Source organism: Arcobacter lacus (genome assembly GCF_003063295.1).
In the GTDB taxonomy this organism is placed as follows: Bacteria; Campylobacterota; Campylobacteria; order Campylobacterales; family Arcobacteraceae; genus Aliarcobacter; species Aliarcobacter lacus.
This window is the reverse complement of record NZ_MUXF01000010.1, coordinates 173,015-230,198: the sequence shown is the minus strand read 5'-3', so window position 1 is coordinate 230,198 and position 57,184 is coordinate 173,015. Positions and strand designations below refer to the sequence as shown.

Below are 57,184 nucleotides of genomic sequence, written 5' to 3'. Positions count from 1 at the left end.
TTTTGATTCATCTAAATTTGAACTTTTAAATAATCTGATTTTTTCTAAAATATTTTTTATATCTTTTGATTCAATTGGTTTTACTAAATAACCCATTCCTCCACTTTGGAAAGCCTTTAAAGCAAACTCCTCAAAAGCTGTTTGAAAAACTATAAATGTTTTTGGCTCAATATTTATAATCGAATCAGCAAGTTCAAAACCACTTATATTTGGCATAGAAATATCTAAAAATACAACATCAAATTTTGTTTTTGTTATCTCTTTTAAAGCATCTATTGGATTATTAAATTCTACAATATCATCAACATTGTTTTCATTTAAAAGCCTTTTTAGTCTACTAAGTGCTAGTTTTTCATCATCAACAATCATAACTTTCAAATTCAATCCTTTAATATAATTATAAATTTCATCATATTTTCTTCAATTTGAAATTTAAGTTTACCAATTTTTTGTAAAACTAATCTTCTTTCTAAATTTGACAATCCTGTTCCAAATTTTAAATTTTCAGTTAATTTACCATTGTTTAAAACAATAATATTATTATTTTCAAATTTTATATAAATTTCTAATTTTTTACCTAAAAATCCATGTTTAATAGCATTTTCAACTAAAAGTTGTACAGAAAACTTTGGAACTTTTATACTTTTTATTTTTTCAAAATCACTTATATATAAAACAATTTGTTCATCAAATCTTATATTTTCAATATTTACATAAGTTTTCACCATAGAAAGTTCTGTTTCTAGAGTTATTAAACTCTCTTTATTTATAGCATTTCTTAAAAATTTTGATATTTCAATAATAGCATTTTCTGCTTTTTGCTGATTTTGATAAATTAACTCTGAAACAGAATTTAAAGCATTAAATAAAAAATGAGGATTTAATTCATTTTCTAAGGCTCTAAGTTTTGTTTCTAAAATCTCTGTTTTTATCTCTTCATTTTTATATTTCATAGAAATAAACTGATGCAAAATCAATCCAACCAAAAAAGTCAAAAATCCAATAGTTATAGAAATATTTAACCAAAAAGAGGTTATTAATTCAATAATTTTATATTCACTATTAGAAAAAATAAAAAAACTAAAAGAAAAACCTAAAAACCCTGCCAAAAAAGAGAAAATAAAACTTATCAAATACCAAAACTTTTTATTCATTTTTGGAAGAATAAATTTATTAGAAATAGTAATTAAAAAAAATGCAAATAAAGAGATAAAAAAAGCACTAATTGTACTAAAAAAAATTGTATTCAAATTTTGTAAATCTTTATTTAAAAAATAAAAAAACAGTGATATAAAAAATCCAAAAAATGCTCCAATTATGATTATATAAAGCCAATCTTTTGGTGATATTTTTAATTCAACTATTTGCATTTAATTCCTTGTTTAAAACATTAACACCTATTGCTATTCCTGGCCAACCTTGTCCTGCAAAAACTGTATCTCCAATATTATATAAACCTTTAAAAGGAGTATTACAACTTGGAAGTTCAGTCAAATTCTTGATTGTAATTGCTTTTCCACCACAATTAAGTCTATTTATATATCTATTAAACGTTTTAGATGTTGCACAAAAAGAAATTTTTATATCTTCAAATTTTATATTTTCAAAATTATTTAGAAATTGATTTATAATATAATTTTTTGTAAATTCTTTTTTTTCTTCATATTCAATTTCTGAAAGATTTTGCCAAAATAAAGCTTTTATATGAGTTGAAATAGTTATAGAATAACCATCTTTTGAGAGTTTTTCATCATTTTTATGGGAAAATGAAACAAAAAAAGAGTTTGATATACAATTTGGAATATTCTCTTTTAAAATTATTTGATAGTGATGTAAAAAGTTCTCTTTTGAGTTTAGTTTTAAATAAACAACAAAAGCACTTTGGTCATTAAATGAAAACTTTTCATAATATCTTTTTATATCTTCATCTAAAAAAAGTTTTGAACTCTCAAATATTGTAGAATTTAATATAACTTTTGAAGCTAAATATTCATCTTTTGTTGAAATTATTTTATATTTATCTTCAAATCTTTCTATAGAAATTATCTCTTCTTTTTTTTGTACAGTTACCTCTTTTAATAAATCTTCAACTATTTTTCCCATTCCACCATTTGAGTAATAAACTTTGTGAAAAGGATAAGATAATCCTAAACTCAAAGCAAGAAGTGACAAATCTTTAGAAGTTGTTTGCAAAGTTATCAAAAGTTGTGAATCTATAAAAGCTTTATACTCTTTTGAAATATTTGGTAAAACTTCATTTATATATCCATTGGCAGTTTTGAACAATAAAAATCCGAACTCTTTGAAAAGTTCAACTATAAAAAGTGCTGTTTTAACGTATGCTTTAAAACTATATTTTGAATAATATATATTTTTTAATCTCCAAAATTTTTCATCTATCTCTTTTATAGTTTTCCAAAAAATTCTATTGTTTTCATGATAATAAACACTATTTAAATTTGATAAAAACTCTTCAAAATTTTCAACTCTATCAACTATTTTTTTATTTTGAATTGTTCTAATTGCCACGTTACTTTCAATTAAATCAGGTTTTAATCCAACTTCATCAAATATTTTTTTTATTACATGATTCTCTTCATATCCTACAAAAGTTGTTGCTCCTGTGTTAAAAAACTCTCCAAATCGTTTAAATGTAGAAGCACAACCACCTAAGTTTTTATCTTTTTCAAAAAGTATTAAATCTTTTTTTTGATTTAGTGAAGCAATCATTGCCCCACCAATTCCACTACCAATAACTGCAATTTCAACTTTTTTCATTGTTTGCTCTTTTAAACTCTTCAATTGCCCTATTTCTTGAAAATTCAATACTTACTATTTGAGCTGGATAATTTAAAAATAAATTTGATTGAACACCATTTTCAGTATGGATTAGTTTAGGATTTACCTCTTTTAGTTCTAAGATTACTGATTTTATAAAAATTGCATCTTTATCAAATTTTGCACTTTGTAAATATGGATTAAAAATCCTAAAATAAGGAACTGAATCAGCTCCAGTACTAGCTGCCCATTGCCAAGAACCGATATTTGAACTTGCTTCATAATCAAGTAGTTTTGAAGCAAAATATTCTTCACCTCTTTTCCAATCTATTAACAAATTTTTTGTTAGATATGAAGAAACAATCATTCTTAAACGATTGTGCATAGTATGAGATTGATTGAAATATCTCATGGCTGCATCAATTAGTGGAACACCTGTATTTCCCTCGCACCATTTTTGATAATTATCTTCATTTAAAGACCAATTTACTTTTATTTCATTTAGATTTTCAAACTCGCTTTTTGGAAAATGATACAAAATATAGTTATAAAACTCTCTCCAAAAAAGCTCTCGTATATAAAAATCTTTTTGACTTTGAATTGCTCTTACTTTTTTTATTTTATTAAAAAGTTCTCGAGGACTTATTAGTCCAAATCTTAAATGAACAGCTAAAGAAGAAGTTGCATTTTTATAAAAAAAATCTCTATCTTCTTGATAATTTGAAATTTTTAAAGAAAATTCATCTATAAGTTCATCTACACTTTTTTCTAAAAACTCTGGTAATTTCTGCTCAATAAAACCCAACTCTTTTAACGTTGGAACAAATTCATAATCAAACTCTAGTTTCTTTAGATTTTTATTTCTTTCAAATAAAACTAAACTCTCACTTTCCCAAATAAAACTAAGTGATTTATAAAAAGGAGTAAAAACTTTGTATGGAGTTTCATCTTTTTTTAAAACATCTTTTGGATGAATTATAAATGAATCTGTAAAAGTTTGTATTGGAATAATTTTAGATATCTCTTTATCTCTTTTTTTTGCATAATTATCAAAATCAACTGAACATAAAACAGAATCAAAGCCCTTGATTTTTAGATTTTCAAAAACTTCTTTGGGAATTCCATAAAATATTGCTAAATCAAGTCCAATACTTTTTAAATCTTCTTTTAATTTTAAAACGCTTTTATAAATAAATGTAACTCTTTTATCATCTTTAGAAAGTTTATCTAAGATATTTTTATCGAATATAAATATAGGCAACACTTCATCTTTAGCATTAGCTAATATTGCACTATCAGTTATTCTTAAATCTCTTCTAAACCATAAAATTTGTTTCATTATTTATAAGCCTTAATGTCACTTCGTAAAGCTAATTCACTTGGATATGGATTTAAAAATTTTTGAATTTTTAAGTACGCTACATCAAATCTTTTTACATACAAATTTATAAGTTTCATAACTGCAATCAAAGGAATAATCTTCTCTTTATACTCACTCAAAGCTTGTAAAATTTCTTCTTTTTCCTCTTTAGTAATAAGTTTTTTAAAATATCCAAAAATATGAAGAAGTACGTTGTAAGTTTTATTCAGACTTCCTTTTAAACTAATTGCTTTTAAAAACTCTTCTTTGTACTTTTCTAAAATCTCATTTAATTGTTTTTTATCTTTATTTGCAACAATTCTTCCTAAAGTTGTATATGCTTTTTGAGATTTTGAATAGATTAAATATTTATAAGAAGTGTGGAAAATCACTAAATCATTCAAAGTTGGTTTTGATTTTAAAAACTCAAATAGATGTTGATATGCAAAAATTTGCATCAAAAAATTTTCCCTAAGCCAAGGATCAATCAATCTTCCCTCTTCTTCAACTGGTAAATATGGATATTTTTCTTTTATTTTTTTTGCAAAAACTCCAACACCATTTTTCACGCTAGGAGCATTAAAAGGTTTATAAACTTTTACCCTCTCCATTCCACAAGTAGGAGACGCAGATTTTAAAATAAAACCACACAAATCATCATTTTCAATTATATTTACACATTCAGTTGAAATATTTTCAAGTTCAGTTGTCACATCTTTTGGATTTTTTGTTGAAGTTACAATTTTAAGTTGTCCATTTTCATCCAAAGTTTGTCTAATAGCCTCTCGAGGACTTCCCCAAATTATAGTTTCAGGACAATAAGATGACGTTTCAAAATATTTTTGCAAAACATCAACTATAAATTTATCAGTTGCTCCTACACCATCATATCGACATTTTGTTCCTAGTAAACATGCAGAAACTCCTAATTTCATAAGAAATCCTTTTTTATTTTATTTTATAACAAAAAAAGGTCTATTTGTAGGTAAATTTTTTCACTTTATAGATTTAAATTCATTCTTTTTAAAATTTCATAAGTCTTTGTTACATCATAAGTTGCACTATGATATTTTTCGCCATCAAATTCTATTCCATAATATAAACAAGTTTCATCAAGCTTTGGATTTTTTACTCTTCCATTTTTTCCAAAAACATTTACAATTTTTTTATTTTCATTCATTGTACAAATATGATTTTCAAATTTAACTCGATTGTTTATATGTCTTAATTCAAACTTTATATTATGAGCAACTAAAGTCTTACTTCCAAAACAAAACTCTTCAAAATCTTCATCTTCACTGAAATAAGAACTATAATTTTTATCTTTTCTATAATCAAGAATTAATTCAGGAGTTAATCTATGAACAGCATAAGAATAAAAATTTAGAGGAAACCTTGAAAGATAATATCTATGAAATTTATCTAAAATATTAAATTCTTTATCTATTTTAACAGCAGCAATTTCTATTACGTCACCAATATTTGAACTATTTGTTTCAAAATCTAAAATTATCATGATGATATTTTATAATATTTAAGCTAAAATGGATTAAATATATTGAAAAAGGAGTTTATTATGAAGGTAAATGATTCTCTCTCGTTAAATCAAGATTTATACATAAATGCTTCTCGTACTTTAGCAAATCCTTCTTCTTATGGAACACAAGAAGAAAATTCTGCTTATAGTATAAATGTAAATCCTCAATTATCTACTAGAGCTGTTAATACTTATGAAAATGAGATTAAAAACACGAATCAGGCAATGGCAGCAAATCAAACTGCAACAAATGCTATGGAAAAACAATCAGAACTTTTAGATAATATAAAAGATAAACTACAAAAAGCTAGTGAAACAACAAATGAAGAAGATAGACAAAATCTTTTAAAAGATATTCAAACAAAGTTAGAAGATTTAAATAATGTTGCAAAAAACACAACTTTTAACAATAGTAATTTACTTCAGAATAGTTCTACGGATAGTTCAGCATCAGTAGCAACTCAATATCAAGTTGGTTTAGGTAAAGGTCAAGTTGTAGAGATTCCATCTTTACAGTCAAATACGCAAGGATTAAATCTTACAACTTTAGTAAATCAAGACCCAACAAATTTTGGTGTTGAAGATGCTCAAAGTTTTTTAACAAATGTAAATGATGCTATTAAAAAAGTAGATGATAATATAACAGACTTTAAGAAAACTCAAGAAAAACTTGAAGATACAAGAAAAGATTTACTCTCAAAAAGAGAAACAACAATAAACACAACAAATCTTTTTGCTGATTATTCAAAAGATTCAACAAGTTTTTCTAAACAAAATATCTTTTCACTTGCAGGTTCAATAGGGCTATCTCAAGCAAATTTGAATCAAGATATGGTTTCAAAACTTCTTAAATAAAAAAAGGTTTGAGTTAAAACTCAAACCTATCTTCCATAATAAAATCCACCATGAACCCCTTTTTTTGGAGGAGGACCATATCTGTGAGGTGGATAATAAGGTCTATAATATCCTATAGGAACAACATATCTTGGAGGATATGGGTCATTATAAATAATCGTCACTTGAGAATTTGGTTGAGTATAATAAGGATCAGAATAATAGTTATTATTTACATAAGTTGTTCCTGTACTATATCCACTATTTGGGTAATTATTATTGTAATATGTTGTGGGAGCTGTATTTCTTGAATTATTTGCAATAACTGCACCTAACAATCCACCAGCTACTTTTGCAACATCTTTACCATTTCCACTTCCAATTTGATTTCCAATAGCAACACCAAGAGTTGCTCCAACAACAGTATCTAAACCAATAGAATTATTGTCTGCAAAAACCAAAGAACCAGAAACTAAAAACATTGCTAGAATCTTTTTCATTCTTATATCCTTTCTTTTATATTAAAACTTCAAAATAATAGATGCAAATTGTGTATTTATTGTGAAAATTATTTTAATTTTCCAGAGACTTTATACTCTTCCCAATAGCTATCCAAAGCCTTGTTTAAATCTTCATCAGAGAGTTTTGTTTTCTTTTTTACACCAAATCTTTTAATAAATGATTCTGGCATTATTGTAGTTTCAGCAGTTGGATTTTTCAAAAAATCAAACATTGCTTTTTTTACAGCTTTTTCACTACTATAATCTAATAAATACCTATAAAAGTATTTATCAATTGATACAGGCAATCTATTATGGCATTTCACACAATTTGTTTCATAAATATCTTTTTCATCCTTTGCAAATGAAAATATAATAAATAAACTAAAAATTAAAAGAACTCTTACCATCTTATTTTTACCTTTGTACCAACTCCTAACTGTGAAGTTACATCTATTTTAAAATCATACTCTTTTGCTATTAAAGATACAATATTTAAACCTATTCCAAAACCACCTACACTTTTATCAAATCTTTGATATCTATCAAAAAGGTTTTCAAGATTTTCACTACTCATTCCTTTTCCACTATCTTCAATTATCATACTATTTTTTGTAAGTATAACTTTAATAAATCCAGAATTTTTATTGTATTTAATCGCATTTGAAAGTAAATTATCTATTAATTTTGATATTTTTTTAACATCACAAAAAATAAATACATTATCTTTTATATTTGTTTCAAATCTAATCTTCTTCATATTTGCAATACTTAAGAAGAAATCAACTCTTTGTCTTACTATATTTGACAGATTTATATTTTCATTATTTGAGATTATCTGATTATTTAAAGTAACAAAAGTCAAATCTTCATATATATTTGAAATAGTTTTTGCTCCTATTTCTATTCTATTTATTTTTCGTAAAGTTTTATCATCTAACAAACTTTTATCTATTGTTTCTATATTTGTAATTATTGCAGTTACAGGAGTATTTAATTCATGAGTTGTATCTTTTATAAATCTATCAAGTAGATGTAAAGCATCACGCATTGGTTTTAAAAATAGTTTCGAAATAAAATATCCTACAAATATCATAAATAAAAATGCTAATAAAAAACCTACAATCATCTTATATTTAATATTTTCAAACCATATATGGTCATCAGGAATTTCAACAATAACATATTTTGAACCTAAATAGTAAGACTCAGGTTCTTTTATAAAATGGATTTTGTCATTTTTTAAATATATTACATCATCTAATTTAACTGTTTGTGATTGTAAAGTTGAAAAAATCTTTTTTTTATCACTATCATAAATAGCAGATTTGTATTTTTCATCTCTTGGATAAATATTGTCTTTATCAATATTTATGTGAAGTTCTTTTAAATTTGAAATTAAACTATTTGAATAAGTTTGTAAGATTTGTCTTTTTTCTTGTAACATTAAATCTTTTTGAAACTGATAATATAAAAAAAACATAACACAAAGAATAACAAGAACTAAAAAAGAGTATAAAAGACTAAATCCTAAAAGTGTTCTAGTTTCACTCTTGGTTAAATCTATATCCAAGTTTCTTAACGCTAACAATTTTTTCACTTCCTAATATTTTTCTAAGATTTTTAATATAAGTTCTTAAAGAGTTATCACTATACTCTTCGTCATATTCCCAAACATAACTATATATTTTATCATGTGGCAAAAGTTCATTTGGATGTTGTAAAAGTATCTTTAAAAGTTTTAACTCTTTTAAATTAAGTTTAATCTCTTCACCATCACACTTTAATTCATTTGAAATTACATTAAAACTTATATTTGGAGTAATAACTATTTCATCTTTTTTTACAAACTCTCTTTTTAGTAAAGTTTGAATACGAATTAAAAGCTCTTTTAAAGCAAAAGGTTTTCTAATATAATCGTCACAACCACTAGAAAATCCTTCTTCAAGTGAATCTACAGAGTTTAAAGATGTTATAAAAATAGCTGGAACTGTATCATTTTGAACTCTAACTTCTTTTAAAACATCAAAACCATTTTTATTTGGAACATTTACATCAAGTAGAAGTAAATCATAATTATGTTCATAAATTGATTCGATTGCTTCATCACCATCATAAACACAAGTTACATCAAAACCTTCATCTATTAAATATTCACTTACTGTTTCACTTAAGTTACAATCATCTTCCAGTAATAAAATTTTACTCTTCATCATCTACTTGCTTCTCTTGGGGGTTTTTGTCTTCATTTAATCTTTTTTCATATTGCGTTTTTTCATTTACAGTCATTTTAGGAATCCTAAAATCCAACTCTTTTTGAAAAGCACTTTTGTCTTTTTCATCTACAAAACCAATAATTTCTATTAACTCTTGCGTACTCATTTCTGAATAATTTTCTTTTGCAAAAGCAAAACCAGCAACCAATAACCCCACAAGAAAAATCTTTTTCATCAATTCAACTCTTTCCAACACTTTTTTTTGTTTGATTGTAGCATAACAAATGTATAATAATCGTAGAATAAATCAAAAAATAGGCTAAAAAAATTATGAATGAGAAAATATCTTTAAAATATATATTTAAACTTTTACTAAAAAATAAAAAATCACTTATATTTGGACAAATAATAACAATATTTGCTATTTTGATAAGTATTCCAATTCCCCTACTTTTACCTTTACTTGTAGATGAAGTTCTACTTGAAAAACCAGCTTTTATAGTAAATAATTTAAAAAATATAGGAATAGAATCTATATTATATTATATTGTAATCATAACTTTTATAGTTATATTTTTAAGATTTGCATATTTAATTTTAGGTGTAATTACAACAAAAATATTTACAAAAATTTCAAAATATGTAACTTTCAATATACGAAAAAAACTTTTAAATCATCTAAAAATAGTAAATATGAATGAATATGAAAGTTTAGGAAGTGGTAGTATTGCTGCAAATTTAATAACGGATGTTAATACTTTAGATAATTTTATAGTTTCAAGTTCAAGTAAACTTGTGGCTTCAACACTAACATTATTAGCTGTTGCTATTGTTGTTATAAAAATAGATTTGATTTTAGGATTAATGATTTTATTTATTCAACCAATTATTATGATTTTATCAAAAAAAATTGTAAATAAAACAGGAGAATTAAAAAAAGAAGAAAATAAAACAATAGAACTATTTCAAAATAATATAAATGAAACTTTGGATCTTTTTGGGCAAATAAAAGCAAGTAATAAAGAGAATTTCTTTTTTGAAAACTCTATAAAAAAAGCAAAAGATATTCAAATAGCTTCAAATGAGTTCAACTATAAAAGTGTAGCTTACGAAAGATTTTCTTTTACTATTTTTTTATTTGCTTTTGAAATATTTAGAGGGGTTGGTTTGATTATGGTTGCATACAGTGATTTATCAATTGGTTTAATGTTTGCAATGTTTGGATATATTTGGTTTATTATGACTCCAATTCAAGATATATTAACTATTCAATACTCACTTGCAAGTGCAAAAGCTGCTATAAATAGAATAAATAAGATTTTAGATTTAGAGTGTGAAAAAACTGGAAAAATATCGCTTGATAAAAATAGTAAAAAAGTAGATATTTCTATAAGAAACTTATCTTTTTCATATAAAAAAGATAAAGAAACTTTAAAAGATATCTCTTTTGATATAAAAAGTGGTGAAAAAATAGCAATAATTGGTTCAAGTGGGAGTGGAAAAACTACAATTTCACAAATAATTTCAGGATTTTATGCAAAAACAAGTGGAGATATTTTATATAACAATATAAGTGTTGATGAGATAGATAAACATAGTTTAAGAGATAATATTTTTTTAGTTTTACAAATGCCTATATTATTTAATAATACTTTACGATTTAATATCACTATGGGAGATGATAGTATAAGTGATGAAAAAATATATGAAGCTTTAAAAATAGCACAACTTTATGATACAGTTATTAATATGAGTGAAAAACTTGATACTATTGTTGGAAAATATGGAATTAGATTAAGTGGAGGTCAACGACAAAGATTATCTATTTCAAGAATGATAATAGCAAATCCAAATGTAATAATATTTGATGAATCAACTTCTGCACTTGATGTTCATACAGAAACAAAACTTTTTAGCGATTTAGAAAAGTTTTTAGAAGATAAAACTGTTATTACAATAGCTCATAGATTAAGTACAGTTAAAAATGCTTCTTATGTTTATGTACTTGAAGATGGAAAATTAGTTCAACAAGGAACTCATAAAGAGTTAGAACAAAAAGAAGGTCATTACTTAGAGTTTGTAAAACAACAATTAATTTAAAGAAAAGATAAAATGAAAAAATTAATTTTAATTAGACATGCAAAATCTGATTGGTCAAATCCACTTTTAGAAGATTTTTTAAGACCTTTAAATAAACGAGGAGAAAAAAATGCACCTTTTATGGCAAAAATTTTAGAAAAGAAAGATATAAAACCAGATTTAATAATATCGTCACCTTCAATCAGAACAAAACAAACTTTAGAATATTTTATAAAACAGTTAAACTATAAAGATGAGGTAAGATTTGAAGAATCTATTTATGAAGCACCTTTTGAAAATCTTTTAAAAGTTATAAAAAATATATCAAATAACTATAAAATAATATTTTTAATAGGACATAATCCTGGACTTTGTGATTTAGTAAACTTTTTATTAGATAAACATTTTGAAAACATTCCAACTTGTGGAATAGTTGAAATTGATTTTAATGCAAAAAGTTGGCAAGATATATCAAAAAAGAATTCTAATCTTGCCTCTTTCGAATATCCTAAAAAATATCAATAAATTTTTTTATCTCTTTTGATAAGCAAATATATAAAAAATGGTGCTCCAATAAAAGCTGTTACAACTCCAATAGGTAAAGTTGAATCTGTATTTAAATTTCTTGAAATTAAATCACTAAAAACTAAAAAAACTCCACCCAAAAAGAAAGTTGGGAAAAAAAGTTTTTCTGCACTTTTTTTATAAATTATTTTTACAATATGAGGAATCACAAGTCCTATAAAGCCAATAGGTCCAGTAAAACTAATAGTTATACCAACACATAAAGACACAATTATTAACAAAGTTAAATTTATTTTATCAACATTCAAGCCTTTTAAAAATGCTGTATCATTTGAAATAAGCAATAGTTTGATTTTATTTTTATATAAATAAATTATCAGATAAAAAACTATACTTACAAAAAAGATTATAAAGCTATTAGAAAAACCAACTACATCTAAACTTCCAAGAGTAAATCTAACTATTGAATAGTTTTCTTGTAAACTACTCATATAAAAAACTAACATCAAAGCAGAACCATAAAAATATGATAAAGCAATTCCAATAAGTAATATTGAGTTTGTAGAGCTTCCAATAGAAGTTTTATTTATAATTTTTGAAATAATATATAAAATCAAAATTGTAAAAATTGAGCCAAATATTGAAGGAATAAATAAATATATTGTTGGTAAAAATATTATACCAATTGCGGTAAAAAGCGTAGTTCCACTTGCAATTCCTAAAGTGTAAGGAGTTATTAATTCATTTTTAAAAATAATTTGAAAAACAAGTCCACTTAAAGCTAAAATTCCACCAACAAAAAAAGCTAAAATCACTCTTGAAACTCTTAAATCCCAAAATACAATATTTGAACTGTTTGAAAAATCAAATATATCCTTTATATTTATTTGAGTTTCACCTAAAAATGGCGATATAAAAATTATTATTAATCCTAGACTATATAAAAAAAATTTCATAAATCTACCACCAAATGATTTTGTATCTTTTTGATTGAATTATTATAAAATTTTAGTAAATTTTTATCTGTAAAGAATTCTTCACAACTACCTAAAAATTCTATTTTACCACTTTTTATAAATAAAACCTTGTATTTTAAAGCATAAGCTAAATCAAGATTATGAGTTATAATAATTTTTTGTTGTAAGGAATTTGAGTTAAAAATACCATATACTTCTTTTAATCTTTTTAAGTCTAGATTTGCAGTCAATTCATCAAAAATTGTTATCTTTGCATTATGCAAAATTGCACTAGCCATTAATAAAAGTTGCTTTTCACCTGAACTTAAAAGAGTACAATATCTATTTTCTAAATCTTTTAATTTTAATAGGTTTATAGTATTTTCAAGCTTATTAATATCCACACTTTTTATAAAAGAATTTTCTAAAAACTCTTTTACTGTCATATATTCATCAAAAATAAAAAGTTTTGGTGGAATATAATTTATATATTCTGCCCTTTTAAAACTACTTATTTTTGATAAATTTTTTCCAAATATTTTAACACTATTGTTTGAAATAAGATTTGATAAAACCTTTGCTAAAGTTGATTTTCCTGCTCCATTTTCACCTAAAATTAGCAAATTTTCATCACTATTTAAAAAAAATGATATATCTTTTAAAATTGAATTACTATAATTTTTTATCTCTAACATTTTCCAAAATCTTTTTAAAATCTTTTATAAACAGTGATACTCTATGGCTAGAAATTCCTGCATAAAGCTTATCAATTGTATAAATATTACTATTTTTACTTGCATTTATAGGTAAACTTTTCCACAAATTTATAATATTTTCTTGCTCATTTTTATTGTTTTCTAAAAATGGAGTTAATAAAACTATTATATCAGGATTTAGATTTATAATTTTTTCTGTATTTAAAACTGGTTGTGCTTTTGAGTTTGATTTATAGGCATTTTGATTTGAACTTGCATTTATGATATCTTCAAAATAAACATAATTTCCTGCAACATATATATCATTTGATAATGTTTTTTGAGGACTAAAAACTATTAGAATTTTTTGATTCGTTACTATATTTTCTAACTCTTTTAATGCATTATCTATGTCTTGATTTAATTTTTTTGCTTTTTCTATTTTATTAAAATACTCTCCTAAATCTTCTATAGAATATTTTATATCACTTAAACTTTGTGTTTTATAGATTTTAACTTTTATATTTAAAGCTTCTAAATTTGAATTTAACTTATCATCATAATTCTGAGTTATTACAACTGTTGGATTTAACTTTAATACTTTTTCCAAAGAGATGTTATTATAACTTCCAATTTTTGGAATAGATTTTGATTCCTCTGGAAAATCACAAAATTTTGTATTTGCAACTACATTTTTACCTTCATCTAAAGCAAATACTATCTCATTTATTGCTGGACTTAGAGTTATAACTCTAGTCTCAGCAAATAAATTTATAGAAAATAAAACTATAAAAAGAAGTTTTTTCATGTTAGAAAGTTGCCTTTAATCCTAAATATCCACTTCTTTCTTCTGTTGCATAACCATCAATTACTTGATATTCTTTATCAAATATATTATTAATTTTTATAAAGGCTGAAAAGTTTTTATTTATTTCATAATTGATAACAGTATTCCATAAAGTATAATTTCCAGTTTTAACATTTTCATTATAATCTACAAAACCAGGGCTTTTTCTACTTCCAACATACTCTCCATTTATATTAAAATGAAATTTTTCTATACCATAATAATCAGCACCAAATGTAAATTTATTTTTTGGTCTATTTAGTAATCTTTCATCATCAGCATCTTTTGCGCTTAAGTTTGTATATCCTAAGTTTAGAAAAATATCTTCTGTAATACCATTTTTATATGCAATTTCTGTACCTTTTAATTTGCTATCACCTTCAATATTTTCATATCCATTTCCCCAACCTATCATATTATTAACTTTTGTATGAAAATAAGTTATTGAAAAACCTTTATATTCAACTCCTATATCATACCCCTTTGTTTTTTCAGGTTGTAAATCAGCATTTCCAACAGGACTTGGTCCCCATCCCCAATCTTGTGCAGGCTCAAATAGTTGATATATTGTAGGTACATTATATCCTGTTCCATAATTTGAACTAATATTTAATTCATCAACAATATATTGTTTAATTCCAACTTTTCCAGTTGTTTTGTCATCAAATTTATCATAATCATCAAATCTCAACGACTGTGTAAAAATTGTATTATCATTAAAAAATTTATTATTATTTGTAAGATAAATAGCTTTACTATCATAAGTTTTTTTCAAATTATTTTCATGCTCATACTCTTTATAATCAGCACCAACTGTAACAAAAGAACTATTATCTAAATAAGGAATTGTTGTTTTTATACCATATTCATCAACACTACCATCGAAATCTGATATACTAGGATTGTCATCTCTTCTTTCAAAAGTTGATCTATTTGCATAAACATTTGTTGTGGCAAAACTATTTACATTTTCATAATTTATGTTGCTATAACTATTATTAGATTTTACTTTTGCTTTTGAATTTGCAGAAGCTATTGGATCGGTATTCCAACTAGCATCAGAAAGAATACTGTCATAATTTGTTTTACTTTTAATTATATTATGCCCTACACTCAATCTATTATTTTCATTGAAATTATATCCTGCTTTCAAATCTATTGATGTATTTTTATATTCATCATCTTCAAAGTCATCAATATCACTACCTTTTGGTGATATTGATGTAAAGCCATCTGTATCAACTCTCAAAACATTAAGTTTTACATCAAATTTTTTATTTTTATGAGAAACTCCAGCATTTACTTTTTTAAAATTATAACTTCCATATTCTGTTGAAATATTTGTAAAAGTACCTTCTTTTGATTTTTTTGTGATAATATTTATAACCCCAGCACTAGCATCTGCTCCCCAAATACTTGACTGTGCACCTTTTATAACTTCGATTCTTTCAATATCAGTTATCATTAAATGTGCAAAATTTGCTCCACTTAATCCTGTTGGATCGTTGTATCTTATACCATCGATTAAAACTAAAGTTTTATTAGAGTCCATACCTCTTAAATAAACAGATGTTGTTTGTCCTATACCACCATTACTTGTAAAACTTATTCCTGGAATTGTGTTTAACGCTTCAACTACTGTTGTATAATGTCTTTCTTCAATTTCTTCTGCTGTTATAACATCAATATTTGAAGTAACATCTTTGATTGATTGTTCTGTTTTTGTAGCACTTGTAACTGTAATAGTTTCCAAAGTATCAGTTGAGAAAAGATTTGTTGCTAAAAAAAAGCTTGCAACTAAGCTTGTAGATATTTTTTTCATTTTTTATTTTCCTAATTATTTATTTTATGTTGTTTGTTGAATATAGTTTGATTGGTTTTAATTGTTTTTCTAACAATTGTTTTATAATTTTTGGCATTTTTGACAAAACTGAGTTAATTTTACAGCCAATACTTAAAAGTTTTCTATTTGCTGTTGCACATAAAATTCCAAAAAAACTAAAATATTTTTTTGTTTTCATAATCATTTTCCTCCTTTATAAAATTTAATTATTTGATTAAATATGACAATTTAAAATTGTTTTTGTAGGATCAATAATATATTCATAACCTTTGTAAGCAATATATACTCCAAAAATTATTACTAAAATAGAAGCTATTTTGATAAATAAATCTCTTAAATTTGATTGTTTAAATAATCCTACAAAAAATCCAAGAGAAAAAAGTGCAGGAATAGTACTAAGTCCAAAAATAAACATTACAAAAGCACCCCAAAATGTACTTCCAGTACTAGCTGCTGTTATTGCAAAAACATACACAAAACCACAAGGAAGTAGTCCATTTAACATTCCTAAAAGATAAAAACTAAATAAAGAATCTGAAGCTAAAAGTGATTTAAAAGTTTTTTGATAAAGTGGTGATTTAGAACAGCTATGTTCTAAAATAGTTAAAAATTTGATTTTTCCAAGAAGTGAAAATCCAACTAAAACCATCAAAATACCTGTAATTAATAGTAAAATACCACTTGTTAAATTATCAAAACTTACAACTCCACCAACAAGACCAAATAAAGCTCCTAAAATCGTATAAGTTGTAATTCTTCCAAACGAGTATAATAAATGTGCAAAAGTTTGAGTTTTTTTTGAATATTCATTTTTTATTTTTGTACTTGAATAAGCTATTACTATTCCTCCACACATTCCAACACAGTGACCAAAAGATCCTAAAAAAGCAATACTTATGATAGTTATTATGCTAATTGTTTCCATTATTTTTTAATTAACTCTTTTCTATATGCTGGATTTGCCATAGTTTCATTTCTTAGAACTCTTAATTGTACTTCTTCAAAAGATATTAATCCATCTTTTAATTCTTCATAAGCACCAAATCCATATCGCATTGGAGTATCTTCATTTCTAGTATACCAAGCATTTCTACCATCTATATATCTTTTTGAATCTCTAGACATAACCCAAATTTTTGCTGTATCTTTAAATGGTTTATCTTTAAGCCAATTTACCATTCCACCATGATCATGAAAAAACCAAGTTTTTCCATCAGGAGCAATAACTTGAGACGCATAATTTAAACTATCTATTACCATTCCACAATCACTATCTTGATATTTTCCAAGTACTATTTCTAATGGATTTTGATCTATATTTCCTTCTTTAATAACAACCATTTGTTTACTACTAAACATTGATAAAAAGATTATTACTATTATTGCAATAACAATAACAACTGTAATTATAGGCATATATTTTTTCATAAGAACTCCTAAATAAAGTAATATTATATTGATTTGTATATAAATTTAAGATTATTCATGAGCAAAAAAAAAGGCTTTACAGAGGGAAAAACTGTAAAGCCCGTATTCAAATTATTTCACAAATATAGGATACTAAATTATTTATTTAGTAGAAGGAGGATTTAATATTTAATATAAATATCCTATGAATGTAATTATAATAGTAGAAAAATTAAAATAAGATAAATTCTATCCTATTTTAGAAAAATTTTTAATTTTTAACTTATATTTTTAATATTATAATGCCAACTCAATAATAATATAGGAAATATTTTAATGAAATTGATAATATTTGATATGGATGGAACTCTTATAAATAGTGGATTTGCTATTGCAAATACAATAAATTATGTAAGAGAAAATTTAGGATTTGAAAAATTAGAAAAAGATTATATTTTAGAAAATGTAAATGATCCAAAAATAAACTCTGCAGAATTTTTCTATGGAACAAAAGAGTTTACAGAACAACAAGCAAAACTTTTTGAAGAGTATTATAATAAACACTGTTTAACTGACTTAGTTATTTATGATGGTATATTAAAGCTACTTGATGATTTAAAAAGTGATTTTACTTTAGCAGTTGCAACAAATGCAAATTCAATTTATGCAAACAAAATGTTAACTCATCTTGAATTAAATCACTATTTTTCATCAATTTTAGGTTACAACGATGTAAAAAATCCAAAACCCCATCCTGAAATGGTAAATAAACTTTTAGATATTCATCAAATAAAAAAACAAAATGCACAACTTATTGGTGATTCTCACAAAGATATTATGGCAGCAACAAATGCTGGAGTTGATTCTGTATTGGTTAATTGGGGATTTTCAAATCATACAAAAGATGCTATTGAATCTGTAAGTGAACTTGAAAAAAGAATAAAATCTAAATTTTTTATTTAGATTTTATAATTTTAAATTCACCCTCTTTTAAGTCTTCAAGCTCAAAATCTGCAAATTTTGTTCTATGAAGTTTTATCACTTTATTAGAAACTGCTGCGAACATTCGTTTTACTTGATGATATTTTCCTTCAACAATTTCAATCTTTACAAAAGTAGGAGTAATAACTTCCAGCTTTGCAGGAAAAAGAGGTTTTTCTTCTCCATTTAACATCAAAGTTCCACTCGCAAAAATCTCTATTTCATCACCTTTTAATGGCTTTTCTAAAGTTGCTTCATAAATTTTTGAGATATCTTTTTTGGGACTTGTTAATTTGTGATTTAAAACTCCATCATCAGTTAAAAGAATAACTCCTGTTGTATCAATATCCAATCTTCCTATTGTTGAAATTTTTGGATTTCTTCTACTATATCTTTGAGGCAATAAAGAATAAATCAATTTTCCTGAATCATTATGAGAACAGATATAACCTTGTGGTTTATTTAATAGTATAAGTAAAGTTTCATCATCTAAAACTTCTCCATTTATTTTAATATCATCATGATAAGCTTTTAATGAAGTATTATAAACTCTATTATCATTTATACAAATTTCATTCATTCTTAAAAATTTTTTTGCTTCACTTCTTGTACAATATCCTAAACTAGATAGGTGTGCATCTACTCTTTTATAACTATTTGACATTATTTCTCTTTATTTAAAATAGTTTGGATATTAACATTTTTTTGAATAAAATACAAATATGAAATTAATTGATAAAAAACATAAAATTTATTTGCTAGATGAAGAGAAATTTGATTTTCCAACTTTAAATATGATGAATGATGATTTAGTTGCTATTGGTGGAGATTTTCATCCTCAAAGATTGTTAAATGCCTATGAAAATGGGATTTTTCCTTGGTTTATAGATGATTTAGGATATATTCATTGGTTTAGTCCACAAAAAAGAATGATTTTATACCCAGAAAATTTTAAAGTATCAAAAAGCCTTAGAAAATCAATAACAAACAAAGGATTTATCGTAAAATCAAATGAAAATTTTGAAGAAGTTATTAGATCTTGTGCCAAAATAAAAAGAAAACATGAAGATGGTACTTGGATAAGTGAAGAGTTTATTAAAGCATATACAAATCTACATAAACTTGATATCGCTTTTAGTATAGAGTGCTATTTAAAAGATGAGTTAGTTGGTGGGCTTTATGGAGTTTTAATCGGCGATATCTTTTGTGGAGAAAGTATGTTTTCTTTAGTTCCTGATGCTTCAAAGGTTGCATTTTATCATCTTTGTCAACAAGCCAAACAAAATGGAATAAAAATTATTGATTGTCAAGTTTATAATGACCATTTAGCAAGTTTAGGTGCTTTTGAAATAACTAGAAATGAATACTTTAATCTTTTAAAAGAAAGTTAAATTTTACTATCTTTTCTTAAAATATAAAGTACAATTTTTCTTGTAAAAAGTAATATATTATATAAAATTCTTGAAAATTTATTATCATATTTAAATAAAAAGTGCAATTTACCGAGAATTGTATTCTTTTTTACAGCACTATTTAAAAATTCTAAAGCTTTAGTGCCTTGATAATATGTATTTTTATGTAAAATGATAAATCCATTATTTATATTCAAATTTGTATTATCTTTTATAGTATTTATATTTATCCTAATATCTTTAATATCTAAATCAAAATTATCTTTTAATTTTAGATATTTTGCATAACTTTTGCAAAATGGGCACTCTTCATCATAAAAAAGAACTATCTTTTCTTTATTTTTCATTTTCATTTTTTATCCACAATTTATGATATAATTTTCTGTATTTTAAAATAAAAAAGGTAAAAAATGAAAAAACTACTGTTTACTATTTTATTCTTGAGTCTAAGTTTATTTGCTCACAATGATTTTGGTGATGAAGATTTTGAAAAAGCTCAGGAAGCTTATGATAGACAAGATTATACTACTGCTATAAAGTTTTATGAAAAAGCAGCAAATAAAAATAATGTTGATGCTATCTGGTCTTTAGGGTTTATTTACGACAATATCCAAGAACATAAAGGTATAAATGTAAATTTAGAAGAAGCTTTTAAATGGTATAAAAAATGTGCTGATTTAAATGATGAACAATGTTTATTTAACATTGGAAGTATGTATCATGAAGGACATGGTGTAAAACAAGATTATGTTGAAGCCATCAAATGGTATTTAAAATCAGCAGATAAAGGATATATTGATGCCTATTATAATTTAGGTTTATTATATGAAGAAGGACTTGGTGTAAGAAAAAATATTCCTGAAGCTATCAAATGGTATCAAAAAGCTGCTGATTTAGGAGATGAAGAATCACTTGCTGCAGTTAAAGAACTCACTCTAAAACTTCCAAAATAAAGTTTACTATTTATTATAAATATAATATTTTATAATATTATATTTATAAGTTTTTAATATAATTTTTTATAAGATACACAAAATTTTATAAAGGAATTATCATGCAATTAAGAGAAAAATTCTCTCCCACTTGTTTTTTAGCTGCTCTTGGAGCTGGAGGATTAAGTGTTTCATTTTTTATGTATTTAATGTTCTTAGTTCCACATCCAAATACACCAATGGCAACTTATGAGTATGTTATAGAAGCTTTACTTAAAGGTAATTGGTTATCTTTTATAGTGGCTTTTTCTTTAGTTTTTATTTTAGCTTTTGCTTTTTTACATTTTAAATTACTTATCTGGAATACAAAACAATATCTAATGTATAAAAAAACTAAAGCTTATGAAGATTTATTAAATTCTAATGCACAAATTTCGCTTATGACTTTACCTTTGACATATACAATGACAATTAATGTATCTTTTGTTTTAGGTGCTGTTTTTGTACCAAATTTATGGAGCATAGTTGAATATTTATTTCCATTTGCACTTTTAGGTTTTGCTATAAATGGTTATTATGCTTTGAAAATATTTTTTGATTATTTCTCAAGACTTATAATAAAAGGTGATTTTGATTTTACTAAAAACAATAATCTTACACAAATGATTTCGATTTTTGCATTATCAATGATTGCAGTTGGATTTGCTGCTCCTGGAGCTATGAGTCATAATATAGTAATAAATGCAATCGGTATTTTCTTTGCTATATTTTTCGCTTCAGTTTCAATACTTCTTATAGTACTAAAACTTATTTTAGGTTTTAAAAATATGTTTGAACAAGGTGTTGGACTTGAAACTGCACCATCAATGTGGATTATTATTCCAATATTAACTCTTCTTGGAATTACTTTTGTTAGAGTAATTTTTGGATTAGAACATAATTTCCATACTTTAACAAATAAATCGTCACTTTTTGTACTAACTTCTGTTATTTTGTCTTTACAAATAATATTTGGTGTTTTGGGATATTCAGTGATGAAAAAGATGGGATATTTTGAAAAGTTTATAGAATCAAATGAAAAATCAGCTATATCTTTTTCTTTAATTTGTCCTGGTGTTGCTTTTTTTGTTTTTGGAATGTTTTTTATAAACTTAGGGTTAACATACAATGGAATTCTTGAAAAATATTCATTTTCTTATTTTATTCTTATGATTCCATTTATCTACATTCAAATTAAAACCATCTTACTTTTTTTCAGACTTTACAAAAAATTTTCTTTTTAAAAGAAGGAGCTTTATAAGTTTCTTCTTTTCTCTTAATTTTATCAATTCATATTAGTATATTTTATATTAAATATAAAATAATTTCATATTTTATTGACTTTTGCTATTCAAAGTATTATAATTCAAAAAGATATTAATAAGAGGTACTTATATGAATATCATAAGAAATATTTATTATTTTTATATCAATGGTTTTAAAAACATGACTTTAGGTAAAACTTTATGGAAAATTATAATTATAAAACTTATTGTAATTCTTATTTTTCTTAAATTCTTTATTCATGATAAATCTTTTAAAACAGAATATAAAACTTACGAAGAAAAGGTAGATTTTGTTTATAAAAATCTAACAAGAGAAAATTAAATAGGAAATCAAAATGGAAGAACATTTAGTTGATTGGTCAAGAGCACAGTTTGCACTAACAGCAATGTATCATTGGATTTTTGTGCCTTTGACACTTGGACTTGGATTTATTGTTGCTATTATGGAAACAATATATGTAAAAACAAATGATGAATTTTGGAAAAAAACTACAAAATTTTGGATGGGTTTATTTGCAATAAATTTTGCAATTGGTGTTGCAACAGGAATAATAATGGAGTTTGAATTTGGTACAAACTGGGCAAATTATTCTTGGTTTGTAGGAGATATATTTGGAGCTCCACTTGCAGTTGAAGGTATTTTAGCATTTTTTATGGAAAGTACTTTTTTTGCAGTTATGTTTTTTGGTTGGAATAAAGTATTAAAAGGTTTTCACTTATTATCAACTTGGTTAGTTGCAATTGGTTCAAATCTATCTGCTTTATGGATTCTTGTTGCAAATGGTTGGATGCAATATCCAACAGGAATGACTTTTAATCCTGATAGTGTAAGAAATGAAATGAATAATTTTTGGGATGTATTACTTTCACCTGTTGCTGTTAGCAAATTTTTACATACTATTGGAAGTGGATATGTTTTATCTTCACTTTTTGTTATAGGAGTTAGTGCTTGGTTTTTACTTAAAAAAAGAGATATTTTGTTTGCAAAAAAATCTATGATTATTGGAGCAAGTTTTGGACTTATTACTTCACTATTTTTAGTTTTAAGTGGTGATGAATCAGCACATCAAGTAGCTCTTAAGCAACCAATGAAACTTGCAGCAATGGAAGGACTTTATGAAGGGAAAAAAAACGCTGGAATTGTTGCAGTTGGAATTTTAAATCCTAATAAAACTTTAGAAAATAACGAAGAACCATTTCTATTTGAGTTCACTCTTCCTTATGCTCTTTCACTTTTATCTTATCATGATAAAAATGCTTTTGTTCCAGGAATTAAAGATTTGGTTTATGGAAATGAAGAACAAGGAATAATTAGCACTCAAGAAAAAATAAATAGGGGTAAAATAGCAATAAAAGCATTAGAAGAGTATAAAGAAGCTAAAAAAATTAATAACTCTATTAAAATGCAAGAAGCAGAAACAATTTTAAGAGAAAATATAAAATATTTTGGATACGGACATATTAAAAATGTAGAAGATGTAATCCCACCTATCACACTTAATTTTTACTCATTTCATATAATGGTAGGACTTGGTATTTGGTTTATTTTACTTTTTATCGTAGTTTTATTTTTACTTTTAAAAAAAGATATTATGAATTATCCTTTAGTTTTAAAATCAGCACTTTTTAGTATTCCTTTAGGATATGTAGCAAGTGAAGCAGGATGGATTGTTACTGAAGTTGGAAGACAACCTTGGGCTATTCAAGATTTGATGCCTGTTGGAGTTGCTGCAACAAAAATAGCCTCAACAAACGTAATCATCAGCTTTTTCATATTTGCTATTTTATTTACTGTGTTACTTATTGCAGAAATCAAAATTATGACCAAACAAATACAAATTGGTCCAAATAAGGAGCATTAAAATGGGATTTGGTAATTTAGAACTTATAACACTTCAACAATATTGGTGGATAATAATATCTTTATTAGGTGGTCTTTTTGTATTTATTATGTTTGTTCAAGGAGGACAAACTTTAATAGACAAATTAAGTGAAAATGAAACTGAAAAAACTATGTTAATAAATAGTATAGGAAGAAAATGGGAACTTGGTTTTACAACTTTAGTTCTTTTTGGTGGAGCACTATTTGCTGCTTTTCCACTTTTTTATTCTACAAGTTTTGGAGGAGCTTATTGGGTTTGGTTAGCAATTTTATTTTGTTTTATTATTCAAGCAGTTAGTTATGAATATAGAACAAAACCAAATAACTTTTTAGGTCAAAAAACATATGAAATGTTTTTAAAAATTAATGGAAATATTGGAACATTTTTACTTGGAGTTGCTATTAGTACTTTTTTTAGTGGAAGTGAATTTATAATTGATAGTAATAACTTTGTAGGTTGGCAAAATCCTTTAAGAGGTTTAGAAGCACTTTTAAATCCATACAATTATTTACTTGGATTTTCACTTGTTTTTTTAGCAAAAATAAGTGGAGCTTTATATTTTATAAATAACATAGATTATGAAAAGATTAGAGAAAAAGCTGTTAATTCTATAAAAATAAATATGCTTTTATTTCTTTTTTTCTTTTTAGGATTTATGTTTTGGATTCTTACAAAAGATGGATTTGCACTAAAAAATGGCATTGTTTTTATAGAAAAATATAAATATTTATTTAATTTTATTGAAATGCCAATCATTTTAGGTATGTTTTTGATTGGTGTAATTATGGTAATTGTTGCAGTATTTATGACAATTATATTCAAAAAAACTTGTTGTATAAAAACAGGTGGAGGTGGAATTGTTTTAACTGTTATGTCACTTTTATTAAATGTTGGATTTAACAATACTTCGTATTATCCATCAACAAGTGACCTACAAAGCAGTTTAACTATTATGAATAGTTCTGGAAGTCATTATACACTTATGACTATGAGTTATGTTTCTTTAATGGTACCCTTTGTACTAGCTTATATAGCTTTTGCTTGGTATAGTATGGATAGAGTAAAAATAACAAAAGATGAAATTGAATCAAAAGATTCTCATAATTATTAAAAGGAGTTTTTATGGAATATATTAGTGAATTAATTTGGTTAAGTCTTTGGCCAATTGTTATATATTTGGCATATAAAATCTCGATAAAAAATGCAACTAAAGATATAAAATAATTTTTAAGGAAATGATAAATGAGAATTAAATTATATTTACTCTTTATAATTGCTTTTATTTCATTTTTAGTATATGGAATTATAAATCAAAAAAATTATGACACTAAAGCAAAAAGATTGGCTTGCCAAAATAGTACTACAACTTTTGAAAAAAATTATACTAAAGATTTAGATTTTGCAAAAAAACTTCTTGTAAGTTCAAACTATGAAATAAAATCAGATATTAAATATTCGAATAATATGCAAAGCAATCTTTTGGGCAATTTTTCGACTAAAGAGAGTGACAAAATTTTGTACGAAATTTTAAATAGTTTTAAATCTTTAGATAAAAACTATAATGAAAAATTGACAATTTCATATTATATTTATGAAAATGATAAAAAGGATGAAGGTAAAAAAAATAAAGAAGCTTTTTCATATGCTGGTTATTTAGTTTTTGAATTTAAACTTAGAAATGAACTATTATATAAAATACAACTTGACTATCTAAACATAGATACAAGTGATATAAAATCTAGAATAAAATGTGTAATCGAATCATTTTTAACTATTTAAAATAAAAGGCAAGAAAATTTTCTTACCTTTTTTGAATAGTTGCCATATTATTTGAAGTTTTCAAAACTTCTACTTTTTCACCTTCTACAAACTCTTTTGCATCAAGGATTGAATCAATCTCCCAATAAGTTCCTTTATAAAAAACTTTAGAGTTTTTAATTTCCCCTATTCCTTTTTCATCAAAAAAATTATCTGAAACTTCAGTTTGAGATTTGAAAAATTTATCCAAAGATTTTCTTCTAAATAAAAAAAGAAAAATTAAAGAGAGTAAAGATATAACTGCAAGTTGCCAAATAGCTCCTGAAAAAATAAAGAAAAAGCTAATGATGGCAACAACTAAAAATCCAACTCCAAACCAAATAATTATAAAAGAGGCAATAAAAGCCTCAAGAGCAACTAAAGTCACTCCAATAGCCAATAAAGTATATGGATCAATTACACTAAGCATTGTTAGAGTTTCCATTACTTACCCCTTTAAAAAATGCGTCTCCCAAAACAGAAGTTGAACCTATCATAGAAGTTACATCATAAGGTAAAATCATTTTATCAGTTGAACTACTTTCTGCAAGTGCTTTAAATGCAACTATCCTATCTTTTGCAAGTAAAAACTCTGCTGCTTTTTCATTTTCCATCATAGAGATATTTATAAGTCTCATAGCTTCTTGTTGACCAGCTGCTAATTGTTCTTGCTCATATCTTTTTGCATTTGCCATTCTTTCAATTGCTTCTGCTTTTAAAATCTCACTTTGTTTAAAAGCTTCTGCTTCTCTGATTTGTGCCTCTTTTTGAGCTTCTGCTCTTGTTTGAATAGCTCTTTTTTCTCTTTCAGCTTCCATTTGCATATTCATAGCTTTTTCTATTGAAGGAGGAACAGAAATATCAGCTATTTCAACTCTTGTTACTTTTATTCCCCAGTTTGTTGCTGCACTTCCAAGTTCACTTTGAAGTTTTGCATTTAGAGTTTCTCTATTTGATAAAGTATCATCTAAATCCATTCCTCCAATTTCAGCTCTTAAAGTTGTCATTGCTAAATTTGCTATTGCATCTTTAAAATTCATTACATTATAAGTTGCTTGAACTGCATCATCAACTTTACAAAAAACTATTCCATCAATTGAAATATTTACATTATCTTTTGTGATTACTGATTGTTTTTCAATATCAACTAATTGTTCTCTTGAAGTAAGAATTGCTCTTACTCTATCAACAACTGGAATAATTATATGAAAACCTCCATGTAAAACTTTATTAAATTTTCCAAGTCTTTCAACTACATATAAATCAGATTGAGAAACTATTTTAACACCTTTTGAAATAATAATAATTGCAAAAAATATTATTGCAACTGCAAATGCAATACTTCCTTCCATAAAAATCCTTTATTTTGATATAAATTACTATTATTATACTGTAATTTATTTTTTTATTATGTTTTTTAAATTTAAATTGAATCTATTTCCCATTTCTAATGGTTCGATAGTAATAAAAATTCTATTTTTATCACAAAACTCTTTTACCATAGCAAGCCCTAGTCCAAAACCATCATTTTTTGGATTTTCTTGAAAATATTTATCAAAAACTATAAAAAGATTTTTTGTGTCTATTTTTTCGCCTTTATTAAAAATTGACAATATATTTTCTTTATATGATATATCTATTAATGGAGTATTTTTATCATTATATTTAATAGCATTTAATATCAAATTATCAATAGTTTTTACAAAACCATTTAAATCAGTTAAAACTTTTATATTTGGTAAATCAATATTAATTTTTGTATTTTCTTTTATATCTTCAAACTTTTCAATAGAAGATTTTATTATTTCATCAAGAAAGAACTCTTGTTTTTCTATTTTATCTATCTCTTTTTTTATCTCATATTCCATATTTTCATAAAGTTTTAAAAGACTATTATTTGCTTGTTCTATTCTTTGTAACCTTTTTAAACTTTTTTCATCATTTATAGTTTTTTCCAAAAGTTGTACATTCATTTTTATAGTTGAAACAGGAATATTTAACTCATGAATTGTTTCTTTCAAATTTTGCTCAAGTTTTTCATCACTTTTAAATAAAGGTTTTAATAAAGAGTTTGAAAAAGTTAAAAATATAGCTAATCCTAAAATTATCAATGGAACTATAATATAAATAAAAAGTTCTTGATTTAAACCAAATTTAGAGATAAAAAAATAGTTTAAATATAAAATTATTACTAAACAAAAAGTAAAAATTATAGAAATAGAAATTAAAAAATCTCTTTTTTTAGAATTCAATTTTATATCCTATTCCTTTTATATTTACAATCACATTTGCATCTGAAAAAAGTTTTTTAATTTGATTTATATAAACTCTAATTGAGCCTTCACTATAATCTTCATTTGCTGCCCAAAGCCTATTTATAATCATCTCTTTTGTAACAATATCTCCCCTATTTTCAATAAATAATTCAATCAAATCTAAGATTTTTGTAGGAAGATTTAAATCTACACCATTTTCATAAATTCTTTTATTTATAGGATTAAAATCTAAAGTTTCTGTTAAATTAATAAGTTCAAATTGTTTTTTATTTCTTTTTAAAAGAGCTTTTATTCTTAAAAGTAACTCATCTAAATCAGCTGGTTTTTTTAAATAATCATCACAACCTTTTAAAAAAGCATCATGCAAAGTATCTTTATCCTTGTATGAAGTTAAAAATATAGTTGGTGTGTTGTCCTCGCCTTTTCTTAAACTTGATAAAAGTTCTAAACCATTTATTTTAGGAACATTTATATCAAAAATATATAAATCATAATTTTTTTCATAATTTAAACTCAGACACTCTTCACCATCTTTTGCAATATCTACAGTGAATTTTTCTTCAGCTAAAAAATCTTCTAAAGTTGAAGCAAAAAGCTCGTCATCTTCTAATATCAATATTTTATACATTTACTTTTTTTTCTTTTTTTGAGAATACTTTTCTTTTAATCTTTTTCTTTCTTCAAACTCTTTTTTAACAGCATCTGGATCTGAAGTATTAATACCTTCTCTTTTTTCAATAGGAATTTTTCCTTTGAGTTTTGGATTTAGTTCAAAAAATTCATCTAAATCCTTAATTTCATAAACAACGCCTTTATTATGAAGTTCTATTCGTCTTGGATAATTTAAAATATAACACTGTGAAAAATCTTTTTCAATTACACCTTTTGTTGAAAGACTTTTAAAAATATCATATTTATAAATTACAAAAAATACAATTGTTACAACAAAAGTTATAATAACAATATCCAAATCTATTCCTTTTTATTTTTGATATTTTCTTCAAACTCTTTATACATTTTTTTATATTGAAATTTTTCATCAAATATTTGATCTTTGTATTCAATTAGAAAATCAATCTTTTCATCTGTTGTTTTATTTATTGGATTTACTCCAAACATTTTCATTAAAATCCATAAAGGAAATCCCATTTTACCAATTTTTATATCATAAAAAGCTTCATTTCTAATAGTGATATAATAATCATCATACCACTTTCCATTTATATCTATTTTCCAAATTGTTCCATTTCCAAAAGTTGCTTTATAATCACTATCCTCTTCTAAATAGAAATCTATAGTTTTTAGCTTAGCTTTTATGATGTTCAACTCTTTTTGATATTTTGAAAACATATATTTCTCTATCCTTATAAATCAAAGAGTATTTTGTATTATTCTACCAAAATAGTTATTAATATTAATAACATAATAATTTGGTTATAATCGAAGCATTTATCAATATATTTTAGGAGTATCATATAGTGACAAAAAATTTTTTAATTTTTTTAGGCTTTATAATTCTTGCTTACATTGTAGTGGCTTATGAAAATTTTACAGTAATTTTAAGTGGAATTGCAATCTTTTTAATTGGAATGTTTTTTATGCAAGATGGTTTTAAACAACTTTCTGGTGGTATTTTAGAAAAACTACTTCAAAAGTTTACAAGTAACACTTTTTATGCTATTGCAACTGGTTTTTTTTCAACATCAATTGTTCAAAGTTCCACAATTATTACTTTAGTAGTTATTTCATTTTTAAGTGCTGAGCTTTTAACATTAGTTCAAGGTATTGGAATAATCTTTGGTTCAAATCTTGGAAGTACAACAACAGCTTGGATTGTTTCAAGTTTAGGAGTTGATGTAAAAATATCTAAATATGCTTTTCCTATGATTGTATTTGGAGTTATTTTAAGATTTACAAAAACAAATGGGCTAAAAGGTAGTGGAAATGTTCTATTAGGACTAGGATTTATCTTCCTTGGAATTGCTTATATGAAAGATGGATTTGATGTAATGAAAGAATCTATTGATTTAGCTTCTTTTGCTATGGAAGGTTATCTTGGAATAATCATTTATATTTTAATAGGTATTTTTGTTACTGTTGTTATCCAATCAAGTGCTGCAACTTTAGCAATAGTTATTACAGCACTAAATGCTGATAGTATCACATACTTAAATGCTTTAGCTTTAGCTATAGGAGCAAATGTTGGTACAACATTAACTGCTATTTTAGCTTCATTTACATCAAATGAAAATGGGAAAAGAGTAGCTTTTGTTCATTTCACTTTTAATATTATTTCTGCAGTTTTTGTAACTATATTTATATTTCAGTTTCAAATATTAGTTGACTTTCTAGCTCCATATTTAGGTATTAGCAATAATAACTATGGTATGAAATTAGCACTATTTCATACTATGTTTAGTGCTGTTGGAATTATCCTTTTAACACCATTTATAAAGCAGTTAGTAAAAATATCTGAAAATTTAATCAAGAAAAAAGTATCAGCTGCATCAAAACCAAAATATTTATTAAAATCAAATTTAGATGTTCCTGACGTTGCTGTTGTTTCTATTAGAAAAGAGATAATAAATCTTTATGAAAACTGTCAAAAAGCAATGCTTCATGCTTTAAATTTACATACAACAAATTTAACAAAAGAAAATTTAAATGCACAATTATCAAAAGAACTTACAATAATTGATACAAATATAGATGAAATTTATCAAACAAATATAAAAAATCTTTATAGTGAAATTATAGAATATTCATCATTTGCACAAGAAAATATGCTAGATTTCCATCATACAGAAATTGGTGATTTGAAAAGAAGTGCTGCTTTAATAATTGAAGTGTTAAAAGATACAAGAGATATTCAAAAAAATGTAAACTTTTATTTAAAAAGTAAAAATGAATATATAAAAGAAGAGTATAATATATTAAGAAAAGAGATTGCCGAAATTTTAATAGATATAAATACTTTATCAACTATTGAAACAGATATCGAACAACTAACTCAATTAGAAGTTATAAAGACAACTTTAGCTGAAAATGATTTAGCAAGTTCAGAAGAAATTGGTGCATTAATAAGAGAAGATAAAATCAAAGCAACAATGGCAACTTCATATATGAATGATAGTGCAACAGGTTATTCTATTCAGAAAAAACTTGTTGAAGTTGCAACAATTTTATTTATTAATAATAATCTTTTAAAAGAGATAGGAGAACAAAAACATGAAACTAAGTAAAATCGTAGATAAAGTAAAAAAGTATTTAAAACAAGATAGTTTAAAAGATTCAAAAAAAGAGAAAGTAAAAGAAATAATCGAAAGATTAGAAGAAAAAAAAGAAAAAATAAAAAAAGAGATAAAAGAATCTGAAAAACAAAAAGATAAAGAAAAACTTCAAAAAGAGCTTGATGCAATTATCAATCTAATCGAAAAAAGTAAAACTCTTATTTAAAACTTGTAAAATTTTGTCTCAAAGCTTCATAAGCGACTATTGAAACTGAATTAGCGATATTTAAGCTTCTTGCATCATTTGTCATAGGAATTGTTATACAAGTCTTAGGGCTTAATGATAGTAAACTTTCTGGAAGTCCTGCATCTTCTCTTCCAAAATAAAAATAATCACCTACATTAAACTTAACATCAAAATATACTTGTTTTGTTTTAGTAGTTGCTAAAAAATGTCTATCATTAAATGGATTTTTTGCCCAAAAATCTTCAATATTTTCATATTCAAAAACTTCTAAATCATACCAATAATCAAGTCCAGCACGACGAACTTCTTTTTCTGTAATTTCACCAAAACCATAAGGTTTTATAAGATGAAGTTTACAATTTAATGCAAAACATAATCTTCCTATTGTTCCTACATTTCCTGGAATTCGTGGCTCTAATAAAACTATATTAAACATTTTATAAAATCACCGTTTTATTTCCATGAACAAAAACTCTATCATTTAAAAGTAATTCAAAAGCATTTGATAAAACGATTTTTTCTACATTTCTTCCTGCATTTCTCATATCTTCCCAAGAATAACTATGATCAACTCTTACAACATCTTGAAAAATAATCGGACCTTCATCTAAATCATTTGTTACATAATGTGCAGTTGCACCTATGATTTTAACTCCTCTTTCATGAGCTTGTTTATATGGATTTGCTCCAATAAATGCTGGTAAAAATGAGTGATGAATATTTAATACTTTTTTAGGGAAATTTTCTACGAATTTTGGAGTTAAGATTCTCATATATTTTGCAAGAACAATTAATTCTGGTTCATATTCGTTGATTTTTGCAATCATTTTATCTTCATGTTCTTCTCTGCTAAGACCTTCAGCACTAATACATGTAAAAGGAATATTGAACTTTTCAACTAACTCTTTTAAATATTCATGATTTGCAATAACAGCTTTTATATTTGCATTTAATTCACCAGCAATGTATCGAATAAGTAAATCACCTAAAACATGAGACTCTTTAGTTGCAAGTATTACAACATCTTTTTTCTCTTTTTTGTTTAGTTTGATTGATGCACCTGAAGGTAAAACTTCAGTAAGTTCTTTTAATAAAATATTTTTTGATACTTTTCCAGAAATTATACTTCTCATAAAAAATTTTTTGCTATCTGGATCAACATATTCAGCATTTTGTTCTATATTTAAGTTATTTGCAAAAAGAACTTTTGAAATGTTATAAACCAAACCTTTTGCATCTTCTGTATCAATTAAAAGTATATATTCTTCCATATTTATCCTATGATTATTCAAGTTTAAATTTTTAAAGCTTGAATGATACCATTTTATAGATTAATAGTTATATCATAGAAATAAGTTTTTCTTTATACTTTTCTAAATCAAAATCTTTTACTCTAGCAACTCCTGATTCAACAGCACCCAAAGCAACAGCCGATGAAACTTCAACCATCAATCTTTTATCAAATGGAATAGGAATAATATAGTTTTTACCATAAGTTAAATTTCCAAAAGATTCTTTTATTTGTTCAGTTATTGGCTCTTTTGCCAAATTTGCTATTGCTTTAGCAGCACAAAGTTTCATTTGCATATTTATTGTTCTTGCTTGAACATCAAGTGCTCCTCGAAAAATAAAAGGAAAGCCTAAAACATTATTTACCTGATTAGAATAATCTGAACGACCAGTTCCTACTATAGCCTTTGGTTTAACTTCAAATACCTCTTCAGGGAAAAGTTCAGGAGTTGGATTTGCTAAAGTAAAAACTATTGGTTCTTCACTCATAAGTTTTATATGTTCTTGAGAAAAAGTTCCTGGTTTTGATAAACCTAATACCATATTTGCATCTTTAAATGCTTCTTCCATTGTTGTAATGTCAGTTTGTGTGATAAACTCTTTTTTATATTTATTCAAATCAGTTCTTCCTTTATGAATCACACCTTTTGAATCGCACATAATTAAATTTTTTACTCCAAGTTCTTTATACATAGTTGAACAAGCAATAGCTGCTGCACCAGCTCCAACAACAACTATTTTCATATCTTCAATTTTTATACCAATCATTTCACTTGCATTCATCAACGCAGCACTTGTAATAATCGCTGTACCATGTTGATCATCGTGCATAATTGGAATATTTAACTCTTCAACTAATTTTTTTTCTATTTCAAAACATTCAGGAGCTTTTATATCTTCAAGATTTATTCCACCAAATGTTGGACTAATAGCTTTTACAATATCACAAAATTTATCAATATCTTTTTCATCAACTTCAATATCAAAAGAGTCAATAGCTGCAAATTTTTTAAATAATACAGATTTTCCTTCCATAACAGGTTTTGAAGCAAGAGCACCAATATCACCAAGTCCAAGAACAGCTGTTCCATTTGAAATAACTGCTACAAGATTTCTTTTTGATGTATATTCAAAGGCTAATTCAGGATTTTTTTGTATCTCTTCACAAGGATAAGCAACACCTGGTGTATAAGCCAATGATAAATCTCTTTGAGTTTCCATTTTTTTAGTAGCTTGAATAGCAAGTTTTCCAGCATTTGGGAATTTATGATAATCCAAAGCTTCATCTTTTGTAACTTTTACACCCATTTTTTTCCTTTATTGATTATTAAAATTGACAAATAGTAACAAAAGGATACTTAAATAAATATATCTTATATAAATAAATAACAATTTAATTACTTAGCATTATAATTCCGGCAAATCTTCCTGTATTTTTCTCTTTTCTATATGAAAAATATGGTTTATTTGAACATTTTGTACAAATAGAAGAAATTTCTATATTTTTTATTCCCAAATTTTCTAAAAGTTTTTTATTTATTCCTTGTAAATCAATATTATTTCCAAAAACAAACTCTTTTCCAAAAGATTTTTCAACAATATTTTTGAGTTCATCATTTACTTCATAACAACATTTTTGGATACTTGGTCCCATAATTACTTTTATATTTTCTGTTTTACAAGAAAAATCTTCTATCATTTTTTTTGCAGTTATTTCTGATATTTTTAAAAAAGTTGAGTTTCTTCCTGCATGAATAGCTGCAATTACTCCTTTTATTTCATCAAACATCAAAATAGGAATACAGTCAGCAACCATAACCATCAAAGGAAGATTTTTTGTTTTTGTTATAAGTGCATCACAATTATCTATATATTTTGGTGAATTTTCATCTACAACTACGACATTTGCGCTATGAATTTGATTCATATAAGATAAATCTTCATTTTTATAATCATATTTTAAAGCTAATTTTTGCCTATTTTTATCTACATTTTCTTTTATATCATCAACATGATAAGCTAAATTTCCATCAGTTTTATCACTAAAAAAGTATTTTACACCCATCTTTATTCTCTTAATTTTGATTTAGTTATAATTTATCCAAAAATTGTTTAAGGACTAACTTTGAGTAGATTTGATGAAAGAGCAAAAGATTGGGATAAAAAGCAAACAACTCTTGATAAAAGTGATGCTTGTATAAATCACTTAAAAGAAAAAATTGATTTTTCAAATATAAAAAATATTTTAGATTATGGTTGTGGAACAGGACTTATAGCTTTTAATTTAGTAGAAGAAAACAATGAAGTTTTAGGACTTGATAACTCTACTGGAATGATAGAGGAGTTTAATAAAAAAGTAAAAGAAAAAAATTTATCAAACATAAAAGCAAAAAAACACAATATTTTAGAAGAAAATTTACCAAAAAATAGTTTTGATTTGATAGTGATTTCTATGTCACTTCATCATATTGAAGATATTGATATGTTTTTAAAAAAAAGCTTTGAAGCTTTAAAAAATGGCGGATATATTTGTATAAATGATTTGGATAAAGAAGATGGCTCATTTCATGTAAAGCATAATAATGAAGGAGTTTATCACTTTGGATTTAGTGAAGATGAATTGTTGGAAACTGCTAAAAAGATTGGTTTTAGTGACTTTTCTTTTGATATAGTTTATATTTATAAAAGAGAAAATGGAAATTTTCCAATCTTTAATTTCATAGCAAAAAAGGCTTAAAAATGGAAAAATTTGTAATATTTGGAAACCCAGTAGTTCACTCAAAATCACCTCAGATGCAAAATGCAGGATTAAATCACATAAACTACAATGGAGTTTATGAAAAGCATCATTTAGAAGATGGAAGTAAAATAAAAGAGACTTTTTTAAAAAATGGTTACAGTGGTGCAAATATAACTGTACCACATAAAGAAGTTGCATTTATAAATGCGGATACAGTAAAAGGTTTAGCTCAAAAAATAAAAGCAGTAAATACTTATAAATTAGTAGATGGAAAAATAGAAGCATATAATACTGATGCTCCTGGTTTTTTAAAAGCAATTGAAAGTTTTGGTGAAGTAAAAAATGTACTTTTATTAGGGGCAGGAGGAACTGCAAAAGCTATTGCAATAGCTTTACAAGAAAAAAATATCAAAGTAACTGTTTTAAATAGAAGTGAAAATAACTTGAAATTTTTTATTGAAAATAATATACAAGCTTACACTTGGGCAGAGTTTGAACCTGAAATTTATGATTTAGTAGTAAACTCTACAAGTGCAGGACTAAAAGATGAACTTCTTCCTGCTCCAAAAGAACTTCTTGAACCAATACTAAAAAATGCTTCTTTTGCTTTTGATTGTATTTATGGGAAAATCACACCATTTTTAGCTTTAGCAAAACAAAATGGTTGCCAAATAAAAGATGGTGAAGATATGCTTTTATATCAAGGTGTTTTAGCGTTCGAATTATTTACGGGTCATAAATCCGACAATACGGTAATAGAAGCTATGAGAAAAGGTTTAAAAGGAGAATAAAAATTCTTCTTTTATTTCATCGCCAATAAAACCTTATACTCTTCAAGTGCAAAATCATCTGTCATACCGCTTATATAGTCTATTATTAGTCTTACTCTAAAGTAAAATTCTAAGATTTTATACTCTTGTAGATTTTGTTTATCTAATTTTTCAACATCATTTTTATAAGCAACTATTTGTTTTTTTGAGATTCTTTTTATCAATCTTCTTGAGATAAAACAATCTATTTTTTCATCTTTTAAAAGTTTTGAGAAATCAACTTCATCGAGTTCTAAAAGTGGTTTATATATTTCAAATAAAGAGTTTATTATCGTATAAGCTTGAAGTTCCAAAGTTTGAACTTCTGCATTTTGATAGATATATTTTGTAGAAATATCTTGTAAAATCTTCAAAGTTTTATAATATTCGCTTTGTTTATCAAACTCTAAAAGTGCATAATTAAAACTTCCTTCAAAAATTGCCTCATGATTTTGTACAAAAACTTTTGAAACATAATTTACAAAATTTGTAACCAAACCAACTCTTAAAAAAGTGAAAAACATATTAAATTGATATGGTTCTTCACTACTTTTTGCTTTTTCATACTGTTTTTCAATTATTCCTAAAAGAAACTCTTCTTTCTCTTTTTGGCACTCTTTTTTTATGATGTTATAAACTTCATCTAAAGATAAAATACCTTTTTCAACACTATCTTCCAAATCAGCAGTTAAATAAGAAATATCATCAGCTGCTTCCATAATATAAGTTATTGGAAATCTATGACCAGCTTCTATTTTTAAACTTTTTTGTATCTTTTCAACCAAATCTTTTTCACTAAAATAAAAACCTGGCTTTTTCTTCAAATATGATAGATTTTCTTCTTTTGAAGGTTTTTCTTCAAAAGCTCCTCTTGTATATTTTAAAACTGAAATTATTTGAAAATATGAAAGATTTAGTCTTTGAAGTTTTGTGATAATTCTTATTGCTTGTGCATTTCCATCATAGTTACAAATATCTTTTGAAATTAGTTCTTTTAAATTTCTCAATTCATTTGTAGATGCTTCAAACTTATCTAAAATAGGTAAAACATTCATTTTTAGCCATTTATTTATAGTCTCTTCTGCAAAATGTCCAAAAGGTGGATTTCCTATATCGTGAAGTAAACTAGTCATTTCAGAAGTTGAAATAAAAGCATTTTCAAACTCTTCTAATCCAAACTTTTCTAAACTCTCTTTTTTTAATTCAGCTAAAATAGTTCTAGCTATAAACCTTGCATTTTGCGAAACTTCCATAGAGTGTGTAAGTCGTGAACGAATAGAAGCATTTAACTCTAAAGCAAAAACTTGAGTTCTTTTTTGAAGTCTTCTAAAAGCAGATGAAGATAAAACTCTACCTCTATCACTTTCAACTGTTATTTCTATATCTTTTGAAGGGTAAAATTCTCTATCTAAAATAAATTTTTCTTTATAATCTATCATATCTTTTCCTTAAAAATTTAATTCTACTAAAAATTCGATTAATTCACTGTTTTATATATTTTAATTATTAATTTTATATAATAAAAGAGTTTCAAATATAAATAAATTTTAAAACTAAAATAAGGAATTAAAATTGAAGAAAAAAAATCATATTAAAAAAATATCAGACTATGCGATGGTTGGTGGTTTAGGTTCACTTTTAGTTGTAGGTTTAGTTGGTTGTGGAGACAACTCATCAAATAATCAACAACAAAATCAAAATAACTCAACATTTACAAATGCTAGCCAACAACAAGGAGCTTTCGTAGTTGTAGAACAAAGCGCAGATGGTCAATATAAAATTGCAGATGAATTTCCAGCATCAAAAACAACAATTGTATTAAGAACTCCAGATGGAAATGAAAGAATTTTATCTCAAGAAGAAATAGATAAATTAGTTAAAGAAGAAGAAGCAAAAATTGATGCAGGAACTTCACCACTTACAAATTCTGAAATGTCAAGCGGTGGAATGGGACTTGGTGGAGTTTTATTATCTTCAATTGCAGGAGCAATGATTGGTTCTTGGCTTGGTAATAAACTATTTAATAATCAAAATTTCCAAAATCAAAAAGCAGCACAATACAAATCTCCTCAAACATATAGCAAATCTCAAAGTTCGTTTAATAAACCTGCAGCTACAACAAATTCTAGTACAGGTGCTAAAAAAACTGGTTTCTTTGGTGGAAATACATCATCTAGTACTACAAATTCATCAAGTTTTGGAAGTTAAAATATGAAATTAGAAAAATTAAAACCGTTAACAGACGAATATTTAGAATCAATTGGCTTTATTTGGCACACAGATAAAGATAATAGTTCATATATAAGTGATGAAATAGTCGTAATAAATGAAGATGAAGCTAATGCTTTTTATGAAGCAACAAATGAACTTTACGATATGTTCGTAGAAGCTGGTCAATATGTAATCGATAATGATTTATTTCATGAATTAAATATTCCTTTTAATTTAGTAGAGATTATAAAAGAGTCTTGGGAAAATGAAGTTCATTGGCATTTATATTCAAGATTTGATTTAGCTGGTGGAATAGATGGTCATCCAATAAAATTGATAGAATTTAACGCAGATACACCAACTTCACTTTTTGAAACTGCAATTATTCAATGGGCAATTTTAAAAGCAAATGGCTTAGATGAAGCTAGTCAATTTAACAATTTATATGAAGCTTTAAAAGATAATTTCAAAAGAATTATTACACTAAATAGCGATATTGAAAAATTTGAAGAGTATTATTCAAATCTTGGTTGGAAAATTTTATTTTCATCAATATCGAGCTCAATTGAAGATATAAATACTACAAAACTTCTACAACATATTGCTAGTGAAGCTGGATTTAATACAGATTTTGAATATATTGAAAATGTACAATTTAGTGATGATGGTATTTTCAAAGATGATGAACTTTTTGAATTTTGGTTTAAACTTATTCCTTGGGAAGATATTGCAATACAAGAAAGTGAATTAGCTTTAATTTTAACAGAAATTATAAAAGAGAAAAAAGCAATTATTTTCAATCCAGCATATACTCTTATGTTCCAATCAAAAGCATTTATGAAAGTTTTATGGGATTTATATCCAAATCACCCTTTACTTTTAGAGACATCTTTTGAACCTTTAAAAGGTAAAAAACAAGTAGAAAAAAGAGCTTTTGGAAGAGAAGGAGCAAATACAAAAATCATAAATGCTGATGGTTCTATTGATACACAAACTTCAGGAGATTATGAAGGACATAAAGCTATTTATCAAGAGTATGTAGAGTTTCCAAAAGATGAAAAAGGTGATTGCTATCAAGCCGGAGTATTCTATGCTTATGAAGCTTGTGGTTTGGGATTTAGAAAAGGTGGAAAAATCTTAAACAATATGTCAAAGTTTGTAGGGCACATCATCAAATAAGTAGAAAGATAAAAAATGACTAAAGAAGAGTACGATTTAAATATAGAAAAATTAATATCTTGGGCTAATGCTTATTATGTTTTTGATAATCCAATAGCAACTGATGAAGAGTATGACAAATTAGCAAGACTTTGTTTAGCTTATGAGCAAGAAAATCCAAAACTTTCTCATCCAAATTCACCAAATAAAAGAGTTGGTGGAATTGTTTTAGATGGATTTATAAAAGCTTCTCATCTTAGTCGTATGTGGAGTCAAGAAGATGTTTTTAATACGCAAGAACTTGAAGATTGGATAAAAAGAGCTTCAAAAGTAAATACAAATCTAGAGTTTTTTTGTCAACCTAAGTTTGATGGAGCTTCTTTAAATCTTATTTATGAAAATGGTATTCTAAAACAAGCTATTACAAGAGGTGATGGAACTGTTGGTGAAGATGTAACAAACAATGCAAAAACAATTTTTTCTATTCCACTTGAAATAGAAGAAAAATCTTTAATAGAGATTCGTGGTGAAGTTGTAATAAAAAAAGCAGATTTTGAAAAAATCAACATTGAAAGAGCAAAAAATGGTGAACAACTTTTTGCAAATCCTAGAAATGCCGCAGCTGGAAGTTTAAGACAACTTGATTCAAATATAACTGCAAAAAGAAAGCTATTTTTCAATGTTTGGGGAATTGGTCAAAATTCATTAGAACATAAAAAATATTCACAAATTATGGAATATATATACTCTTTAGGATTTGAAAGACCTCAAATGCAAACATTAGCTTCAAATATAGAAGAAATAGAAAGTTTATACCACAAATTTATCTCTATAAGAAATGATTTTGAAATGATGCTTGATGGAATGGTTATAAAAATAGATGATATAGAAACACAAGAAGAACTTGGTTATACAGTAAAATTTCCAAGATGGTCATGTGCTTATAAATTTCCAGCAGTTGAAAAAACAACAAAACTAAAAGCAATAACTTTACAAGTTGGTCGAACAGGAATTATAACTCCAGTAGCAGAAGTAGAACCAACACTAATTGACGGTTCAACTGTTAGCCGTGCAACATTACATAACTTTGATGAAATCGAAAGATTAGATTTAAAAATAAATGATGAAGTAATTATTATAAAAAGTGGAGATATCATCCCAAAAATCACAAAAGTATTTTTTGAGCGAAGAAAAGGAGATGAAATAACTATATCTCGCCCTACTTCATGTCCTACTTGTAATAGTGAAGTTTTAGATGAAGGAACGATGATAAAATGTCAAAATCTTGATTGTCCATCAAGAGTTGTGAACTCAATAATCTATTTTGCTAGTAAAAATTGTATGAATATAGATGGTCTTGGAAATAAAATAGTTGAACAACTATTTAATGAAAAAAAGATTTATGATATTTTAGATATTTATTCTTTAAAATATGAAGATTTACAAGATTTAGAAGGTTTTAAAGAGAAAAAAATAAACAATCTTCTAAATGCGATAGAAAATACAAAAGGTAGTGAACTTCATAGAGTTATAAATGCTTTAGGAATAGAACATATAGGTGAAGTTGCTTCAAAACAAATATGTTTAGAATTTAGCTTAGATGTGATAAATAAAGATTATGATTCACTAATAGCACTTGATGGTTTTGGTGAACAAATGGCAAATTCATTTATTGAATTTATGAGAGTAAATAAAAATTTAGTTGAAAAACTAATCTCTATAATAAATCCAAAAGTTGAAATAAAAAAAGAAGTAAGTGAAAATCCATTTAAAAATAAAATTGTTGTAATAACAGGAACTATGAGTAAAAGTCGTGGTGAAATAAAATCTATGCTCGAAGATTTAGGTGCTAAAGTATCTTCTAGTGTTTCAAAAAAAACTGATTATGTAATTTTTGGAGAAGATGCTGGAAGTAAATATGATAAAGCTATTGAATTAGGAGTGAAACTCTTGACTGAAGAAGAGATGAATTTACTATTAATTTAAAAAAATAATTATTTTTAAAGCTTTTTTAAATTATTATTCAAATAAAAATTATGACAAGGTTCTCCTATGTTCATTATTAATAAAAAGGTATAAAATGTTACAAAGTTTTAACACAAGGAAAAAACTGCTTTTATTCCCTGCTCTATTTATTTTAATCATTATAGTATCAGGGTTCGTTTATGTATATTATAATAATCTGGCAAACCAAAGAAATCATGCTGCTATTGAAACAGAAAGATTTATTCAATATGTTGCAAAATCAAGAATATCTGTTTATCAATTTCTTAGAGTTTCAAATGAAGAAAATAGACAACATGTTTTAATGAATTTAAAATATTTAAAAGACAATGTTATTGAAACAAAAGCAGAATTTACAAGTCCTCATAATATAGAATTAGCTAATCAAATAATTTCTTTAATAGACAATTATGTAACTGGTTTTGAAAGTTTTGCTCAAGATAAGATTGTTGATTTTTCAAATAATATAACTATTGAAGGTGAAGAGATAAAAAAAGACATTGCTCAAATGGTTAAAGTGGGAGTTGATGTAGAAAGTAAAATTCAAGAAATAAATCAAAGTGCAATAGAATTAAGAGATGAAGCATATCAGACTTTAAATATTGACTTAATAATCTTAGTTGTATTTTCAACAATTATTTTTATAGCAATTTCATTAATTATTTCTAATTCTGTAATAAACTCTATAAATAGTTTTAAAGAAGGCTTACTAAGTTTCTTTTCATATTTAAATAGAGAATCAAATAGCGTAAATTTACTAGATGATAGTGCAAAAGACGAATTTGGACAAATGTCAAAACTTGTAAATGAAAATATTGTAAAAACACAAAAAGGTATTGAAGAAGATAGAAAACTAATAGATGAAACAATAGCTGTTTTAGGAGAGTTTGAACAAGGAAACTTATATCAAAGATTACATACAAAAGTTTCAAATCCAACTTTAAACCAGCTAAAAGATGTTTTAAATAATATGGCAAATATTTTAGAAAGTAATATAGAAAATGTATTAAAAGTATTAGAACAATATTCTAAATATAACTATCTAGATAAAATAGATCAAAAAGGTTTAAAAGAGCACTTATTGAAATTAGCAAGTGGAGTAAATAGCTTAGGTGATTCAATAACTGAAATGCTAATAGAAAATAAAACAAATGGATTGACTTTAGATAAAAGTTCAAACATTTTATTAGCAAATGTTGATAAATTGAACTTAAGTTCAAATGAAGCAGCAGCATCTTTAGAAGAGACAGCAGCTGCACTTGAAGAGATAACTTCAAATATAAGAAACAATACAGAAAGTATTGCAAAAATGGCAGATTTTTCAAAAAGTGTAACAGCATCAGCAAATCAAGGTGAAAAATTAGCAAATCAGACAAATGTATCAATGGATGAAATAAATGCACAAGTAACAGCAATCAATGAAGCAATTAGTGTAATTGATCAAATAGCATTTCAAACAAATATTCTTTCACTTAATGCTGCTGTTGAAGCTGCAACTGCAGGTGAAGCAGGAAAAGGATTTGCAGTTGTTGCAGCAGAAGTAAGAAATCTAGCAGCAAGAAGTGCAGAAGCAGCAAAAGAGATAAAAGAACTTGTAGAAAATGCTACAAATAAAGCAAATGATGGTAAATCAATAGCTTCAAATATGATAAATGGTTATAAAGAATTAAATCAAAACATTTCACAAACAATGAATTTAATAAGTGATATTCAAAATGCTTCAAAAGAACAATTACTAGGAATAGAACAAATAAATGATGCTGTAAATAGTTTAGATAGACAAACTCAACAAAATGCGATGATAGCAAGCCAAACACATGATATTGCAATAGTAACAGATGAAATATCAAAACTAATAGTAAGTGATGCAGATGAAAAAGAGTTTGCAGGTAAAGATAAAGTGAAAGCTAAAGATATAGAAAAAAAAGCTACAAAAAATATAACTCCTAAAGTAGAAATTAAAGTTGAAGAAACTACTCCTAAAAATACACCTATAAAATCTAAAGACTCTTCTAATGATGAATGGGAAAGCTTTTAAGCTTCCCTTATAATTTAATATATTTTATTATATACTTAATTTATAATATCAATATTAAATAAATAAGGTTTTTATTAAATGGCAAAAAATATAAAAAGAGAAAAATCTCTTACAATGACTATGTTGATGACACCTGATAAAGCAAATTTCTCTGGAAAATATGTACATGGTGGTGAAATACTAAAAATGCTTGATCACGTAGCATATGCTTGTGCAGCAAGATATTCAGGAACTTATGCTGTAACACTTTCTGTTGATATGGTTTTATTTAAAGATCCAATTAAAATTGGTTCACTTGTTACTTTCCATGCTTCTGTTAATTATACGGGAAGAACTTCAATGGAAATTGGAATCAAAGTAATTTCAGAAGATATAAAAGACTATACTATAAAAAATACTAATGTTTGTTATTTCACTATGGTTGCAGTTGATGAAGATGGAAAACCAATCCCTGTTCCAAAACTTGAACTTATAACAGAAGATGATAAAAGAAGATACAATGATGCTATTGCTAGAAAAGAGTTTAGAATGTCTTCAAAACATACAAAAAATTAAAAATTTTTATTTACAAAAAAAGGAAAAAAGATAAAACTTTTTTCCTTTTTTTTATTATGCAGTTTGACCTTTCGATTCAATGAACTCTTCATAAGTTCCTTTAAAATCTAAAATTGTCCCACCATCTTGAATTTCTATTATTCTATTTGCATAAGCATCTAATAACTCTCTATCGTGAGATACACAAACTACAGAACCCGCATAATCATTTAATCCCTCACCTAAAGCAATAATAGCTTCTAAGTCTAAGTGGTTTGTTGGTTCATCTAAAACTAAGAAATTTCCTTGCTCTAACATAATCTTAGAAAGCATCATTCTATGTTTTTCTCCCCCACTACAAGAATCAACTTTTTTCTCTTGCTCTTGACCATTAAATAACATTCTTCCTAAACAATTTCTAATCTCAGAAATATCAGCATCTCTATCAAAACCTCTTAACCAATCATATAAAGTCATATCACCTTTTATAATATCAGTTGCATTTTGTGGAAAATATGAGTTTTGAATAGTTGCTCCCCATAAAACTTCTCCACTATCAGCTTTTAGGTTTCCTTCTAAAATCTCACATAAAGTAGTTTTTCCAATACCATTTGTTCCAATAAGTGCTATTTTATCACCTTTTTCTACTGTAAAAGATACATCATTTAACACAATTTTTCCATCATATGATTTTGAAATATTTTTAACAGTTAATAACTCTTTTCCTACTTCTCTTTTTTGTCTAAAGATAATAGAAGGATCACGTCTACTTGATACTTGAATAGCAGCAATATCAAGTTTATCAAGTTGTTTTTGTCTTGATGTTGCTTGTTTTGCTTTTGAAGCATTTGCACTAAATCTTGCAATAAACTTTTCAAGTTCTTCTTTTTCTTTTAATTTTTTACTTACATCTGCTTGTTGTTGTTTTGCTATAACAGTTGAAGCTATATACCAATCATCATAATTTCCAGTAAACTCTCTAATTTGTTTAAAATCTACATCCAAAATATGTGTACAAACAGCATTTAAGAAGTGTCTATCATGAGAGATTACAACCATTGTACCTTCATGATGTTGAAGTTGATTTTCAAGCCATCCAATAGTCTCAATATCTAAGTTATTTGTTGGCTCATCTAAAAATAGTACATCAGGTTTTGGATATAAAACTTGTGCTAATAAAACTTTAAATTTATCTCCACCTGTTAATGTACTCATCAAATCTTGATGCATAGAAGAAGGGAAACCTAAATCTTCTAATATTTTTGTAATTTTTATATCATATTCATAAGTTGGATCTTCTTCACAACAAATAATCTCAAGTTCTGCAAGTCTATTATTTACTTCATCAGTAAATTCTGGACTCATATATAACTCTTCTTTTTCTTTTATTGCATCATATAATTTTTTATTTCCTAATAAAACTGTATCAAAAATCGTATAATTCTCATAAGCAAATTGGTTTTGAGATAAAACTCCAACTTTTTTACCATTTTGAATTTGTACTTCTCCTTCAGTTGCCTCTTCTTGACCTGAAAGAATTTTAAGGAATGTTGTCTTACCTGCACCATTTGCACCTATAAGACCATATCTTTTCCCTGTATCTAATTTTAGATTTATATCTTGAAATAAAACTCTTGCACCAAAAGCTTTTTTAAGATTAACTGTTTGAACCATAATTTAACTATCTCCATTATTTATTTTATTAAAATTTATTAGATTATATCTAAAAAAGTCTAGTTAAGACTTAACCCTATTTTATAGCTCTTTCTCAAAAGCCAATTTCATAATATCATCTTCACTTATATAATCACTTCCATCTTCATTTGGTGGATTTTTTATCCATAAAACTTTAGTTTTTAATTGATCTAATTGATATTTTGTAAGGTTTTTCAAAAGAGTATCTGTTATCATCTCTTTTGTTAAAGTATTTGCATTTAGCATTTTTTTAATTACTTTTTCTAAATTCTTTTTAGTTGATTCGAATGCTTTTTCTTCATCAGTTAAAGAAATATACTCTTCATCTAAATACTTCATTACAGCGTCACCTGGATACTTATACGTAGTAATACCTTTATAATTATATTTTTGACATTTTAGTCTTGGAATATAAACTCCTGTAAATACATATCCTTGTACTGTATTTATTCCTTCTAAAGTCCGTAAAGGATTGTGTGAGCAAATATAATCATCTTTTACAATAGTTGGTGAATTCTGTAAAGATGTTATATTATTATGAAGTATTACAAAACTTCCTTTAACCTCTTTTGGTCCACCTCTTAAAGAGTTTAACTCATTTTTATGAGCATGAAAACTTCCACCAACTTTTACAGGACTTCCCTCTAATGAAACTAATTCATTTTCACTAATATCAAAATCACCATCAACTATATTAAAATTTATTGGTAGCTTAGATAAGTTTGGCAATCTATTTGAAAGTTTAACATCTCCATGAACATCAACAGAATTGTCAGATAAAATTGTTGCATTTTTTATATCAAATTTTTCCAACCAGGCTTGAATGTCTTCACTATTTGTAAGAGCAACAATAGGTTTATAAATATGAGTAATTGCTTCTTGGCCTTTGTATCTATAAAATTGTCCTTCATCATCATATCTTGAAGGAATATTTAGTTTTATATCAGTTACTAAATCCCCACCAATTTCATCTGCAACACCTTCTAAATCACCTAATCTATTACCATTACAAATATAATCTTGTTTAACAGCAATTGGACCACCTGTTAATCTTTCAAGTAAATTATGAGAACAATCAAAATATGTATCTATATTTTTAGGTCCACCTTCTAATGAAACTAATTTATTGTCATTACATTTGAAATGACCTTTTACAGTTCTTGGGCTTGCTTTTATTGATGTTAATTCATTATATGAACAATTAAAACTTCCTTTAACTTCTTTTGGACCATAAGATAAATTCTTTAATTGATTATAAGAACAATCAAACTCTCCTACTTCAGTAGGACAATCAAATAAAGATGTTAATTTATTTTTTGAGCAGTTAAAATCTTTTACAACAGTTTTAGGACATCCTTCTAATGTTTCAAGATTATTATTACTTATATCGAAGTAACCGTCTATCCTATCAAATTTAAGAGGAAGTTTTTCACCATTTAATTTCTCAGATAAATTTACATTTCCCTGAACTGAAACATAAAAATCTTCTGAAATATGATAGTTATTAATTCCGTGTTCTCTTAGCCAATTTTCAATATCACTAACACTAAGCATTCTTTACCTTTTATATTGTGAAATATTGGCTATTCTACTATATTTTTACTTAGTTTATGGGATGAGTGCTTTTGGAAAGAAAGAAGAAAATAAAATTTTCTTCTTTTATTATTTATTTTATAAATTCAACTACTTCTTCAAAAGGTAGTCTCATTTGAGTAGATTGTGGATTTATTCTATATCCAAATGGTAAAACCATAGATAATTGAAATTTTTTAGTATCAAGTCCTAAAACTTCTTCAACTTTTGCTTTTTCAAATCCTTCTATTGGACAAGAATCAATTCCTTTAATAGCAGCTGCTGTCATCATATTTCCTGCAGCTATATAAGTTTGTCTTGCTGTCCAAGAATAAACATTTTCATCACTATCTAAAACTTTTGTAACTGTTAAGTGGTCTTTATATAATTTATTATAAAAATCTTTTTTCTCTTGTGGCATTTCACGTCTTGCAAATCTAGTTGCTGGAATTCCACTTTCTGGTTTAACGGCTTCAATTGCAGCTAAAATGATAACTAAGTGAGAGCAAGTTGTAATTTGAGGTTGATTCCAACAATGAGGTTTTAATTTTTCTTTTAAATCTTCATTTGTAATAACTAAAAATTTCCATCCCTCTTGACCAAAAGAACTTGGACTTTTTCTTCCAACTTCTAAAATAAATTTCATATCTTCATCACTGATTTTTTTAGCCTCATCAAAAATTTTACAAGCATGTCTAAAATCCATAGCTTCCATAAATGTTTTTTCCATAAATTCTCCTTTTTTAAATTAAAATTTTAAGCTTCTACAAGCTTTTTTTTATTTTTAGCATTAAACAACATAACTGCAACAAATGAAAACGAACACCCTAATATTGTAGATAAAGCAATATTCTCATTATAGACAAAATAACTAGAAATTATAGCACCAATAGGAACAATAAACATAAAAACACCAGTATTATGAGCTCCAATTTTTGAAGCTGAAATAAAAAATAGTGTCATTGCAAATGTTCCAGAAAATATTCCAATAAACAAAATATTTAACCAAAAAATATAATCAAAAGAAGTTATTGTAAAAGGATGATAAGGAATTGCAAAAATCATATTTATAAATGCTGTAATTCCAAAAACAACTAAAGTATAAAACATAGGATCTGCTTTTTTTGATGCTTTTTGTGAAAATATTGTAACCATTGCCCAAACAACTGCACAAGCTAAAAAATATGAACTATTTATATTTAAAAATGCTAAGCCTTCTGATGGAACTTTTAAAAGTATTAAAGCACCAAAAATTCCAATACTTAAAGCAACAACCTGTTTAGTTGAAACATTTATTTTAAAAAGTATAATTGAAAATATATATGTTAATATTGGAACAATTGAGGTAACCATAGTTCCACCATATCCAGCTTCACCGTGAGATAAACCTTTAAAAAATAGATAATTAAAAGCCGCACTAAAAATTCCAGCAAATATCATATAAATATAACCTTCTTTATCACTTTTTAAACTTGTTTTCATATATAAAACAACCGGAATAATTGTTAAAAATGAGATTGCATATCTCCAAAATGCTGCTATTTCTGGATTAGAATGACTTGTTGCAGCTTTTCCTGAAGTCCATGCAATTCCCCAAATTATCATCGCTATAAACATACCAATAAAATATTTGGTATTACTTTTTTGAATCATTTTTTCTTCTTTCTAAATTATCTATAAGCTCTTTGATATGAACTATCTATTTTTTCTTTTTCTTTAAACTCATTTGCAGCATTAAATACAAAATTTGAATTTCTAAGTAACTCTCTACCATATGCCACAAAATCACAAAATTTATTTTCAAGTAAATATTCACCCTCTTTTGGTGTTGTGATTAATCCAACTGCAATGACTGGAATATTTATATTTTCTTTTATTTTTTTTGCCCAAGAAGATTGATATAAAGGTTCAATTGTTGGTGCATTATCTGGATTTTCTATATTTCCTCCACTTGATACATGAATTGCATCAACACCTAACTTTTCTAACTCTTTTGATAAATAAATAGAATCTTCTATATTCCAACCATTCTTCATCCATTCATCTGCACTAATTCTAATAATCAAAGGCAAATCCAATTTTTGTTTAATCTCAGTGGCTATTTCTAAAACTAATCTACATCTATTTTCTAAAGTTCCACCATAAATATCTGTTCTATTATTTGTAATTGGTGATAAAAACTCACATAATAAATAACCATGAGCTGCATGAAGTTCAATAGCATCATAGTCTGCCTCTTTTGCTCTAAAAGCTGCATTTATAAATAATTCTTTTATATTTTTAATCTCTTCTATTGAAACTTCTTTTGGAATTTTAAATGGAGCTTCTTTTGAAAAAGCAATTGAACTTGGTGCTATTGGAGTTGAATCAATAACAGTTGATTTTCTTCCCGCATGAGCAATTTGAATTGCAGTTTTAGCACCAAAAGAGTGTATATCTTTATTTAATTGTTTATGTTTTTCTATCAAAGAATTATCCCAAAGACCTAAATCATTTGATGAGATTCTTCCTTTTGATTCAATTGCAGTTGCTTCAACTATTATAAATCCTACTCCACCTAAAGCTCTTGATACATAATGATAATGATGAAAATCTTTAAGTTCCCCACTATTATCACTTTTATACATACACATAGGAGGCATAACAACTCTATTTTTTAATTGAATCTTTCCTATGTTTCCACTTTTTAATAATAAGCTCATAAAAAATCCTTTTTAGATTTCTAGTTTTTCTAATTTATTGATTGTTAAACTATCTATTTTATTTTCAATTTTAGATACAAAGTTTTTAAAATGCTCTTTTGTTTCATGTAAAGATAAAAACTCTTGATTTTTCCAAGTCTCTATAAAAGAAAAACTAAAATCATCACTTAAATCTTTATGTAAATCGTATTGAATACAACCTTCATCAAATTCATGTGTAGCTTTATGCAGTTTCAAAAGTTCATTATAAACTTCATCTTTAAAACCTTTTTTCACTTTTATAGTTGCAACTATTACAATATTTTTCATATTTTTTTCCTATAAAAAATTCTCTTTTAAAACTGATTCAAATTTTTCTAACTCTTTATTTAAATCTAAATCTCCTTTGAAAATATCATGAACAGAGTAAGTTTTAAGTGGTTCTAATCCACAAAATTGGAAAGTTTTATGAGTTGCAATATGTGCTTCATCTAAAGATAAACCATCAAAAAAGCCTTTCTTATTATCAAATTCACTTGTTGGACAATTGTAAGTTACACTTAACATATATTTTTTACCTTTTAGTAATCCGCCAGTTCCATAAGTCTTACTTGCATCACTTCTACTTCTACCATCACTTTCATAGTGTCTTCCTTGAGTAAAAGTTTCATCAAAATATTTTTTAGCAATCCAAGGTACTCCCATCCAATAAACTGGATATTGAAATAAAACATAATCTGCCCATTCAAATTTTTGGCACTCTTCTTCTACTTCAAAACCTTTTTCAATATGAGTATATTTTACTTCAAAACCATTTTTAGAGAAAAATTCTTTAGCTTTTTCTATATAATGATTTGTTAATTCACCATTAGCTGGACCTTTATAATATTGATGACCATTTAAAATTAAAACTTTTTTCATAATTGCTCCTTTTATTTTTTAAATTATAAATATAATAAACTTAATTTACACTTACTTTACTTTAGGTAAGTAATAGAAATTTATACTCTTTATGATATAATTTTAACCTATAAATTTAAAGGATTTTAATTATGTATTATATCAATGAAAAAGAGTATAGATGCAGTGTAGCTGTAACTCTTGATATTTTTAATGATAGATGGAAATTAGCAATAATTTGGCATTTACTTGATGGTGAAAAAAGATTTAAAGAATTAAATGAAATAATCAGTGAAATAACTCAAAAAACATTAACTATAAAATTAAAAGAATTAGAAGAAAAAAATATTATTAATAGGGAATGTTTTGCTGAAGTTCCACCAAAAGTTGTATACAGTTTAACTCCATGTGGAGAAAAACTAAGAGCTGTTTTAGAAGAGATGCATAAATGGGGAATTGATTATGTACAAGAGTTTGGAAAAATAACTCCAGAAAATCCTTGTCAAAATAACTTTTGTGAGTAAAAAATGGAAAATTTTATCTTAATTATTTTAGCAATGTCTATTGGTTATACGATTAATAGACTAAATATATTTTCTAAAGATGCACCTCTTATTTTAAATCAATTTTTAATTTATATTTCTCTTCCTGCAATGATTTTATTACAAATACCCAAATTAGATATCTCAATAGAAGCAATTATTCCAATAATTATATCTTGGAGCGTTATGATATTAAGTGCTTTATTGATACTTTTTTTATCGAAAATATTTGATTTTACAAAAGAAGTGACTGGCTGTCTTATGCTTGTAACAGTTTTAGGAAATACTTCATTTATTGGTATTCCAATAATTACTTCTTATATCGGAGAAGAAGCTATTCCTTATATTTTAGTTTATGACCAATTAGGAAATTTTATTGCACTTGCAACATATGGGACTTTTATAGCTAGTTTCTATTCGAGTAATACAAAAGTTACTTTTAGATTAGTGACTTTTAAAGTTTTAACTTTTCCACCATTTATTGCTTTGATAGTTGGTCTATTATTAATTGGCACAGAATTTAATCAAGTTACAATAAAAGTTTTAAGTGCTTTTTCAAATACGATTGTTCCACTTGCTTTAGTTGCAGTTGGACTTCAACTTCAATTAAAACTATTAAAAGAAGAGATAAAACCTTTTAGTGTAGCTTTGATAATAAAACTTTTGATTGCTCCACTTATTGCAATTATTATTTGCCAAATATTTGGTTGGCATAATACTGCTTCAATAGTATCAATTATGGAAGCCGCAATGCCAACTATGATAACAGCAGGTGCAATAGCATCTATGGCAGGACTTGCACCAAAATTAAGTTCTGCAATAGTGGGATATGGAACAATTATTTCGTTATTTACAACTGGAATATTTTATTTTATTGCAAGTATCTAAATATTAGGTGAAAATTCAAAAATTTTCACCTATAACTTAATATAAAAAAGATACAATACGCAAAAATTTTCATCAGGAAAACTTATGTTTAATTTAACAAAAAAAACAGTTATGATTTTATTATTTATTGGAACAGTTTTAATTGCTGATAATAAAGAATTACCTAAAAATGAGATTTCTAAAATAGAACAATTAGAAATATTTAAAAAAGCAAATATAAAAATTTTAAAAGCCTATGATGCGGGAAGTTTATATATTTTGAGTATCAAAGTTCAAGGAAGCAATGATGAAATTTATCTAACAAAAGATAAAAAATATATTATTTCTGGTGCAGTTGTAAATGTATCAAATCAAATGCAACTTTCAGCTCCTGTTGATTTATCAACTACAAAAGATAAAGAAGGATTTGTATATGGAACAGGAAAAGATGAATATGTTTTATTTACAGATCCAGAATGCCCATTTTGTAAAAAATTTGAGTCATATCTACCACAAATTAAAGATAAAGTTAAAATCAGAGTATTTTTTTATCCTTTAGAATTTCATGAAAATGCACATGATTTATCATTATATATTTTAAGTCAAAAAACAACTTCTCAAAAAATCGATGCTTTATATGAATTTAATATTGGTGATAATTTAGATAAAGTAAAAAATGCAAAATATTCAAAATCTGAACTTGCAAAACTTGAAAAACAGTTAAATGAACAAATGAATATTGCGACTAATTTAAATATTCAAGGAACTCCTGCACTATTTGATAAAAATGGAAATAGTATAATTTGGGTTAATATGCTAGAAAAATATGGAATAGAAGTAAGATAAGTATAAAATACTTATCTTACAAAAAGAATTTAACTAAAAAATACCCTCCAACCATTAACCAAATAAATAAAATCAAAGATAAATAAAGTGGTTTTATTCCTGTATTTTTAAACTTATCATAACTTGTTTCCATTCCTAAAGCAGTCATTGCCATAGTTAAAGCAAAACTATCTAAAAAATTTATATTTCTTATTACATTTTCTTCCAATAGTTCAAAAGAATTAAAACCAACTACAAATATAAAAAATATTGCAAACCAAGGAATCACTATTTTTGATTTCTCTTTTTTTGTATGAAAATTTGTTTTAATTAACCATAATGATAAAAGAATCAAAAATGGAACTAAAAAAATAACCCTAATCATTTTTTCAATAATTGCATTTTTTGATACAACTTCACCCAAAGCATTTCCAGCTGCAACAACATGAGCTGCTTCATGAAGTGTTGCTCCTATATAAACTCCCATTTGTGAACTTGTAAAAAGAAATACGCCTAACTTATCTAAAAATGGATACAAAAACATTCCAATTGTTCCAAAAATCACTACAAAAGATACAGCAACTGCACTTTTATAAGCTTCATTTTTTAATACACTTTGAGTTGCCATAATCGCTGCTGCTCCACAAATAGAACTTCCAGCACTACATAAAATAGCTAACTCTTTATCCATCTTTAAAACTTTTGTTCCAATAAAATATCCAAAAATAAAAGTAAAAAAAACTACACAAAAAGCTATTAAGATTCCATTTATTCCTACTTCTTGAAGATTTTGAAAAGTAAGTCTAAATCCATATAAAATAATTCCAAATCTTAAAATATGTTTTGTAGAAAAAGTTATTCCATTTTGCCAAGGATTTGGGAATTTGTTTTTTAAAGTATTTGCATACAAAATTCCAAGAATAATCCCTATAATAAGTGGACTAATTCCTAACTTTTCAAAAAAATCAATTTCTGACATAATTGTTGCAATTAATGCAAATACTCCTACAAACAAAACACCATATAAAGTATTTATAATACTATTATTAGTTTTCATAATATATTTCCTTAGTTTTTTGGAAGTATAACTCTAATTCTTTAATTTGTAAAATATATTATTTTTAATATAATAATTAATATTTTTAATAAGGAAAAGATATGACTTTAAAAGAGTTAAGTTTTTTTTATAAATTATGTGAAAATCCACAAGTTACACAAGTTGCAAGCGAACTAAATATTAGTCAATCAGCTATCTCTTTAGCAATAAAATCACTTGAAAATAGTCTAAATGAACAACTTTTTGATAGAATCGGCAAAAAACTAATACTAAATGAAAAAGGAAAATATTTTAAAGAAAAAACTCTTCCTCATTATCAAGCACTTATTGATGCAACAACAATTTTTCAAGAAAATAAACTAGCTGGAAATATAAAAATAGCTGCAAGTAAAACTATTTCAAACTATATAATGCCAAATATTTATTATGATTTTTTATTAAAATATAAAGACGTAAAATTAGATATTTTAACTATAAATTCAAGCAAAATTATAGATAAAATTCTTAAAAGTGAACTTGATATTGGTCTTATTGAAGCAGATGTTCAAAATAGCAATTTAATAAAAGAAAAGCTAGGAGATGATGAATTAATAATTGTTACAAGTGATAAAAACTATAAAAAAGAAGCTTTTATCGATACAATTGAAAAAAAATGGATTTTAAGAGAAATTGGAAGTGGAACTAGAAAAATATTTATAGATAAAATTGGTGATATTGCAAAAGAGTTAGATATTTTTATGGAATTACAAAACTGCAAAGAAATAAAAACTATTGTTTTAAATAATCCTGAAACTGTAACTGCTATTTCAAAAGTGATTGTACAAAAAGAGTTAGATGAAAAAAAACTTTTTCAAATAAAACTTAAAAATTTAGAATTAAAAAGAGAATTCTACTTGATTTATCACAAAGAAAAATCAAAAAATCTACTTTTTAAAACTTTTATTGAGTTCATAAAAAGTAGATTTAATAAAAATTATCTATTGTAATATGATATTATTGAAGCTTTTGCAATTGAGTGAGAATTTAACATAAAACCAACTAAAGCTGGACTTGATTTTTCATCTAACTCTAATTTATCCACATCTAAAGCATAAACTGTAAATTTATATTCATGAGATTTATCCCCAACTGGAGGACAAGCTCCACCAAAACCACTTACACCATAATCAGTAATACTTTGAACAATATCTTTAGATGGTTTATTTCCAAATCCTTCTTCAAGTTTTGTTATATTTGCTGGAATATTAAATACAACCCAATGCCACCATCCAGAACCTGTTGGTGCATCTTTGTCATAAACTGTAACTGCAAAAGATTTTGTTCCTTTTGGAGCACCTTCCCAAGAAAGTTCTGGTGAGATATTTTCTCCACTGCATCCAAAACCTTTAAAAACTTGTTTAGTTGATAATTGCCCTTTTAATGTATCACTTTTCAAAGTGAAATTATCTGCTAATAAAAAACTAGCACACAAACCTAAACTTAATAATACTTTTTTCATTTTCTTTCCTTATAATAAATTTAAAATAGAGTTTATCTCATCATTTGTAAGTTCAAACTCGCTAATCTTTAAATCTTCAATCATATGTTTTGTTGATGTTGTTCCATTTAGAGGTGTAATATTTATATGATTTAAAAATCTATAAAATATCTCAGCAACACCTCGTTGATATTTTTGTGATAAAGTTTGTAAAATCGCACTTGTTAAAATATGTGGATTTGCAGTTAAAGACCAAAAACTTTCATATTTTATACTATTTTCATGGCAAAAAGCTCTTATTTCTTTGTCATATCTACTTTGAGCATAAAATCGATTTTGCACGATTGATGGTTTTATTTTTGCATTGTTATAAATATAAATTAAAATATCTAAATCATAACAATTACTAATTCCTAATTGCCCTACTTCACCATCATCAACAAACTCTTCCATTTTTTGCCAAACTTTTTGAAGTTTACTTCCAGGATAAACAGGTGAATGTAAAATATAAGCATCAATAAAATTTGTTTTTAGATTTTTTTTAGAAGTTTCAAAAGATTTTTCCACTTGAATTTCTATTTCATCGCTCTCTAAATATGGCATATTATTTTTATCTTGCCCATCAATTGGAGTAAATTTTGTTTGAATAAATAAATCTTCTCTTTTTACAATTTGCTCATCATAAGCTTTTTGTAAACCTAATCCTACTAAATCTTCTCTATAATGTCTTGGTTGACAAGCTGTATCAACTGCTTTGAATCCTTGTTTTAAAGCTTCAAAAACTAAATTTGTAGTATTTTCTTTTTTCCAAGCTGTTCCATAAATCATATTTGGTATTTTCATATTATTTTCTCACTTCTGTTTTAAAAAATCATTGTAGCAAATGTTGTTCCCATTAAACTAAATTTTTATACTATTTATAAAACAACATTTATATTATTCATATTTTTAAGATCTATTATATTAATTTGTCCAACTACATAAACTGCCATATGTAAACCGCCTTTTAAATTTAATGAAATAATAAACTTACTTTTAAAATAATAATCATTTACGAATACTCACCCTATTTTAATATCATTTTATAAAAAATAGTATAAAATTTATACAAGAAAGCAGGGACG

General features: G+C 25.6%; 64 protein-coding genes and 1 pseudogene (1 of these 65 only partly in view). 24 read left to right on the top strand and 41 right to left on the bottom strand.

What is annotated here, in order from left to right; genetic code table 11:
- The 6 genes from B0175_RS06780 to B0175_RS06755 form a co-directional block, all read right to left on the bottom strand.
- Positions 1–369 carry the 5' portion of a LytR/AlgR family response regulator transcription factor gene (locus B0175_RS06780; RefSeq protein WP_228156079.1) on the bottom strand. Its footprint begins 333 nt before the window's first position, so only the first 369 of its 702 coding nucleotides appear in the window; the start codon lies at positions 367–369; its stop codon lies off the left edge, out of view.
- Between the two features lie 11 nt (positions 370–380).
- On the bottom strand, positions 381–1,370 hold the full coding sequence (locus tag B0175_RS06775) for a sensor histidine kinase (protein ID WP_108527877.1): 990 nt from the start codon (positions 1,368–1,370) through the stop codon (positions 381–383).
- Positions 1,357–2,778, bottom strand: a complete 1,422-nt coding sequence (locus B0175_RS06770) for an NAD(P)-binding protein (protein ID WP_108527876.1) — start codon at positions 2,776–2,778, stop codon at positions 1,357–1,359. Before B0175_RS06770 ends, B0175_RS06775 begins: the two co-directional genes overlap by 14 nt.
- A complete protein-coding gene (locus B0175_RS06765) occupies positions 2,765–4,117 on the bottom strand; it encodes a cryptochrome/photolyase family protein (RefSeq protein WP_108527875.1) in 1,353 nt (450 codons plus the stop codon). Before B0175_RS06765 ends, B0175_RS06770 begins: the two co-directional genes overlap by 14 nt.
- Entirely contained in the window at positions 4,117–5,073 is a 957-nt protein-coding gene (locus tag B0175_RS06760) for a YbgA family protein (protein WP_108527874.1), read from the bottom strand. The genes B0175_RS06765 and B0175_RS06760 overlap by 1 nt, the downstream gene beginning before the upstream one ends.
- A 65-nt stretch (positions 5,074–5,138) precedes the next feature.
- Positions 5,139–5,654, bottom strand: a complete 516-nt coding sequence (locus B0175_RS06755; RefSeq protein WP_108527873.1) for a 3'-5' exonuclease — start codon at positions 5,652–5,654, stop codon at positions 5,139–5,141.
- Between the two features lie 60 nt (positions 5,655–5,714).
- Here B0175_RS06755 and B0175_RS06750 point away from each other — a divergent pair, with 60 nt between their 5' ends.
- Positions 5,715–6,530, top strand: a complete 816-nt coding sequence (locus B0175_RS06750) for a flagellin N-terminal helical domain-containing protein (RefSeq protein WP_108527872.1) — start codon at positions 5,715–5,717, stop codon at positions 6,528–6,530.
- Between the two features lie 26 nt (positions 6,531–6,556).
- On the opposite strand, the gene B0175_RS06745 is transcribed toward B0175_RS06750, so the two are convergent.
- From B0175_RS06745 to B0175_RS06725, 5 genes are all read right to left on the bottom strand, one after another.
- The gene (locus B0175_RS06745; RefSeq protein WP_108527871.1) at positions 6,557–7,009 is read right to left on the bottom strand and encodes a glycine zipper 2TM domain-containing protein; all 453 of its coding nucleotides are present in this window, start codon (positions 7,007–7,009) and stop codon (positions 6,557–6,559) included.
- A 68-nt stretch (positions 7,010–7,077) separates the two neighbouring features.
- Positions 7,078–7,419 (bottom strand): hypothetical protein, encoded by a 342-nt coding sequence (locus tag B0175_RS06740; protein ID WP_108527870.1) that lies wholly within the window; start codon positions 7,417–7,419, stop codon positions 7,078–7,080.
- The gene (locus B0175_RS06735; protein ID WP_228156075.1) at positions 7,413–8,609 is read right to left on the bottom strand and encodes a sensor histidine kinase; all 1,197 of its coding nucleotides are present in this window, start codon (positions 8,607–8,609) and stop codon (positions 7,413–7,415) included. Before B0175_RS06735 ends, B0175_RS06740 begins: the two co-directional genes overlap by 7 nt.
- Positions 8,557–9,222: a response regulator transcription factor gene (locus B0175_RS06730; RefSeq protein WP_108527930.1), complete on the bottom strand. Its 666-nt coding sequence runs from the start codon at positions 9,220–9,222 to the stop codon at positions 8,557–8,559. Before B0175_RS06730 ends, B0175_RS06735 begins: the two co-directional genes overlap by 53 nt.
- Positions 9,212–9,460, bottom strand: coding sequence for a DUF1104 domain-containing protein (locus B0175_RS06725; protein ID WP_108527868.1), 249 nt, complete (start codon positions 9,458–9,460; stop codon positions 9,212–9,214). Before B0175_RS06725 ends, B0175_RS06730 begins: the two co-directional genes overlap by 11 nt.
- A gap of 95 nt (positions 9,461–9,555) precedes the next feature.
- On the opposite strand from B0175_RS06725, the gene B0175_RS06720 reads away from it, so the two are divergent.
- Complete coding sequence (locus B0175_RS06720; protein ID WP_108527867.1) at positions 9,556–11,325, top strand: ABC transporter ATP-binding protein; 1,770 nt, start codon at positions 9,556–9,558, stop codon at positions 11,323–11,325.
- A gap of 12 nt (positions 11,326–11,337) precedes the next feature.
- Positions 11,338–11,829: a SixA phosphatase family protein gene (locus tag B0175_RS06715; protein ID WP_108527866.1), complete on the top strand. Its 492-nt coding sequence runs from the start codon at positions 11,338–11,340 to the stop codon at positions 11,827–11,829.
- On the opposite strand, the gene B0175_RS06710 is transcribed toward B0175_RS06715, so the two are convergent.
- The 7 genes from B0175_RS06710 to B0175_RS06680 are packed head-to-tail and all read right to left on the bottom strand — an operon-like array spanning position 11,823 to position 17,598.
- A complete protein-coding gene (locus tag B0175_RS06710; RefSeq protein ID WP_108527865.1) occupies positions 11,823–12,785 on the bottom strand; it encodes a FecCD family ABC transporter permease in 963 nt (320 codons plus the stop codon). The genes B0175_RS06715 and B0175_RS06710 overlap by 7 nt on opposite strands.
- On the bottom strand, positions 12,782–13,480 hold the full coding sequence (locus tag B0175_RS06705) for an ATP-binding cassette domain-containing protein (protein ID WP_108527864.1): 699 nt from the start codon (positions 13,478–13,480) through the stop codon (positions 12,782–12,784). Before B0175_RS06705 ends, B0175_RS06710 begins: the two co-directional genes overlap by 4 nt.
- The gene (locus B0175_RS06700) at positions 13,458–14,288 is read right to left on the bottom strand and encodes an ABC transporter substrate-binding protein (RefSeq protein WP_108527863.1); all 831 of its coding nucleotides are present in this window, start codon (positions 14,286–14,288) and stop codon (positions 13,458–13,460) included. Before B0175_RS06700 ends, B0175_RS06705 begins: the two co-directional genes overlap by 23 nt.
- Before the next feature lies 1 nt (position 14,289).
- Complete coding sequence (locus B0175_RS06695; protein ID WP_108527862.1) at positions 14,290–16,149, bottom strand: TonB-dependent receptor plug domain-containing protein; 1,860 nt, start codon at positions 16,147–16,149, stop codon at positions 14,290–14,292.
- Between the two features lie 19 nt (positions 16,150–16,168).
- Positions 16,169–16,354: a hypothetical protein gene (locus tag B0175_RS06690; RefSeq protein WP_108527861.1), complete on the bottom strand. Its 186-nt coding sequence runs from the start codon at positions 16,352–16,354 to the stop codon at positions 16,169–16,171.
- Between the two features lie 30 nt (positions 16,355–16,384).
- A complete protein-coding gene (locus B0175_RS06685; RefSeq protein WP_108527860.1) occupies positions 16,385–17,095 on the bottom strand; it encodes a sulfite exporter TauE/SafE family protein in 711 nt (236 codons plus the stop codon).
- A complete protein-coding gene (locus B0175_RS06680; protein ID WP_108527859.1) occupies positions 17,095–17,598 on the bottom strand; it encodes a hypothetical protein in 504 nt (167 codons plus the stop codon). Before B0175_RS06680 ends, B0175_RS06685 begins: the two co-directional genes overlap by 1 nt.
- 315 nt (positions 17,599–17,913) lie before the next feature.
- Between B0175_RS06680 and B0175_RS06675 the strand changes: the two genes are divergently transcribed.
- A complete protein-coding gene (locus tag B0175_RS06675; RefSeq protein ID WP_108527858.1) occupies positions 17,914–18,540 on the top strand; it encodes an HAD family hydrolase in 627 nt (208 codons plus the stop codon).
- Here B0175_RS06675 and B0175_RS06670 read toward each other — a convergent pair.
- Positions 18,533–19,222 carry a pseudouridine synthase gene (locus tag B0175_RS06670; RefSeq protein ID WP_108527857.1) on the bottom strand — a complete coding sequence of 230 codons (690 nt, stop codon included), beginning with the start codon at positions 19,220–19,222 and terminating at the stop codon, positions 18,533–18,535. The genes B0175_RS06675 and B0175_RS06670 overlap by 8 nt on opposite strands.
- 58 nt (positions 19,223–19,280) lie before the next feature.
- Here B0175_RS06670 and aat point away from each other — a divergent pair, with 58 nt between their 5' ends.
- Positions 19,281–19,949, top strand: coding sequence for a leucyl/phenylalanyl-tRNA--protein transferase (gene aat / locus B0175_RS06665; RefSeq protein WP_108527856.1), 669 nt, complete (start codon positions 19,281–19,283; stop codon positions 19,947–19,949).
- On the opposite strand, the gene B0175_RS06660 is transcribed toward aat, so the two are convergent.
- A complete protein-coding gene (locus B0175_RS06660; protein ID WP_108527855.1) occupies positions 19,946–20,323 on the bottom strand; it encodes a DCC1-like thiol-disulfide oxidoreductase family protein in 378 nt (125 codons plus the stop codon). The genes aat and B0175_RS06660 overlap by 4 nt on opposite strands.
- A 57-nt stretch (positions 20,324–20,380) precedes the next feature.
- On the opposite strand from B0175_RS06660, the gene B0175_RS06655 reads away from it, so the two are divergent.
- The 6 genes from B0175_RS06655 (at position 20,381) to B0175_RS06630 (ending at position 25,889) form a co-directional block, all read left to right on the top strand.
- Entirely contained in the window at positions 20,381–20,923 is a 543-nt protein-coding gene (locus B0175_RS06655) for a tetratricopeptide repeat protein (RefSeq protein ID WP_108527854.1), read from the top strand.
- 101 nt (positions 20,924–21,024) lie between these two features.
- A complete protein-coding gene (locus B0175_RS06650; RefSeq protein ID WP_108527853.1) occupies positions 21,025–22,185 on the top strand; it encodes a TsoY family (seleno)protein in 1,161 nt (386 codons plus the stop codon).
- A gap of 130 nt (positions 22,186–22,315) precedes the next feature.
- Positions 22,316–22,549 (top strand): DUF4492 domain-containing protein, encoded by a 234-nt coding sequence (locus B0175_RS06645; RefSeq protein ID WP_390824729.1) that lies wholly within the window; start codon positions 22,316–22,318, stop codon positions 22,547–22,549.
- A gap of 13 nt (positions 22,550–22,562) precedes the next feature.
- Positions 22,563–24,089, top strand: coding sequence for a cytochrome ubiquinol oxidase subunit I (locus tag B0175_RS06640; RefSeq protein ID WP_108527851.1), 1,527 nt, complete (start codon positions 22,563–22,565; stop codon positions 24,087–24,089).
- Between the two features lies 1 nt (position 24,090).
- Positions 24,091–25,221 (top strand): cytochrome d ubiquinol oxidase subunit II, encoded by a 1,131-nt coding sequence (cydB, locus tag B0175_RS06635; RefSeq protein WP_108527850.1) that lies wholly within the window; start codon positions 24,091–24,093, stop codon positions 25,219–25,221.
- 131 nt (positions 25,222–25,352) lie between these two features.
- Positions 25,353–25,889: a hypothetical protein gene (locus B0175_RS06630; RefSeq protein ID WP_108527849.1), complete on the top strand. Its 537-nt coding sequence runs from the start codon at positions 25,353–25,355 to the stop codon at positions 25,887–25,889.
- Between the two features lie 22 nt (positions 25,890–25,911).
- Here B0175_RS06630 and B0175_RS06625 read toward each other — a convergent pair whose 3' ends face one another.
- From B0175_RS06625 to B0175_RS06600, 6 genes are read right to left on the bottom strand one after another with little or no spacing between them, the layout of a single operon-like run.
- The gene (locus B0175_RS06625) at positions 25,912–26,352 is read right to left on the bottom strand and encodes an NfeD family protein (protein ID WP_108527848.1); all 441 of its coding nucleotides are present in this window, start codon (positions 26,350–26,352) and stop codon (positions 25,912–25,914) included.
- The gene (locus B0175_RS06620; protein WP_108527847.1) at positions 26,330–27,259 is read right to left on the bottom strand and encodes an SPFH domain-containing protein; all 930 of its coding nucleotides are present in this window, start codon (positions 27,257–27,259) and stop codon (positions 26,330–26,332) included. Before B0175_RS06620 ends, B0175_RS06625 begins: the two co-directional genes overlap by 23 nt.
- Positions 27,260–27,304: 45 nt before the next feature.
- Positions 27,305–28,159 (bottom strand): sensor histidine kinase, encoded by an 855-nt coding sequence (locus tag B0175_RS06615; protein WP_108527846.1) that lies wholly within the window; start codon positions 28,157–28,159, stop codon positions 27,305–27,307.
- Positions 28,149–28,811 (bottom strand): response regulator transcription factor, encoded by a 663-nt coding sequence (locus B0175_RS06610; RefSeq protein ID WP_108527845.1) that lies wholly within the window; start codon positions 28,809–28,811, stop codon positions 28,149–28,151. Before B0175_RS06610 ends, B0175_RS06615 begins: the two co-directional genes overlap by 11 nt.
- The gene (locus B0175_RS06605) at positions 28,812–29,153 is read right to left on the bottom strand and encodes a hypothetical protein (RefSeq protein WP_108527844.1); all 342 of its coding nucleotides are present in this window, start codon (positions 29,151–29,153) and stop codon (positions 28,812–28,814) included.
- A gap of 2 nt (positions 29,154–29,155) precedes the next feature.
- Positions 29,156–29,533 carry a hypothetical protein gene (locus B0175_RS06600; RefSeq protein WP_108527843.1) on the bottom strand — a complete coding sequence of 126 codons (378 nt, stop codon included), beginning with the start codon at positions 29,531–29,533 and terminating at the stop codon, positions 29,156–29,158.
- A 128-nt stretch (positions 29,534–29,661) separates the two neighbouring features.
- On the opposite strand from B0175_RS06600, the gene B0175_RS06595 reads away from it, so the two are divergent.
- Both B0175_RS06595 and B0175_RS06590 read left to right on the top strand, forming a co-directional pair.
- Entirely contained in the window at positions 29,662–31,425 is a 1,764-nt protein-coding gene (locus B0175_RS06595; RefSeq protein WP_108527842.1) for a Na/Pi cotransporter family protein, read from the top strand.
- Positions 31,412–31,639, top strand: a complete 228-nt coding sequence (locus B0175_RS06590) for a hypothetical protein (protein WP_108527841.1) — start codon at positions 31,412–31,414, stop codon at positions 31,637–31,639. Before B0175_RS06595 ends, B0175_RS06590 begins: the two co-directional genes overlap by 14 nt.
- Here the strand turns inward: B0175_RS06590 and B0175_RS06585 are convergent.
- The 4 genes from B0175_RS06585 to pgeF form a co-directional block, all read right to left on the bottom strand.
- Positions 31,632–32,096 (bottom strand): tRNA (cytidine(34)-2'-O)-methyltransferase, encoded by a 465-nt coding sequence (locus B0175_RS06585; protein WP_108527840.1) that lies wholly within the window; start codon positions 32,094–32,096, stop codon positions 31,632–31,634. The two genes, B0175_RS06590 and B0175_RS06585, sit on opposite strands and share 8 nt — an antisense overlap.
- Position 32,097: 1 nt before the next feature.
- On the bottom strand, positions 32,098–32,931 hold the full coding sequence (gene purU, locus B0175_RS06580) for a formyltetrahydrofolate deformylase (RefSeq protein WP_108527839.1): 834 nt from the start codon (positions 32,929–32,931) through the stop codon (positions 32,098–32,100).
- 67 nt (positions 32,932–32,998) lie between these two features.
- Positions 32,999–34,258 (bottom strand): malic enzyme-like NAD(P)-binding protein, encoded by a 1,260-nt coding sequence (locus B0175_RS06575; RefSeq protein ID WP_108527838.1) that lies wholly within the window; start codon positions 34,256–34,258, stop codon positions 32,999–33,001.
- An 85-nt stretch (positions 34,259–34,343) separates the two neighbouring features.
- Positions 34,344–35,015: a peptidoglycan editing factor PgeF gene (gene pgeF / locus B0175_RS06570; protein WP_108527837.1), complete on the bottom strand. Its 672-nt coding sequence runs from the start codon at positions 35,013–35,015 to the stop codon at positions 34,344–34,346.
- Positions 35,016–35,075: 60 nt separating this feature from the next.
- Between pgeF and B0175_RS06565 the strand changes: the two genes are divergently transcribed.
- Complete coding sequence (locus B0175_RS06565) at positions 35,076–35,687, top strand: class I SAM-dependent methyltransferase (RefSeq protein WP_108527836.1); 612 nt, start codon at positions 35,076–35,078, stop codon at positions 35,685–35,687.
- Positions 35,688–35,689: 2 nt separating this feature from the next.
- Positions 35,690–36,481: a shikimate dehydrogenase gene (locus tag B0175_RS06560; protein WP_108527835.1), complete on the top strand. Its 792-nt coding sequence runs from the start codon at positions 35,690–35,692 to the stop codon at positions 36,479–36,481.
- Between the two features lie 11 nt (positions 36,482–36,492).
- On the opposite strand, the gene dgt is transcribed toward B0175_RS06560, so the two are convergent.
- Positions 36,493–37,938, bottom strand: coding sequence for a dGTPase (gene dgt, locus B0175_RS06555; protein WP_108527834.1), 1,446 nt, complete (start codon positions 37,936–37,938; stop codon positions 36,493–36,495).
- 133 nt (positions 37,939–38,071) lie between these two features.
- On the opposite strand from dgt, the gene B0175_RS06550 reads away from it, so the two are divergent.
- The 5 genes and pseudogenes from B0175_RS06550 (at position 38,072) to B0175_RS06530 (ending at position 44,465) form a co-directional block, all read left to right on the top strand.
- A complete protein-coding gene (locus B0175_RS06550) occupies positions 38,072–38,707 on the top strand; it encodes a UPF0323 family lipoprotein (protein WP_108527833.1) in 636 nt (211 codons plus the stop codon).
- Positions 38,708–38,710: 3 nt separating this feature from the next.
- A complete protein-coding gene (locus B0175_RS06545) occupies positions 38,711–39,889 on the top strand; it encodes a glutathionylspermidine synthase family protein (protein ID WP_108527832.1) in 1,179 nt (392 codons plus the stop codon).
- A 15-nt stretch (positions 39,890–39,904) separates the two neighbouring features.
- Positions 39,905–41,854: an NAD-dependent DNA ligase LigA gene (gene ligA / locus B0175_RS06540; RefSeq protein ID WP_108527831.1), complete on the top strand. Its 1,950-nt coding sequence runs from the start codon at positions 39,905–39,907 to the stop codon at positions 41,852–41,854.
- A gap of 712 nt (positions 41,855–42,566) precedes the next feature.
- Positions 42,567–43,910, top strand: a pseudogene (locus B0175_RS06535) (methyl-accepting chemotaxis protein); the annotation flags it as partial.
- A 78-nt stretch (positions 43,911–43,988) separates the two neighbouring features.
- The gene (locus B0175_RS06530) at positions 43,989–44,465 is read left to right on the top strand and encodes an acyl-CoA thioesterase (RefSeq protein WP_108527829.1); all 477 of its coding nucleotides are present in this window, start codon (positions 43,989–43,991) and stop codon (positions 44,463–44,465) included.
- 54 nt (positions 44,466–44,519) lie between these two features.
- Here B0175_RS06530 and B0175_RS06525 read toward each other — a convergent pair whose 3' ends face one another.
- From B0175_RS06525 to B0175_RS06495, 7 genes are all read right to left on the bottom strand, one after another.
- Positions 44,520–46,118, bottom strand: a complete 1,599-nt coding sequence (locus B0175_RS06525) for an ABC-F family ATP-binding cassette domain-containing protein (protein ID WP_108527828.1) — start codon at positions 46,116–46,118, stop codon at positions 44,520–44,522.
- 81 nt (positions 46,119–46,199) lie between these two features.
- The gene (locus B0175_RS06520) at positions 46,200–47,693 is read right to left on the bottom strand and encodes a hypothetical protein (protein WP_108527827.1); all 1,494 of its coding nucleotides are present in this window, start codon (positions 47,691–47,693) and stop codon (positions 46,200–46,202) included.
- A 112-nt stretch (positions 47,694–47,805) separates the two neighbouring features.
- Entirely contained in the window at positions 47,806–48,441 is a 636-nt protein-coding gene (locus B0175_RS06515) for an NAD(P)H-dependent oxidoreductase (protein WP_108527826.1), read from the bottom strand.
- Between the two features lie 26 nt (positions 48,442–48,467).
- Positions 48,468–49,364 (bottom strand): DMT family transporter, encoded by an 897-nt coding sequence (locus B0175_RS06510; RefSeq protein ID WP_108527825.1) that lies wholly within the window; start codon positions 49,362–49,364, stop codon positions 48,468–48,470.
- 17 nt (positions 49,365–49,381) lie between these two features.
- A complete protein-coding gene (locus B0175_RS06505) occupies positions 49,382–50,413 on the bottom strand; it encodes an NADH:flavin oxidoreductase/NADH oxidase (protein WP_108527824.1) in 1,032 nt (343 codons plus the stop codon).
- 12 nt (positions 50,414–50,425) lie between these two features.
- Positions 50,426–50,722, bottom strand: a complete 297-nt coding sequence (locus B0175_RS06500) for a putative quinol monooxygenase (protein ID WP_108527823.1) — start codon at positions 50,720–50,722, stop codon at positions 50,426–50,428.
- 9 nt (positions 50,723–50,731) lie between these two features.
- Positions 50,732–51,313 (bottom strand): NAD(P)H-dependent oxidoreductase, encoded by a 582-nt coding sequence (locus B0175_RS06495; protein ID WP_108527822.1) that lies wholly within the window; start codon positions 51,311–51,313, stop codon positions 50,732–50,734.
- A 131-nt stretch (positions 51,314–51,444) separates the two neighbouring features.
- Here B0175_RS06495 and B0175_RS06490 point away from each other — a divergent pair, with 131 nt between their 5' ends.
- The 3 genes from B0175_RS06490 to B0175_RS06480 all read left to right on the top strand — a co-directional run bounded on the left by B0175_RS06490 (position 51,445) and on the right by B0175_RS06480 (position 53,547).
- Positions 51,445–51,816 carry a winged helix-turn-helix transcriptional regulator gene (locus tag B0175_RS06490; protein ID WP_046998213.1) on the top strand — a complete coding sequence of 124 codons (372 nt, stop codon included), beginning with the start codon at positions 51,445–51,447 and terminating at the stop codon, positions 51,814–51,816.
- A 3-nt stretch (positions 51,817–51,819) separates the two neighbouring features.
- Positions 51,820–52,722, top strand: coding sequence for an AEC family transporter (locus tag B0175_RS06485; protein WP_108527821.1), 903 nt, complete (start codon positions 51,820–51,822; stop codon positions 52,720–52,722).
- A gap of 84 nt (positions 52,723–52,806) precedes the next feature.
- Entirely contained in the window at positions 52,807–53,547 is a 741-nt protein-coding gene (locus B0175_RS06480) for a thioredoxin fold domain-containing protein (protein WP_108527820.1), read from the top strand.
- Positions 53,548–53,563: 16 nt separating this feature from the next.
- On the opposite strand, the gene B0175_RS06475 is transcribed toward B0175_RS06480, so the two are convergent.
- Positions 53,564–54,583, bottom strand: a complete 1,020-nt coding sequence (locus B0175_RS06475; RefSeq protein ID WP_108527819.1) for a YeiH family protein — start codon at positions 54,581–54,583, stop codon at positions 53,564–53,566.
- A 101-nt stretch (positions 54,584–54,684) separates the two neighbouring features.
- Between B0175_RS06475 and B0175_RS06470 the strand changes: the two genes are divergently transcribed.
- Complete coding sequence (locus B0175_RS06470; RefSeq protein WP_108527818.1) at positions 54,685–55,569, top strand: LysR family transcriptional regulator; 885 nt, start codon at positions 54,685–54,687, stop codon at positions 55,567–55,569.
- Here the strand turns inward: B0175_RS06470 and B0175_RS06465 are convergent.
- The gene (locus B0175_RS06465) at positions 55,557–56,081 is read right to left on the bottom strand and encodes a YbhB/YbcL family Raf kinase inhibitor-like protein (RefSeq protein ID WP_108527817.1); all 525 of its coding nucleotides are present in this window, start codon (positions 56,079–56,081) and stop codon (positions 55,557–55,559) included. The genes B0175_RS06470 and B0175_RS06465 overlap by 13 nt on opposite strands.
- A 9-nt stretch (positions 56,082–56,090) precedes the next feature.
- Positions 56,091–56,903 (bottom strand): aldo/keto reductase family protein, encoded by an 813-nt coding sequence (locus B0175_RS06460; RefSeq protein WP_108527816.1) that lies wholly within the window; start codon positions 56,901–56,903, stop codon positions 56,091–56,093.
- Positions 56,904–57,184: the final 281 nt, after the last annotated feature.

What these genes read in the sequence shown, in the direction of transcription:
- B0175_RS06505 (WP_108527824.1), bottom strand. Translation starts at nt 50,413, where the DNA reads ATGAGCTTATTATTAAAAAGTGGAAACATAGGAAAGATTCAATTAAAA.
- B0175_RS06740 (WP_108527870.1), bottom strand. Translation starts at nt 7,419, where the DNA reads ATGGTAAGAGTTCTTTTAATTTTTAGTTTATTTATTATATTTTCATTT.
- B0175_RS06760 (WP_108527874.1), bottom strand. Translation starts at nt 5,073, where the DNA reads ATGAAATTAGGAGTTTCTGCATGTTTACTAGGAACAAAATGTCGATAT.
- B0175_RS06480 (WP_108527820.1), top strand. Translation starts at nt 52,807, where the DNA reads ATGTTTAATTTAACAAAAAAAACAGTTATGATTTTATTATTTATTGGA.
- B0175_RS06625 (WP_108527848.1), bottom strand. Translation starts at nt 26,352, where the DNA reads ATGGAAACTCTAACAATGCTTAGTGTAATTGATCCATATACTTTATTG.
- B0175_RS06485 (WP_108527821.1), top strand. Translation starts at nt 51,820, where the DNA reads ATGGAAAATTTTATCTTAATTATTTTAGCAATGTCTATTGGTTATACG.
- B0175_RS06530 (WP_108527829.1), top strand. Translation starts at nt 43,989, where the DNA reads ATGGCAAAAAATATAAAAAGAGAAAAATCTCTTACAATGACTATGTTG.
- B0175_RS06545 (WP_108527832.1), top strand. Translation starts at nt 38,711, where the DNA reads ATGAAATTAGAAAAATTAAAACCGTTAACAGACGAATATTTAGAATCA.
- B0175_RS06720 (WP_108527867.1), top strand. Translation starts at nt 9,556, where the DNA reads ATGAATGAGAAAATATCTTTAAAATATATATTTAAACTTTTACTAAAA.
- B0175_RS06755 (WP_108527873.1), bottom strand. Translation starts at nt 5,654, where the DNA reads ATGATAATTTTAGATTTTGAAACAAATAGTTCAAATATTGGTGACGTA.
- B0175_RS06465 (WP_108527817.1), bottom strand. Translation starts at nt 56,081, where the DNA reads ATGAAAAAAGTATTATTAAGTTTAGGTTTGTGTGCTAGTTTTTTATTA.
- B0175_RS06510 (WP_108527825.1), bottom strand. Translation starts at nt 49,364, where the DNA reads ATGATTCAAAAAAGTAATACCAAATATTTTATTGGTATGTTTATAGCG.
- B0175_RS06590 (WP_108527841.1), top strand. Translation starts at nt 31,412, where the DNA reads ATGAAACTAAGTAAAATCGTAGATAAAGTAAAAAAGTATTTAAAACAA.
- B0175_RS06680 (WP_108527859.1), bottom strand. Translation starts at nt 17,598, where the DNA reads ATGAAAAAATATATGCCTATAATTACAGTTGTTATTGTTATTGCAATA.
- B0175_RS06585 (WP_108527840.1), bottom strand. Translation starts at nt 32,096, where the DNA reads ATGTTTAATATAGTTTTATTAGAGCCACGAATTCCAGGAAATGTAGGA.
- B0175_RS06695 (WP_108527862.1), bottom strand. Translation starts at nt 16,149, where the DNA reads ATGAAAAAAATATCTACAAGCTTAGTTGCAAGCTTTTTTTTAGCAACA.
- B0175_RS06460 (WP_108527816.1), bottom strand. Translation starts at nt 56,903, where the DNA reads ATGAAAATACCAAATATGATTTATGGAACAGCTTGGAAAAAAGAAAAT.
- B0175_RS06515 (WP_108527826.1), bottom strand. Translation starts at nt 48,441, where the DNA reads ATGGAAAAAACATTTATGGAAGCTATGGATTTTAGACATGCTTGTAAA.
- B0175_RS06650 (WP_108527853.1), top strand. Translation starts at nt 21,025, where the DNA reads ATGCAATTAAGAGAAAAATTCTCTCCCACTTGTTTTTTAGCTGCTCTT.
- aat (WP_108527856.1), top strand. Translation starts at nt 19,281, where the DNA reads ATGAAATTAATTGATAAAAAACATAAAATTTATTTGCTAGATGAAGAG.
- B0175_RS06725 (WP_108527868.1), bottom strand. Translation starts at nt 9,460, where the DNA reads ATGAAAAAGATTTTTCTTGTGGGGTTATTGGTTGCTGGTTTTGCTTTT.
- B0175_RS06775 (WP_108527877.1), bottom strand. Translation starts at nt 1,370, where the DNA reads ATGCAAATAGTTGAATTAAAAATATCACCAAAAGATTGGCTTTATATA.
- B0175_RS06560 (WP_108527835.1), top strand. Translation starts at nt 35,690, where the DNA reads ATGGAAAAATTTGTAATATTTGGAAACCCAGTAGTTCACTCAAAATCA.
- B0175_RS06575 (WP_108527838.1), bottom strand. Translation starts at nt 34,258, where the DNA reads ATGGGTGTAAAAGTTACAAAAGATGAAGCTTTGGATTATCATAAATTC.
- B0175_RS06495 (WP_108527822.1), bottom strand. Translation starts at nt 51,313, where the DNA reads ATGAAAAAAGTTTTAATTTTAAATGGTCATCAATATTATAAAGGTCCA.
- B0175_RS06640 (WP_108527851.1), top strand. Translation starts at nt 22,563, where the DNA reads ATGGAAGAACATTTAGTTGATTGGTCAAGAGCACAGTTTGCACTAACA.
- B0175_RS06490 (WP_046998213.1), top strand. Translation starts at nt 51,445, where the DNA reads ATGTATTATATCAATGAAAAAGAGTATAGATGCAGTGTAGCTGTAACT.
- B0175_RS06710 (WP_108527865.1), bottom strand. Translation starts at nt 12,785, where the DNA reads ATGAAATTTTTTTTATATAGTCTAGGATTAATAATAATTTTTATATCG.
- cydB (WP_108527850.1), top strand. Translation starts at nt 24,091, where the DNA reads ATGGGATTTGGTAATTTAGAACTTATAACACTTCAACAATATTGGTGG.
- B0175_RS06520 (WP_108527827.1), bottom strand. Translation starts at nt 47,693, where the DNA reads ATGCTTAGTGTTAGTGATATTGAAAATTGGCTAAGAGAACACGGAATT.
- B0175_RS06705 (WP_108527864.1), bottom strand. Translation starts at nt 13,480, where the DNA reads ATGTTAGAGATAAAAAATTATAGTAATTCAATTTTAAAAGATATATCA.
- dgt (WP_108527834.1), bottom strand. Translation starts at nt 37,938, where the DNA reads ATGATAGATTATAAAGAAAAATTTATTTTAGATAGAGAATTTTACCCT.
- B0175_RS06700 (WP_108527863.1), bottom strand. Translation starts at nt 14,288, where the DNA reads ATGAAAAAACTTCTTTTTATAGTTTTATTTTCTATAAATTTATTTGCT.
- B0175_RS06500 (WP_108527823.1), bottom strand. Translation starts at nt 50,722, where the DNA reads ATGAAAAATATTGTAATAGTTGCAACTATAAAAGTGAAAAAAGGTTTT.
- B0175_RS06685 (WP_108527860.1), bottom strand. Translation starts at nt 17,095, where the DNA reads ATGGAAACAATTAGCATAATAACTATCATAAGTATTGCTTTTTTAGGA.
- B0175_RS06750 (WP_108527872.1), top strand. Translation starts at nt 5,715, where the DNA reads ATGAAGGTAAATGATTCTCTCTCGTTAAATCAAGATTTATACATAAAT.
- B0175_RS06600 (WP_108527843.1), bottom strand. Translation starts at nt 29,533, where the DNA reads ATGTTTTCAAAATATCAAAAAGAGTTGAACATCATAAAAGCTAAGCTA.
- B0175_RS06470 (WP_108527818.1), top strand. Translation starts at nt 54,685, where the DNA reads ATGACTTTAAAAGAGTTAAGTTTTTTTTATAAATTATGTGAAAATCCA.
- B0175_RS06475 (WP_108527819.1), bottom strand. Translation starts at nt 54,583, where the DNA reads ATGAAAACTAATAATAGTATTATAAATACTTTATATGGTGTTTTGTTT.
- B0175_RS06670 (WP_108527857.1), bottom strand. Translation starts at nt 19,222, where the DNA reads ATGTCAAATAGTTATAAAAGAGTAGATGCACACCTATCTAGTTTAGGA.
- B0175_RS06745 (WP_108527871.1), bottom strand. Translation starts at nt 7,009, where the DNA reads ATGAAAAAGATTCTAGCAATGTTTTTAGTTTCTGGTTCTTTGGTTTTT.
- B0175_RS06675 (WP_108527858.1), top strand. Translation starts at nt 17,914, where the DNA reads ATGAAATTGATAATATTTGATATGGATGGAACTCTTATAAATAGTGGA.
- B0175_RS06765 (WP_108527875.1), bottom strand. Translation starts at nt 4,117, where the DNA reads ATGAAACAAATTTTATGGTTTAGAAGAGATTTAAGAATAACTGATAGT.
- B0175_RS06610 (WP_108527845.1), bottom strand. Translation starts at nt 28,811, where the DNA reads ATGTATAAAATATTGATATTAGAAGATGACGAGCTTTTTGCTTCAACT.
- B0175_RS06715 (WP_108527866.1), top strand. Translation starts at nt 11,338, where the DNA reads ATGAAAAAATTAATTTTAATTAGACATGCAAAATCTGATTGGTCAAAT.
- B0175_RS06660 (WP_108527855.1), bottom strand. Translation starts at nt 20,323, where the DNA reads ATGAAAATGAAAAATAAAGAAAAGATAGTTCTTTTTTATGATGAAGAG.
- B0175_RS06620 (WP_108527847.1), bottom strand. Translation starts at nt 27,259, where the DNA reads ATGGAAGGAAGTATTGCATTTGCAGTTGCAATAATATTTTTTGCAATT.
- B0175_RS06690 (WP_108527861.1), bottom strand. Translation starts at nt 16,354, where the DNA reads ATGATTATGAAAACAAAAAAATATTTTAGTTTTTTTGGAATTTTATGT.
- purU (WP_108527839.1), bottom strand. Translation starts at nt 32,931, where the DNA reads ATGGAAGAATATATACTTTTAATTGATACAGAAGATGCAAAAGGTTTG.
- ligA (WP_108527831.1), top strand. Translation starts at nt 39,905, where the DNA reads ATGACTAAAGAAGAGTACGATTTAAATATAGAAAAATTAATATCTTGG.
- B0175_RS06630 (WP_108527849.1), top strand. Translation starts at nt 25,353, where the DNA reads ATGAGAATTAAATTATATTTACTCTTTATAATTGCTTTTATTTCATTT.
- B0175_RS06770 (WP_108527876.1), bottom strand. Translation starts at nt 2,778, where the DNA reads ATGAAAAAAGTTGAAATTGCAGTTATTGGTAGTGGAATTGGTGGGGCA.
- B0175_RS06525 (WP_108527828.1), bottom strand. Translation starts at nt 46,118, where the DNA reads ATGGTTCAAACAGTTAATCTTAAAAAAGCTTTTGGTGCAAGAGTTTTA.
- B0175_RS06655 (WP_108527854.1), top strand. Translation starts at nt 20,381, where the DNA reads ATGAAAAAACTACTGTTTACTATTTTATTCTTGAGTCTAAGTTTATTT.
- pgeF (WP_108527837.1), bottom strand. Translation starts at nt 35,015, where the DNA reads ATGGGTGTAAAATACTTTTTTAGTGATAAAACTGATGGAAATTTAGCT.
- B0175_RS06730 (WP_108527930.1), bottom strand. Translation starts at nt 9,222, where the DNA reads ATGAAGAGTAAAATTTTATTACTGGAAGATGATTGTAACTTAAGTGAA.